Below are 56271 nucleotides of genomic sequence, written 5' to 3'. Positions count from 1 at the left end.
GTTCTCCGCGACCGAGAGGTACGGGATGAGCGCGAGCTCCTGGTGGATGATGACGATGCCCTTGGACTCGGAGTCCGGGATCGAGTGGAACTTCTGGACCTCGCCGTCGTAGACGATGTCCCCTTCGTAGGTGCCGTACGGGTAGACACCCGAGAGCACCTTCATGAGCGTCGACTTCCCGGCGCCGTTCTCGCCGCAGATGCCGTGGATCTCTCCCTCGATGACCTCGAGCTCGACGTCAGAGAGGGCCTTCACGCCGGGGAAGACCTTGGTGATCTTCCGCATCTCAAGGATGTGCTTCGGCATGTCTCACCTCCGATGGTGATGGTGGGTGGAAACAGGACTGGGTGGTGGCGCCGGCCCTCGCGGGCCGACGCCACCGGTCGCGTCAGGAGGCCTGACCCGACGCCACTTCCTCTTCCGTCCAGTAGCCGGAGTCCACGAGGAGCGACTGGATGTTGTCCGCGTAGACGATGTCCGACTCGAGCAGGTAGGAGGGAACGACCTTCACGCCGTTGTCGTAGTCCGTCGTGTTGTTCGCCTCGGGCTCCTCACCGTTCAGGTAGGAGATCGCGGCGGTGACCGACTGGTCGGCGAGCTTGCGGGTGTCCTTGAAGATCGTCGCGAACTGGGTGCCGTCCGCGATGAGCTTCACCGAGGCGATCTCGGCGTCCTGGCCGGTGACGATCGGCATGCCGTCCGCGATGGCCACCGGGTAGCCACCGGTCTGCTCGAGGGCGGTCAGGATGCCGCGCGAAAGGCCGTCGTAGGGCGACAGCACGCCGTCGACCTTCTTGTCGGTGCCCACGTAGGTGCTGGTGAGGATGTCCTCCATGCGCTTCTGCGCGGTCTCCTGGAGCCAGCGGAGCGTGGCGACGGTGTCGAAGTCGGTCTGGCCCGACGGGACCACGAGCACGCCCGAGTCCAGGTAGGGCTGGAGCACCGACATGGCGCCGTTGAAGAAGAATCCGGCGTTGTTGTCGTCCGGCGAACCCGCGAAGAGCTCGATGTTGTACGGACCCTCGTCGCCGGTCTCGTTGCCCTCGGCGTCCAGGACGCCCAGGCCCACGAGCAGCGACGTCGCCTGCTGCACGCCGACCTCGAAGTTGTCGAAGCTGACGTAGAAGTCGACGTTCTCGGTCTCGTTGATGAGGCGGTCGTAGGCGATGATCGGGATGCCAGCGGCCGCGGCGGCCTCGAGCTGGCCCGAGAGCGTGGTGCCGTCGATCGAGGCCACGATCAGCGCCTTGACGCCGTTGGTGATCATGTTGTCGATCTGCTGCTGCTGGGTCGGGATGTCGTCGGCCGCGTACTGCAGGTCGACCTCGAAGCCGGCCTCCTCCAGGCCCGCCTTGACGGCGTCGCCGTCAGCGATCCAGCGCTCGGAGGTCTCGGTGGGCATCGCCACGCCGACGGTGCCGCCCTCGGCCGCGCCGCCACCGGCACCGCCGGACGCCGACTCCTCGGTCGAGCTGCCCGCGCCACCGCCGGAGCATGCGGCGAGGCTGATCGCGACCGCCGCACCGGCACCGGCCGCCAGGAACTTCCTGAACTTCATATCTCCTCCTCGAGATACCGGTCCGCGCCGTCGCGGACCGTGCGATTCACATCTTGTTTGCGTTCACACGGCGAGTCAAACCCATTCCGTCACGATGCGATCACAAGGGCCTCAGACCTTGAATTAAATAGGTCTACCAGGAATTTTGCTCCGAGGCTGGGAGCGGTTCCAGTATTCAGACACCAGATGTCGGTAATCGAACGGGCCCTCGTCGGGACCAAAGGCCCGGGGGACGATGCGCCGGTTCCGGACAGATCGACCCGGCCCGGGCATCGTCCCCGGGCATGAAGAAAGGCGCGGGCCCCGGCGATGCCGGGACCCGCGCCGTCACGCGTCCGTGGGGTCAGCGACCGCCCATGGAGTAGTACGCGTTGTTCCACCGGATCTGCTGCTCGAAGCCCTCGTAGGTGGTGTCCTCGTCGATGACGAGCAGCTCGATGCCCACCATCTTGGCGAAGTCCTTGATGACGTCCACGCCGATCTGGGTCGACATCGCGGTGTGGTGCGCGCCGCCGGTCTGCAGCCACGACGCGACGGCCGTGGTGAAGTCGGGACGAGGCTTCCAGACCGCGTGGCCCACGGGCAGGTGCGGCATGGGCTCGGGGAGGTCGACGTTGTCGACCACGTTGGCCACCAGGCGGAAGCGGTCGCGCATGTCGGACAGCGCGACCACCACGGCCTCGCCGGCGTCCGCGGTGAAGACCAGGCGGACCGGGTCCTCCTTGCCGCCGATGCCGAGCGGGTGGATCTCCAGGCGCGCCTTCTTCGAGGACAGCGCGGGGTTCACCTCGAGCATGTGCGCGCCGAGCGACAGCTCCTCGCCGGGCACCAGGTGGTACGTGTAGTCCTCCATGAGCGAGGAGCCGCCGGGCAGGCCCGCGCCCATGACGGCGCACAGGTGCACCAGGATCGCGGTCTTCCAGTCGCCCTCGGCGCCGAACCCGTAGCCGTCGGCCATGAGGCGCTGCACCGCGAGGCCGGGGAGCTGCTTGAGCCCGCCGAGGTCCTCGAACGTGTCGGTGAAGGCGCCGAAGCCGCCCTCGACCAGGAAGGAGCGGAGCCCGACCTCGATGGCCGCGGCGTCGCGCAGCGACTGGTGGCGCTCGCCGCCGGGCAGCAGCTCGGGGACCACCTCGTACTCGGCGAGGTAGACCTCGATCAGGGCGTCGACCTCGGCGTCGGTGACCGCGTCCACGCGCTCGACCAGCTCGTTGACGCCCCACGTGTTGATCTGGGCGCCCAGCTTGACCTCGGCCTCGGTCTTGTCGCCCTCGGTGACGGCGACGAACCGCATGTTGTCCCCGAAGCGCGCGACCTTGAGGCTCTTCGCGGCGTTCGCGCCGGTGGCGGCGCGCGACCACACGCCGATGCGCTCAGACACGGCCGGCGTCGACGGGTGGCCCACCACGGTGGTGCGCGGGACCCCGAGGCGCGACTCGATGTACGCGTACTCGCGGTCGCCGTGAGCGGCCTGGTTGAGGTTCATGAAGTCGAAATCGATGGTCGCCCAGGGCAGCTCGCGGTTCGCCTGCGTGGCGAGGTGCAGCAGAGGCTTCTGCAGGGCGTTGAGGCCCGCGATCCACATCTTCGCCGGGGAGAAGGTGTGCATCCAGGTGATGACGCCGATGACCTTCGGTTCGGCGTTCGCGGCCATGATGGTCTCGAGGATCTCGTCGCGCGACTTCACCACGGGCTTCCACACCACGGTGACCGGGATGTCGCCGGACGCCTTGAGGGTCTCGACCACCTCGGTGGACTGGTCGGCGACCTGCTTGAGGACCTCGTCGCCGTAGAGGGTCTGGGATCCGGTGAGGAACCAGACCTCGAACTCGGCGAGGTTCGGAACGATGCTGCTCACTTACATGCCTCCCTGCGGCTTCTGGCCGTAGACGTTCTGGTAGCGGTCGAAGAGCGCGTCGATCTTGTCCTGCGGGATCGGAACGAGCGCGCCGCCCTGGCGGGCGATGTGGGTGGTCTTGGCGACGTCCTCGCACATGACGGCGGCCTTGACGGCGTCGCGCGCGTCCTTGCCGATGGTGAAGACGCCGTGGTTGGCCATGAGGACCGCGCGCGAGCGGTGGCCCTCGAGGGTCTGCACGATCCCACGGCCGATCGAGTCGTCGCCGATGATCGCGAACGGGCCCACGGGGATCTCCCCGCCGAACTCGTCCGCCATGCCCGTGATGTGGCACGGGATGGGCTCGTTGCGGGCGGCCCACGCGGTCGCGTAGGTCGAGTGCGTGTGGACCACGCCGCCGACGTGCGGCATCGCGCGGTACACGTACGCGTGGGCGGCCGTGTCGGAGGACGGGTTGCGGTCCGAGCCGGGCGAGCCGGGGACCACGTTGCCGTCGAGGTCGCACAGGATCATGTTGTCCGCGGACAGGTCGTCGTAGTCGACGCCCGAGGGCTTGATCACGAAGTGCTGGGTGCCGGGCACGCGCTCCGACACGTTGCCGGCCGTCCACGCCACCAGGTTGTAGCGCGTGAGCTCGGAGTGGAGGCGAGCCACCTTCTCGCGGCTCGCGCGGATCGCGCTGACCTGTTCGGGGGTGAAGCTTGTCACGGGTGGGTCTCCTTGCCTCTCTGCGGCCGCCCTGGCCGGTGTCGGCTGCCGCAGGGGTCCACCCGCGCGAGCGGATTCCGCTCCGTGGTCAGGCCCCTTTGCCGCAGCGTGTCGGTGGATGGTTTTAACGTTAACATACCGGCCCGGTCCGGGCCGCCCGGGGGCCGTTCGTCCTATCCGCCCCGCCTCACGTTAGTGGAGGGCCGCGCGGGTCGCGCGGCGAGGGATCGCGGGGGGACGATGCGCGGGTCCGGCAGTTGGACCGGTCGCCTCAGGCGGGGGCGGGGCCCGTCGAGTCGCGCACCACGAGCCACGGCTCGACGGGCTCGAGCTCGCCCGGCTCGCCGCCGTTGACGATCCGCATGAGCGCCTTGACGGCGCGCAGCCCCACCTCGGTGAAGTCCTGGTGGACGGTGGTGAGCGCGGGGTGCGCGTAGCCGGACTCCGGGACGTCGTCGAAGCCGACGATCGATACGTCGCCGGGCACCGACAGGCCGCGCTCCTCGAGCGCGTGGATCGCGCCGATCGCCATCGGGTCGTTCGCGCAGAACAGCGCGGTGACGCCCTCCTCCATCGCGAGGCCCGCGCGGTAGCCCGCGTCCGCGCTCCAGTCGCCCTCGAGGATGGGCAGCTCCTCGAGGTCGCGCTCGCGCAGGAACGCGAGAAACGTGTCCCGGCGCAGCTGCGCCTCGGTGAGGCCCGTGATGCCGGTGATGTGCTGGAAGCGGCGGTGCCCCAGGTCATAGAGGTGCTCGAGCGCGAGGCGCGTGCCGGCGACCTGGTCGACGGCGACGGAGCGCTCGGCGTGCGAGTTGCCGGTGAGGACGTAGAGGACGGGCACGTCGGTGGTGGCCTCGACGGCCTCGAGCACGTCGGGGTGCTGAGCCATCACCACGAGCGCGTCGACGGACCGCGCGAGCAGGAAGTCGAGCGCCTGACCCATGGACGCGGTCTCCCACGACGCGGTGGTGATGAGCGGCTTGAACCCCACCCGCTTCGCGGCATGCTCGATCGCGTACAGCGTGCTGGTGGGCCCGAAGTGCGGGGTCTCCGGCATCACCACGCCGATGACCTCGGACCGGCCGGTCGCGAGCGCGCGGGCGGCCATGTTGCGGCGGTAGCCCAGCTCGGAGATCGCCTGGAGCACGCGCTCGCGCGTCTCGGGGCGGATGCCCGGGAAGTCGTTGAGGACCCGGGACACGGTCTGGTGGGACACGCCCGCACGCGCCGCGACATCGTGCATGCTCGGGCCCCTGCCCGACTTGCTCAGCGAGGCTGGACGCTCCGTGGTCATGGCCGTCAGGCTATCCCACCGCGTGCAGGCAGGACGTGGGGCCGCGGTCCCGGCAACCGCCCGGCGGCGCCCCGCGAGTCCTGCGGCGACCGCCCGGCGGCCGCCCGGCCACTCCCACGGTCACGCGCGACGCAGGTGACGCGTGCGACGGAGGTGACCGGCGCATCGTCCCCTGCGCCCCGCCCGTCACAAGCGCCATTGGCAGTCGCGCGCCTCGGGACCCGGGTCCCGTTCCGCTCACGCGATGTTGACGATAACATGTTGACGATAACAAGCATCCGGCGACCCGGGCGCGGCACGGCCGCCGCGCCGCGAGCGCCGTGGGAGCATGGAACCCGTACGCCGGGGCCGTGCCCGCACGTCGCCCGCGCCCGCCGCATCCGATGGAGGAACAGTGATCGACATCCCCTCGCCCGAGTCCACCGCTCAGGCCTTCGAGGACCGCTACGGCCGCCGCCCCGACGGCGTGTGGTCGGCACCCGGACGCGTCAACCTCATCGGCGAGCACACCGACTACAACGACGGCCTGGTGTTCCCCTTCGCGATCGAGCGCCGCACCTGGGCCGCCGTGGGCCGCCGCGAGGACCGCGTGCTCACGGTCCACTCGGGCGCGATGCCCGAGCCCGCGCAGGCCTCGCTCGACGCGCTCGACCCGGAGCTCTTCGACGGCTGGAGCGCGTACGTGTTCGGCGTGCTGTGGGCCATGGAGCAGCGCGGCGTCTCGCTCGAGGGCCGCACCGGCTTCGACATCATGCTCGCCTCCGACGTCCCGCTGGGCGCCGGGCTGTCCTCCTCCGCCGCGATCGAGTGCGCCGTCGCGATCGCGCTCAACGACGAGTGGGACCTGGGCCTCACCCGTCGCGAGCTCATCTACATCTGCCAGCTCGCGGAGAACGGCGCCGTGGGCGCCCCCACCGGCAACATGGACCAGACCGCGTCGCTCATGGGCGAGGCGGGTCACGGCGTCCTTATCGACGTGCGCGCGGAGACCGCGGACCCGGTCGCGCTGCACTTCGGCGACGAGGACCTCGAGCTGCTGGTGATCGACACCCGCGTCCACCACGAGCACGCCACCGGCGGCTACGGCGCGCGCCGCAAGTCCTGCGAGGACGGCGCCGCGGCGATGGGCGTCGGCTCGCTCCGCGACCTGTCCGAGACCGACCTGCCGCGCGCGGCCGAGGTGCTCGACGACGAGACCTTCCGTCGCGTCAAGCACGTGGTCACCGAGAACGCCCGCGTCGCACGCACCGCCGAGGTGGTCGCGGCCGACGGCCCGCGCGCGATCGGCGACCTGCTGGTCGCGTCGCATGCCTCCATGCGCGACGACTTCGAGATCTCCGTCCCCGAGCTGGACCTCGCGGTCGAGACCGCCCTCGCGCACGGCGCGATCGGCGCCCGCATGACCGGCGGCGGGTTCGGCGGCGCGGCCATCGCGCTCATCGACGCCAACCGCGCCGAGGAAGTGGGCGCCGCGGTCGAGGCCGCGTTCGCCGACGCCGGCTACACGGCGCCGATCGTCTTCGTGGTCAACCCGTCCGCGGGCGCCCACCGCGACGCCTGACCCGACCCCCGCATCGTCCCCCACCAGAAGGAGAGACATGTCCTGGCTTGTCACCGGCGGCGCCGGCTACATCGGCGCGCACGTGGTGCGCGCGCTCAAGGCGGCTGGCATCCAGCCGGTCGTGATCGACGACCTGTTCAGCGGCGTCGAGAGCTTCGTGCCCGCCGACGTGCCGTTCATCAAGGCCTCGATCCTCGACACCGCGACCGTCGAGCGGACGCTCACCGAGCACGGCGTCACCGGCGTGATCCACTGCGCCGGTTACAAGTACGCCGGCGAGTCCGTGAAGTTCCCGCTGCTCAACCACTCGATCAACATCGAGGGCACCCGCTCCCTGCTCGAGGCCATGGAGCAGGCGGGCGTGACGCGCCTGGTGTTCTCCTCCTCCGCGGGCGTGTACGGCAACTCCGGCGTCGACGTGGTCACCGAGTCCACGCCCACCACGCCCGAGTCGCCGTACGGCGAGTCCAAGCTGATCGGCGAGTGGATGATCCGCGACCAGGTGGTCGCCAGCACCATGGCGGGCGCGCCGCTCGCGGCGACCAGCCTGCGCTACTTCAACGTGGTCGGCTCCGGCTACCCGGACGTGTGGGACGCCTCCCCGCACAATCTGTTCCCCAAGGTGCTGTTCGCGATCCAGGCGGGCAAGGCGCCGCAGGTCAACGGCACCGACTACCCCACGCCCGACGGCACGTGCGTGCGCGACTACGTCCACGTGAGCGACCTCGCGGCCGCGCACGTAGTCGCGGCGCAGCGCCTCGAGGCCGGCGAGACGCTCGAGCCGGTCTACAACCTGGGCTCCGGCGCCGGCACGTCGGTGCGTGAGATCGTCGACGCGATGGTCGCCGCCACCGGCACCGACCAGGCCCCCGTCGAGGGCCCGCGCCGCCCCGGCGACCCCGCGAAGATCGTCGCCGACGGCACGCTCGCCGCCCGCGACCTCGACTGGCGGATGCGCTACACCGTCCAGGAGATGGTCGACAGCGCCTGGGCCTCGCACCCCAAGGGCTGACCCCGCCCTTCAGCTCGCCCCGCACGGCCTCCGTGCGGGGCGAACCTGTGTGCGCACCTGCGCGCGCGCCCGGGACCCGCGGCACTGGCCCGCGTCCGGAGCGCTCGCTAGATTGCGCCTCAGCCCCCACCCCCACCCCGCATCTCCCCCGCATCAAGGAGCACCATGAGCATGTTCAGCTGGACGCTGCACGGGGACGGCAAGCACGCCGCCCCCGGCAAGGCCGTCGCCCCCGACGAGCGCCTCACCTACCCCCGCACCTTCGGCATCGGCGCGCAGCACGTGCTCGCCATGATGGGCTCGACCCTCCTGGTGCCCGCCCTCACCGGCATGCCCGCCTCGACCACCATGTTCTTCAGCGCGATCGGCACCGCGCTGTTCCTCACCATCACCCGCAACCGCGTCCCCAGCTACCTGGGCTCGAGCTTCGCGTTCATCGCGCCGCTCGCGGCGGCGGGCGTGACCTCCGCCAACGGCCCGCTCGACGCCGCGACCATCGGCAAGGGCCTGGGCGGCATCCTGCTCGCGGGCATCCTGCTCGCGATCGTCGGCCTCGTGGTCGCCCGCTTCGGTTCGGGCTGGATCGACAGGTCGATGCCGCCCGTGGTGACGGGCGCCGTGGTCGCGCTCATCGGCCTCAACCTCGCGGGCGCCGCGAAGAACCAGTGGGCCGCCAGCCCCTGGACCGCCCTGGTCACGCTGTCCGCGACGCTCATCGCCATGGTCGCGTTCAAGGGCTTCCTCAGCCGCGTCGCGATCCTCTTCGGCGCCGTGGTCGGCGGCGTCTTCTCCGCTGTGCGCGGCGAGTGGACCACCGCCCTCGAGAGCTTCGGCGGCGAGACGGCCGTCGAGCACATCGCCGACGCCGACTGGTTCGGCATCCCCGCCTTCCACACGCCCACGTTCGACGGCACCGTGCTGGTCGCGTTCGTGCCCGTGGTGATCATCCTCATCGCGGAGAACATCGGCCACCTCAAGTCCGTGTCCGCGATGACCGACCGCAACCTCGACCCCGAGACCGGGCGCGCGCTGTTCGCGGACGGCGCGGCGACCGTGGTCGCGGGCCTCGGCGGCGGCTCCGGCACCACCACGTACGCGGAGAACATCGGCGTCATGGCCGCGACCCGCGTCTACTCGACGCTCGCCTACTGGGCCGCCGCGGCGGTCGCGCTGGTCCTCAGCCTGGTGCCCAAGTTCGGTGCGATGGTGGCCGTGATCCCCGTGGGCATCCTCGGCGGCCTGTCCGTCCTGCTGTTCGGCCTCATCGCGGTCCTCGGCGCGCGCATCTGGGTCGAGGCGAAGGTCGACTTCACCAACCCCGTCAACCTGGTCACCGCCGCCGTAGCGCTCATCATCGGCACCGCGGACTTCACCGCGACCGCCGGCTCGATGGTGTTCAACGGCATCGCGCTGGGCGCGCTCGCCGCGCTCGTGATCTTCCACGGCCTGGGCTGGATCGCCCGCAAGCGCGGTACCCACGTGGTCGCCTCGCCCGCCTTCATCGAGGGCGACGGCCAGTAGCGGAGGGACGATGCGCCGGTCGCCGTGGCAGGGGGCGGCCGGCGCATCGTCGCGTCCGGACCCGGATGCGACCCCGCCGCGGCCTACTCTGGAGCGATGGAACCCTTCGCCCTCGCGCACGGGACCCAGGTGCGCACCTTCAGCGTCGAGGATGACGGCTGCACCATCGTCCTCACCACCACCGACACCGCCCAGCCGGACCGGCCGCCGCACGTGGGCTACGAGGCGTGCGAGTCAGACGCCGAGGCCCAGGCCGTGTTGAACAAGCTGGTCCACGACCTCCAGCGACAGGGCTGGATGCCGGTGGGCTGAGCTCAGTCCCAGCCGAGCTCGTGCAGCCGCTCGTCGGAGATCCCGAAGTGGTGCGCGATCTCGTGGACCACGGTGATCGCGACCTCGTCGCGCACGTCCTCCGCGTCCTCGCACATGCGCAGCGTGGGGTTCATGTAGATGAGGATGCGGTCGGGCAGCGCCCCGCCCCAGAGGTCGCCCCGCTCCGTCAGCGCGACGCCGTCGTACAGCCCCAGCAGCTCCTTGTCGTCCCCGTCGGGCTCGTCCTCGACCAGGATCACGCAGTTGTCGATGAGGTCGAGCAGCTCCCCCGGCACCTCGTCGATCGCGTCCTCGACGGCCTTCTCGAAGTCCTCGCGGGTCATCTCCACCATGGCCGTCATGCTCGCACGCCCCGCCAGCCCGCGCATCGTCCCTGCTAGGCGCTCGATTGGATTTTTTGCTCCGTTACCCCTATAGTTTTCTAGGCCTCGACGCAAGGAATCCAAGCGTGGAAGCGAGCCCTCATCGTCTAGCGGCCTAGGACGCCGCCCTTTCACGGCGGTAGCACGGGTTCGAATCCCGTTGGGGGTACGGAGTCGGGTTCCAGATGGTCTAAACTTCATACGTCTTGCTCGCGGAAACGCGAGAATCAAGGCCCTGTAGCGCAGTTGGTTAGCGCGCCGCCCTGTCACGGCGGAGGTCGCGGGTTCAAGTCCCGTCAGGGTCGCGGTACGCGAGCCCCTTCTCACGGAGGGGCTTTCGTCTCAAGTAGGGGGACGCCCCTGCGCCAAGGCTCTGTAGCTCAGTTGGTAGAGCGCACGACTGAAAATCGTGAGGTCACGGGATCGACGCCCGTCGGAGCCACCATCAAGCCCCCGGAGGATCGCCTCCGGGGGCTTCGCTGATCCCGGGGCGCGGGCTCACCCGTTTGCGTTCGCCTGCCGATACAGGATTGACTAGGGACCATCCTGCCTGGAGGTGACGCATGTCCGACAACTTTGGCCGCTACTTCGTCAACGCGATCGTCGCCGGCCTGCTCGGCCGCATCACCGCCGTCATCAAGACGGAGATCGAGCGGGCCAAGAAGGAGATCGCCGCCAAGCTCAAGGGGATCGGCGTCGGCATCGGGCTGATCGTCGCCGCCGGGGTCTTCGCGTTCTTCATGGCGGGCGTGCTGGTGGCCGCGGCGATCCTGGGCCTCGCCACCGTGTGGCCCGCGTGGCTGGCCGCGCTCACCGTCGCCGGCGGCCTCCTGCTGATCGTGCTCATCCTGGTCCTGATCGGGTCGAGCCTCATCAAGAAGAACAAGGACCTCACGCCGCAGGAGTCCATCGACAACGTCAAGTCGGTGGTCGGGCTCAGCTGACGGGCCTCCCCGTCTCCACGCGCGGCGCATCCGTGCGTGCCCGTGGCCTGCGCTGCGCGAGCCACACGCCCGCCAGCACCACCACGGCGCCCACGGGCTCGTACCAGTGCATCTCCTCGCGCAGCACGGTGATGCCCAGCACCGTCGCCACCACGGGCACCACGTAGGTCACCGAGGCCGCGGTGGTCGCTCCGGCGAGCTTCACCACCCGCCAGAACAGCACGTACGTGAAGCTGGTGCCGAGCACACCCAGCGCCAGCAGGCCCCACAGCACCTCCGAGGACGGCGCGAACGTGCCCGCCTCCGGGGCGGGCGCGGCGACGGCGAACGGCAGCAGCAGCACCGCCGAGATCGCGATCTGGACGGCGGACAGCTGGGTGGGTCCCTGGTCCACGCGCGTGAGGAGCATCCGCGACATGGTGGACCCGATGCCGTAGCACGCGGTCGCGGCGAGCATGAGCGCGGCGCCGAGCAGCGGGATGCCGTCGATGTTCCACGCGCCGAGGAGCACCGCGATCCCGAAGGTGCCGAGGACCAGCCCGGCCACCTGGGTGCGCGTCGCGCGCTCGTGCGGGATGAGCAGCGCGACGAACAGCGCGGTCCACAGCGGCGTGGTCGCGTTGAGCAGGCTCGCCAGGATCGACGTGATGTGCTGCTGCGCGAGCGGGATCAGCACGAACGGCACGGTGGACAACCCGAGCGCCACCACCCCGATGCGCAGCACGTCGCGGATGCCGAGGCGTGGACGGCTGCGCGTCACCAGGAGCATGCCCCACAGCACCGCCGCGCCGATGAGCACGCGCCCGAACCCCACCTGCACGGGCGTGAGCCCGCGCAGCGCGATCGAGATGAAGAGGAAGCTGGATCCCCACGAGACCGCGGCCACCACGAAGGCCGGGACCCACGCCCTGGCCGGCGCGGCCGTCATGAGGCGACCCCGGCAGCGTCCCCCGGCCGCTCCCCCTCGAGCGCCAGCATGGCGGCCTTCATGGCGACCCCGCCGTAGCCGTAGCTGCCGAGCTCGCCGCCGGACTTGACCACGCGGTGGCACGGGATGAACGGCGCGATGTTGTTGCGCGCGCACGCGGTGCCCGCCGCACGCATCGCACGCGGGCGGCCGGCCATCGCGGCGAGCTCCTGATAGCTGACCGAGGATCCCGAGGGGACGGTGCGCAGCTGCGCCCACAGCTCCTGGAAGAACGGGCCGCCCTCCTGGTGGACGGGGACGCGGGTGATGGCGTCGCCGTCGCCGGCGAGCCATGCGTCCACGGCCTCCGAGACCCGGGGCAGATCGCCCTCCACCCAGCCGCGCGCCTGCAGGCGCACCGGCAGCGCGGCGACGGTGTCGCGCATGGAGCGGAAGCCGGACGAGCGCACCACGCCGTCCTCGGGCGTGACGAGCGCGGTGAGCACGCCGAAGGGCGTGGGGAAGGACGATGCGACGAGCGGGCTGTCGGTCATAGCGGCAGGCTACGTCCTGGGTCCGACAACGCGATCGCGGCGACCGGACATGGCTCGGTCGCGACGGGTCGCGGTACGCGTGTCACGCCCCCAGGTCGGGGGCGTGTTCTCCTCAGCGGCGAGGAGGGAAGGCCCTCAGCGGCCTTCCTGGGCGGCGGCGAGCAGCGCCTGAACCTCGGCCTCGCGGAAGCGGCGGTGACCGCCCAGCGTGCGGATCGAGCTCAGCTTGCCGACCTTCGCCCAGCGGGTGACGGTCTTGGGGTCGACGCGGAAGATCGCTGCCACCTCGGAAGGCGTGAGCAGCTTCTCGGGCTCCTGGATGGTTTCAGTCATCAGTTTTCATCCCTCAGTCATCTGTCGATGCGCCTCGGGGGAGGCTGTGTGCGGTATGAGACGCCCGACGTAAGCGATTATGACGGCCGAACGTCAAGTTTTCCGGTATATGCGATATGTGTCACATTCCGGCGTGTCGGCCCACCGGCGTGTCGCGGCCGGTCCTGGGGGTTCGTCACGCGGCCGCCGAACGAGGCCGCGACCGCCGCGGGCGGCCCCCGGAAGGAGGTCGCAACGTACTGGACACGCGTTGTAAAGTAGGGCAGGAATGATGAGGCAGCGCCCGCTGAGAGGCGCGCGAGACCGGGAGGGACGGCGGACATGGGGCGAGGCCGTCAGAAGGCTAAGGACGCGAAGATCGCTCGTCAGCTCAAGTACACCAACCACGGTGGAGACCTCCGTGAGCTGGAGCGCGAGCTGATGAACCGCGACGGGAGCGCGTCCGTTCCTGCTGCAGCACCCTCCGACGACTCCGACGAGTACTACGACCGCTGGGCGGACGACGAGGACTGATCCTCGGGTCCCCACCCTCGGCCGGCACCGGCCACCCTCACGCGCCTGCCGTCAGGCGACCCGGTACTCCCCGGTGAGCAGCACCGAGCCGCCGTCCACGCCCTTGGCGCCGCGGACCACGTCCGGTCCCACCGGCAGCGACGGGTCGGCCACCACGGTGCCGAGCTCCCACGCGGGTACGCCCGCGGCCGCTGACGCGGCGATGAGCGCGGGCGCGTCGGCGGGAGACACCACGGCGACCATGCCCACGCCCATGTTGAGCGTCGACTCCAGGTCGTTCCACGGCACCTTGCCCGCGGCCTGGACCACCGCGAACACGGCGGGCAGGTCCCACGCGTCGCGGGCGACGGTCGCGGCGAGGCCGCGGGGCAGCACGCGCGCGAGGTTCGCGGCGAGCCCGCCGCCGGTCACGTGCGAGAAGGCGCGCAGGCCGGGCGTCGACCCGGCGAGCGCCACGCACAGCTGCGAGTAGATGCGCGTGGGCTCGAGCAGCTCCTCGCCCACCGTGCGTCCCAGCTCGGGGAGGGTGGTCGACAGCTGCCAGCCCGCGTGCGCGACCACGGACCGCACCAGCGAGTAGCCGTTCGAGTGCAGGCCGGAGGACGCCATGGCGACCACCACGTCGCCCGCCTCCACCCGGTCGGGTCCCAGCAGCTCCGAGGCCTCGACCACGCCGATCGCGGCGCCCGCGACGTCGTAGTCGTCGGGCTCCATCACGCCGGGGTGCTCGGCGGTCTCGCCGCCCACCAGCGCGACGCCGGCCATCTCGCAGCCCTCGGCGATGCCGCGGACGATGTCCGCGATGCGCTCGGGCACCACGCGGCCGCACGCGATGTAGTCGGTCATCACCAGGGGCTTCGCGCCGCACACCACGATGTCGTCGACCACCATCGCGACCAGGTCCTGGCCGATGGTGTCGTGGACGTCGAGGGCGCGCGCGATCACGATCTTGGTGCCCACGCCGTCCGTCGAGGACGCGAGCAGGGGGCGCTCGTAGGACAGCAGCGCGGACGCGTCGAACAGCCCCGCGAACGCACCTACTCCCCCGAGCACCTCGGGACCGTGGGTCTTGGCGACGGCCGCCTTCATCAGCTCGACGGCCTTGTCGCCCGCCTCGGTGTCGACGCCGGCGGCGGCGTAGGTGATGCCATCGGTCATGTTCAGGCCTCCACGGGCTGGGACACCAGCAGGTGCCTCGCGTTGACGGGCGGGTCGACCGGGTACGTGCCGGTGAAGCACGCGGTGCACAGGCGGGACTCCGCCTGCTCCGTCGCGGCGAGCATGCCCTCGAGAGAGATGTAGCCGAGCGAGTCCGCGCCGATCTCGTCGCGGATCTCGTCGAGCGCGTGCCCCACTGCGGCGAGCTCGTCGCGCGTGGGAAAGTCGATGCCGTAGAAGCACGGCCACTGCACCGGCGGCGAGGAGATGCGCACGTGCACCTCCGCGGCGCCCGCCTCGCGCAGCATCGCGACCAGCGCGCGCTGCGTGTTGCCGCGCACGATCGAGTCGTCGACCACCACGAGGCGCTGGCCCGCGATGACCTCGCGCAGCGGGTTGAGCTTGAGGCGGATGCCCAGCTGGCGCAGCGTCTGCGACGGCTGGATGAAGGTGCGGCCCACGTAGGAGTTCTTCACCAGGCCCTGGGCGAACGGGATGCCGGACGCCTGGGCGTAGCCCACCGCCGCGGGGGTGCCGGACTCGGGCACCGGGATCACCAGGTCGGCCTCGACCGGGTGCTCGCCGGCGAGCGTGCGGCCCATCGCGAGGCGCGCGGCCTGCACGGAACGCCCCGCGATGGTGGTGTCGGGACGCGCGAGGTACACGTACTCGAAGATGCAGCCCTTGGGGTCGGCGTCCGCGAAGCGGCGCGAGCGCACGCCCGACTCGTCGATGACCAGCAGCTCGCCGGGCTCGACCTCGCGCACCAGCTGCGCGCCCACGATGTCGAGCGCGGCGGTCTCCGACGCGAGCACCCAGCCGCCGCTCTTGAGCTGGCCCAGCACCAGCGGCCGGAAGCCCTGCGGGTCGCGCGCCGCGTACATGCGGTGCTCGTCCATCCACACGAAGCAGAAGGCGCCCTCGACCTGCGGCAGCAGGTCCATCGCAACGTCCTCGAGCGAGTCGAAGCCCTCGGCGCCCAGCAGCGCGGTCACGATCGCCGTGTCCGTGCACTTGCCGCCCTTGAGGTCGAGGCGCTTGGCCATGCCCTCGCGCTCGATCAGCAGGTCGAGCAGCTCCTGCACGTTGGTGAGGTTGCCGTTGTGGCCCAGCGCGATGGTGCCGTGCGCGGTCGGGCCGAGCGTGGGTTGCGCGTTGGCCCACACGGACGCGCCGGTGGTCGAGTAGCGGGTGTGGCCCACGGCCATGTGGCCCTGGAGCGCCTCGAGGGCGCCCTCGTCGAACACCTGCGACACCAGGCCCATGTCCTTGAACACCAGGATGTTGTCGCCGTTGGACGTCGCGATGCCGGCGGACTCCTGTCCGCGGTGCTGGAGCGCGTAGAGCCCGAAGTAGGCGAGCTTGGCGACCTCCTCGCCTGGCCCGAAGACGCCGAACACGCCGCATTCGTCCTGCGCGGGGCGCTCCCCCGGGAGGACGTCGTGGCCCAGGCGGCCGTCGCCGCGCCGGGCGGTGTGCGGGGTGCCGTCGAGGCGACGCTCTCTCATCGGCCGGGCTCCGTTCGGGGGGACGATGCGCGGTCGAGGCTTGTCGCCACCGCGCCTCCGACCACGGCGCCGAGCAGGCACAGCCCGAGCGCCAGGACCAGGAACACCACGAAGCGTCCCACGCCGGTCGAGTTGGGAAGGAAGGTGGCGAGGATCGCCGCGAGCAGGATGCCCGCGCCCACGCCCGTGCCGATGAAGCTCCCGAACCGCGGCGACCGCCTCACGGTCGCGGGTACGGCGAGGCCGGCGAGGTCCTCGGGCAGCGGCTCGGGGACATCGGATGCGCTCTCGTGCGGGGGGAGGTCGCTCACGCGGCAATTCTAGGCGCTGGCCGTCCGGCCCAGGAACGGGTGACGTGCGTGGGAACCCTGCCGCCGCATCGTCCCTGCACGAGACGAGGCCGGGAGCCTCGCGACCCCCGGCCTCTCCCCGGTCCCCCCTCCTGCCCGCCGACCCAGGGTCACCCCTTGGTCGAGCCGGCAAGCAGACCGCGGACGAAGTACCGCTGCAGCGCGAAGAACACGATGAGAGGCACGATGATCGAGACGAAGGCGGCGGCCGTGAGGAGCTGCCAGTCGGAGCCGCGGTCGCCCGCGAACTCGGCGAGACGCTGGGTCAGCGGAGCGGTGGACACGGTGCCGCCGGAGAACACGAGCGCCACCAGCAGGTCGTTCCACACCCACAGGAACTGGAAGATCGCGAGCGACGCGATCGCCGGCACCGACAGAGGCAGGACGATTCGCGTGAAGGTCTGCGTGTGGCTCGCCCCATCCACCTTCGCGGCCTCCATGACATCCCTCGGGATCTCCGAGATGAAGTTGTGGAGCAGGAAGATCGCGAGCGGCAGGCCGAAGATCGTGTGCGCGACCCACACCGCGGCGAACGTGCCCGAGATGTCGATCCACTCGTAGTTGAAGATCTTCAGGAGCGGGATCAGCGCCATCTGGATGGGCACGATCTGCAGCGCGAACACCAGGACGAACAGCCACGAGGCGCCCCTGAACGGGATCCACGCGAAGGCGTAGGCCGCCATGAGCGCGAGCACCAGCGGGAAGATGGTGCCCGGGATCACGATCACGAACGAGTTGATGAAGTACGAGCCGAGGCTCGCCGACGAGGCGCCGGACTCGAAGAGGATGGTGTTGTAGTTGTCGAGCGTCCATCCCCAGTTCTCGAAGATGGTCCACCAGCCCGTGGTCTTGACCTCGCGCTCGGGGCGGAAGGATGAGATCGCGAGGCCGAACGTGGGGATGGTCCACAGGATCGCGATGACGATCGCGGCTGCTGTCGCGCCGCGCGAGGTGAGGCGCTTCTTGACGCGCTTGGCCTTCGGCTCCTCGGCGACGGCGCCGCCGAGATCGGCGTCGATCTCGGTCCGGGGCGGCGTGGGGGTGGACATCAGCGGACCTCCCTGTGCTGGCGCAGCTGCCGGACGTTGTAGATGATGATCGGGATCACCAGCACGAACAGGACCACCGCGAGCGCGGCTCCGATCGCCGGCTGGCCCAGGCGGAATGCTCTCGAGTACATCTCGTTGGCGACCACGGAGGTCTCGAACTGGCCGCCGGTCATGGTGCGGACGATGTCGAAGACCTTGAGCGTCGCGATGGTGATGGTGGTGATGACCACCACGAGCGACCCGCGGATCCACGGGATGGTGACGGAGCGGAACCGCTGCCATCCGTTCGCGCCGTCGAGCTCCGCAGCCTCGTGCAGCTCCGCCGGGACACCCTTGATCGCGGCGCTCAGCACCACCATCGAGAAGCCCGTCTGGATCCAGATCATCACGAGGATGAGGAAGAACGTGTTCTCCGGCGGGTCGTTGAGGAACTGTTGCGGCGGGAGCCCCAGCCACACGAGCACCTGATTGAGGAACCCGATCTGCTCGAATCCCTCCGCGCGGTACTCGTACATGAAGCCCCAGATGATCGACGCGCCCACGAACGAGATCGCCATCGGCATGAAGACCAGGGACTTCAGAACCTTCTCGCCCTTCGACCGGTCGATGAACACCGCGTACGCGAGTCCGATCACCGTCGCCAGGATCGGTACCAGGATCACCCAGATGACGGTGTTGCGCAGCACCGTCTGCATGGTCGGGTCGGTGAACACCACCTCGAAGTTGTCGAGGCCCACGAACGCGCCCTCGCGGTCGGTCACCGACTGCCAGATGGTCTGGATCGCAGGCCAGATGAGGCCGGTCGCGAGCAGCACCATCGCGGGAGCCACGAACAGCGTGAGCTGGATGAAGTCGCGCCCCTTCTTGGGGGCGCGGTCGGCGAAGAACATGAGCAGGCCGACCACCGCGAGGAAGACCACGACGGCGATCAGCGCGCCGCCGAGCTTGCTTCCCGCATCGACCCAGAAGTTGTCACTGCTTCCGGCGAGCGACAGCGCCGGGACCGCCAGCGTCGACATCATCGTCGACTCCTCTCTCAGCAGGATGAGAGGGTGCCGGCCGGCAGCGCCGGCCGGCACCGTCCTTTCACCTTACGGCCACGTGCTGTCGATGAACGAGGTCACATCGTCGGTGTCGCGGGTGCCGTTGACCCAGTCGGTGATGCCGGTCCAGAAGGACGCGGCGCCCACCGCGGCGGGCATGAGGTCGGAGGCGTCGAACTTGAAGACGGTCTCCGGGTCCTGCAGGATCTCGATGGCCGCCTGGCCGATCGGCGAGCTGGCGTTCGCCGGGTCGAGACCGGTGTTCGCGGAGATCACGCCGCCGAGCGCGACGCGCTCGTTCGCCCACGTGTCCGAGGACATGAAGGTCTGCAGCGCGACCGTGGCGGGGTCGGAGTCGAACGCGGCGACGAACTCGCCACCGCCGGTGACGCCGGCCGGGTCGCCCTCGGCCATCGGCGGGGTGAGGAACGCCCACACGTCGCCGTCCTCGGCCACCACGGTGCCCTCCGGCCACTGGGCCTCGTAGAACGAGGCCTGGTGGTGCATCGAGCAGTTGCCGTCGAGGATCGGCAGGCCGCCGTCGTTGAACGAGGTCGAGATGATCGACTCGGGGCCGCCGAAGCCGCCGTTGACGTAGTCCGCGTTGAGCGCGATCTCGCCGAACGTGTCGAACGCCTGCTTGATCTCGTCATCCGAGAACTTCACCTCGCCCGCGACCCACTGGTCGTAGACCTCGGCGCCGGACTGGCGCAGGACGATGTCCTCGATCCAGTCGGTGCCCGGCCAGCCGGTGGCATCGCCGGACTCGAAGCCGATGCACCACGGACGGTACTGCGGGTTGTCCGCCGCGCGCGCGGCCATCGTGTCGGTGAGTGCCATCATCTCGTCCCACGTGGCGGGGACCTCGTAGCCGTTGTCCGCGAAGTCGGTGGGCGAGTACCAGACCCAGCCCTTGACCGACGCCATGAGGGGCGCGGCGTAGAAGGTGCCGTCGAACGTGCCGTACTCCTTCCAGCTCTCGGACCAGAACTCGTCGACGTTGGCCTCGACCTCGGCCGGAGCCTCCATGACGGCGCCGCCCTCGACCAGGCGCTGGAGCAGGCCGGGCTGCGGGATGATCGCGAGGTTCGGCGGGTCGCCGGCCTCGACGCGGACGTTGATCTGCGTCTCGAACTCCTGGGTGCCCACGTAGTCGACGGAGATGCCGGTGCACTCCTCGAACTTCGCGAAGGAGGTGACCAGGTCGTCCGCCTCCTGCTCCTGGATGGTCGAGTAGACCTGGACGGTCTCGCCGTCGTGGGTGCCGTAGGCGGCGTAGTCCTCGCAGCCCTCCGCCATGGCGCCGCCGGAGCCGCCGTCCGAGGGCTCGTCGTCGGTTCCGCCGGAACAGCCGGCGAGAACGAGGCCGCTCACCGCGAGCGCGGTGATCGGCAGTGCGAATCGTCGATTCATGGGTACTGCGCCTCCTCTTCGTTGAGTTGCGCCCGTGCACACCGCTGACGACGGCACCCACGGAGCCGCGCCCGAATCGACCAGGAGACCGCATCCTCATCGACGCAAGCGCTTGCATCGAACGTAGCCCCGGACATGGGTGCGTCGCAACCGGGGTCGCCGGAGCGGCTCCCAATCGTTACCGGGGCGTGACCTGGGACGATGCGCGGGTCACCCCGTGCCACACCGTGAGGGAGAGCGCTCTCGCCGGGCGAGGCGCCTGAACCCGTACAGTGAGCGCCATGGTCTGGCTCGCCGCGACGGTCGCGGCCGTCGCGACGGCGGTCGCCGTGACGCTCGGGGTGCGCCTCGCGCTACAGCGCCGCCGGTTCGCGGCGCTGGCGGCGACCCACGCGTCGGAGGGCGCCGCCGCGCTCGCCCTTGCGGCGTCGAACGAGCGGGCCCGCATCGCGCGCGAGATGCACGACGTGGTGGCGCACACCCTGTCCGTGGTGGTCGCGCAGGCGGACGGCGGCCGCTTCGCCGGGCGCACGGATCCCGCCGCGGCGCTCGGGAGCCTCGACACCATCGCGGACGTCAGCCGCTCCGCCCTCGCGGAGATGCGGGCGCTGCTCGGGGTGCTGCGCGACGGCGACGGCGACGCCGCGCTAGGCCCGCAACCCTCGCTCACGGACATCCCCGCCCTGGTCGCACAGATGCGCGAGGGCGGCCTCGAGGTCTCGTACGTCACCACCGGGACCCCACGCCCGCTGCCGATCGGCGCCGGTCTGGCGGCCTACCGCATCGTCCAGGAGGCCCTCACCAACGTCCTCAAGCACGCGGGCCCGCACGTCACCGCGTTCGTGCAGCTGCGATGGGAGGACGATGCGCTGGCCGTGGCGGTCTCCGACGACGGCCGGGGCGCGGCGGCCCGGGGCGACGGCGCCGGGCTGGGCATCGCGGGGATGGCGGAGCGGGCGACGGTCTTCGGCGGCACGCTCACCGCGGGGCCGCGCGCCGGCGGCGGCTTCCTGGTCCGCGCGCGGCTGCCGCTCACGCCTCGGACGGCTCTTCAGAAGGAGGACGCATGATCAGGGTCGCGCTGGTCGACGACCAGCAGCTCATCCGCGCCGGATTCCGCATGGTGGTGGACTCGCAGGAGGACATGACCGTGGTGGCGGAGGCGGGCGACGGGGCTGCGGCGGTCTCCACGCTCGCCGCGCTCGACCCGCCCGCGGAGGTGGCGCTGATCGACGTGAGGATGCCTGGCGTGGACGGCATCGCGGCCTGCGAGGCGATCACCCGGTCCTCCGCGACCCGGGTGATCATCCTCACCACGTTCGACCTCGACGAGTACGTCCTGGCAGCCATCCGGGCGGGCGCCTCCGGCTTCCTGCTCAAGGACGCGCCGCCCGAGGACCTGCTTGCCGCCATCCGGACCGTGCACGCGGGCGACGCGGTGATCGCGCCCTCGTCGACGCGGCGACTGCTCGAGCGGGTGGCGGCGCTGCCGGAGCCGGTCGACGACGCGCGGCTCGCGCTGCTGACCGACCGCGAGCGCGAGGTGCTCGCACTCATAGCGCGCGGGATGTCGAACCAGGAGATCTGCGCCGCGCTGTTCCTCGCGGAGCCGACCGTGAAGACCCACGTGGGCCGGGTGCTCGCGAAGCTGGGCGCGCGCGACCGCGTGCAGGCGGTGGTGATCGCCCACCAGGCCGGTCTGGCGGGCCGCGCGTGAACGCCGCCCCGTTCGCTCAGCACGGTCTCACCGCCGACACGCCGCGATCGACCGCATGAACGCGTCCAGCCCCGCGTGTCGCGCGGCAGACCGTGCGCGGCGAAGTGAGCGGAGCGGGACCCAACGAAAGGGGCTTCACGTGCGTCCTTCCCGCATGAGAGCCGCGCTGGGGGTCGCTGTCGGAGGGCTGTTGTTGGCTGGGTGCATGACCGCGCCCTCCACCGTGCCCGTGCCCGACCCGGCACCCACGTTCGACCGCCCTGCACCCACGCCCGCCGCCGCCGCGCCGCTGGCGGAGTCGCTCAACGACGCCGGCCTCAGCATCTTCCGTGCCGCGGCGGGCGACGAGAACCTCGCGATCTCCCCCGTGTCGATCGGGCTGGCGTTCGGAATGGTCGACGCGGGCGCGTCCGGCACGGTGGACGGCGCGCTCGAGGAGCTCTTCGCCTACCCCGCCGAGGGAGACGAGCTGCTGAGCGCCTTCAACTCGCTCGACCAGGCGGTGTCGAGCGAGGCGGGCGAGGGCGCCGCGAACGTCGACGGCGAGACGGTGGACCTGCCCATCGTGCGGATCGCCAACGCGGCCTGGTTCGAGGAGACGTTCACCCCCGACCCCGGCTACGTGGACACTGTGCAGACCTGGTTCGGGGCCGAGGCCCATAGCCTCCCCCTGATCGAGGACCCCGCCGCCTCGCGCGAGGCCATCGACGGGTGGGTCAAGGACCGCACGGCGGGTCTCATCCCGCGGGTGATGCCGGAGAGCCTTCCGAACGACCTCACCCGCTTCATCCTGGTCAACACCGTCTACCTCAAGGCGCAGTGGTGGGCGCCGTTCTTCGAGGCCGGCACCTACCCGGAACCCTTCACCCTGCTCGACGGCCGCAGCGCCACCGCGGACCTCATGACCGTGGGCGCTGATCTCGACTACGTGCAGGCGGAGACTTACGACGCCGCAGCTCTCCCTTACGTGGGCGACCTCGAGATGGTGCTGGTGGTGCCCCACGACGGCGAGTTCGAGGCCGTCCGCGCCGGCCTCGACAGCGCGGCCTTGGCGACGCTCGACGCCGCGCGCACGCCCGGCCACGTCCTGGTGCGCATGCCGTGCTTCGAGTCCACGTCCAGCGTCGACCTGCGCGACATCATCGGCGACCGGATGGGGATCGACGGCCTGTTCGGCACCATCGGGCTCGACGGCATCGGCCCCGAGCTCGAGGTGGGGGCTGCGGTCCACGCGACCAAGGTGATCGTCGACGAGGACGGCACCGAGGCCGCCGCCGCGACGGTGGTCGAGGGTGCCGCGGGCGCCGCGCCGCCGGAGTTCGACGCGGAGATCATCGCGGACCGGCCCTTCCTCTACGTCATCCGCGACACCACCACGGGCGCGATCCTGTTCGTGGGGCAGTACCTGGACCCCGCCGGTGAGTGACGCGTCATACCTGGGTATCACCCCAGAACGGTGCGGAGGGACGATGTGCGGGCCGGCCTGGCGCCGCTAGTTTCGCTGGCATGGACATCCGGGGGGACGTCCCGCTCGCCCTGAGGGCGCGCGGGCTGACCAAGACCTACGGCCGCGGCGATGCGGCCGTCACCGCCGTCGACCACGTGGACCTCGACGTCCCCGCGGGGGTGCTCACCGCCGTCATGGGGCCGTCCGGCTCGGGCAAGACCACGCTGGTCCACCTGCTCGCCGGGCTCGACCGGCCCGACGGCGGCCAGGTGTGGGTGGGCGACGACGAGATCACCGCGATGCGCGACAAGCAGCTCGCGAAGGTCCGCGGTCGGATCGTCGGGTTCGTGTTCCAGGGCTTCAACCTGCTGCAGACCATGACGGCGCGCGAGAACATCGTGCTGCCGCTGCGCCTCAACGCGCTGCCCGCGGACGACTCGTGGCTCGACTCTCTCATCGAGATGCTCGGCATCGGGCGCGAGCTCGACCGCCGTCCCTACGAGATGTCGGGCGGCCAGCAGCAGCGCGTCGCGATCGCCCGCGCGCTCATCACCCGCCCGCGGATCGTGCTCGCCGACGAGCCCACCGGCAACCTCGACACCCACGCAAGCGCGGAGATCCTCGCGCACCTCCGGCAGTCCTGCCGCGAGCTGGGGCAGTCCGTGGTGATGGTCACCCACGACCCGACCGCCGCGTCCTATGCGGGCCGCGTGCTGCTGTTCGCGGACGGCAAGGTCGCCGGACACGTCACGGATCCGACCCCCGAGGCCGTGCTGGCCGGCCTCGACGCGCTGGCGGGGGTGGAGCGATGAGGGGCGTCGCCGCCTTCGTCGCCGCCGTGGCGATGGCCGCCGTGATGGCGCTGCCGCTGCCCTGGCAGCTCGAGGAGTGCGCGGACGTCTGCGGCATGGCGCAGCAGCGCCTCAACTGGATCTCCGTCGGCGCGATCCTCATCTATGCGGCGATCCCGCTCGCGCTGCTCACCGCGATCCTCACCTGGACGCTCGGGATCCGGTCCGCGTCCCCGCACGAGGCCGCGGTGCGCGCGGCCCTGGGCGAGGCGGCGCATGCGGGGACGATGCGTGCCGGCCTCACCGGCCTGCGCGACGGCCTCGCGGTGGGGGCCGCGGCCTACGCGATCTCCGGCGCCATCCACATCGCGCTCGAGACCACCCGCGGCTGGGAGCCGTTCTCGACCGACCACCTGTTCTGGGCGCTGCGCGCCATCGAGGCGCTGCTCATCGCGCTGTGCCTCGCGCTCGCGCACGTGCTCTCCTCGTGGCGGCCCGCCAAGACGCCCGTCCAGCGGCTCCGGGAGGACGTCGAGGCGATCCGCCCGGTGCGCGTCGGGCGCCGGGCCGCATGGATCGGCGGCGCGGGCGCGATCGCCGCGGGCGTGGTCGTGGGCCTCGCGTGGGGCGGCGGCACCGAGCCGGCCTTCGTCGCCACCAACGCCGCGGGCATCGCGTGGGCCGTCGCATGGGCCGCCTGCCTCGCGTTCGGGCTTGCGGTGGTGCTGCCGTGGGCACGCGGCATCGCGCCGCGGTTCGTGGCGCTCGCCGCCGCTCTTGCGGAAGGTGCGGGGGCACCCAGGTTGGCGGCGGTGCTGGCCGCCCGCGCATCGTCCCCCACCCAGGCGACCGGACGCACGGTCATGGCCGTCGGCGGCATCGCGTTCGCGTTGGCGACGCTGCTTGTCGCGCCGACAGGCGTGGTGCAGTCCGATCGGATCGTGCTGACCATAAGCGTGGCGCCCGACGCGCGCGATCTGACCGACGCCATCGCGGCCGTCGAGGGCGTCGAGCGCGTGGTCGTGGGCGACGCGCTCACCGACGTCGACGCCCCGCGCGCCGTGGTCGCGGTCGACCCCGCGGACCTGCGCGGCATCGATGGCGAGCTCGCCGACGCCCTCGAGGCGCACCCCGACGCGGTGGTCACGAACGCGAGCAACGTTCTCGACGTCACCACCGCGGACTTCCAGCCGAGCGGCGTGGTGCCGCTCGCGGACGGCGGGTTCGCGTACGCCGCGCGCGGCGCGAGCGCGGCGCCGCCGCTCGGCTCGTCCTACATCGTCTATGCGCAGGAGGGCGCGGACCGCGTCGCGATCGATCGCGCGGTGAGCGGGATCGCCGGAGAGGCCTCGTGGAGCTCGTCGGCGTCGACGGCGGGGGCGCAGGAGGTGCCCGCGGGCTTCCTCTGGGGCGCGCTCGTGCTCGCTCTGGTGCTCACACCCGTCGCGGCGGGCGCAGTCAAGGCCGGGACGCGCGAGGCGGCGACGCTCGCCGCGCTCGGCGTCGAGCCCCGCGTCCTGAGGTGGGCGTTGGCGGTCGAGGGCGCCGTGGTCGGATCGGTCGCGGTCGCGGCCGGCATGACGGCCGGCGTGCTCACCCGCATGACCATGAGCATGGTCGGCGCCGCGCGCCACTCGCTCACCGGGGTCATCACCGACTCGTACCCGGGTCTCGCGCTGAGCTCGGTGCCCTGGGGCTACGCGGTGATGTGGGGCGCGCTGATCCTCGGCGTCTTCACCGCGGTGACCGCGATCGCGGCCGCAGCGTCGCACCTCGACACTCCGGCCGAGGCCATCAGGGAAGGGGCAGCCCGATGAAGAACGCGGCATCCTGGTCGATCGCGGTGGCGGGCGTCGCGCTCGGGCTTCTCGCACCCCCGGTGTGGCAGCCGTACCTCGGCGATGGCGCCTTCATACCGATGGCGACGGCGGTCACGGTGCCGCTGCTCATCGCGCTCATCGCGACGGTCACCGGCACCCTGCGCGCCGGCTTCCTGGCGACCCGACGCGCGGAGCTCGCGTCCCGACGCGCGCTCGGCCAGGCGCGCGGTGCGCTGATCACCGGCGAGGCGGGTCGAGGCGCGCTCGCCGGGGCCGTGTGGGGCCTGGGCTCGCTGCTCGCCGGCTCGGTGACGCGGCAGCTCATCACCGGCTTCGGCGCGGGCAGCCCCGACTGGTACGCGCTGCAGGTGCTCGCCTGGTTCTGGGTGGCGCTCGCCGCGGGCGCCTCGCTCGGCTGGGCCGTCGCGGCCCGCTGGGCCACGCGCCCGTCGCGCGGGGACGATGCGCCGGTCGCCTCCCGCCGCCGCCCCAGGTGGTCGTGGGTCGCCGTCGCGCTGGCGGTGCTCCCGCTCGCGAGCCTCGCGCTCGGCTGGCCCGCGTACCCGTACACGGCGTTCGAGACCGCCGTCGGGATCCTGCTCGCGGTCGGGATGTACCTCGCGATCCCCGCGCTCCTGGTGACGTGGGGCGCGGCGCTGGGCGTGCGCATCGTCGCTCGTGTCGCCGGGCTCCTGGGCCGACGTTCGTCGCCCGCGAGCGCCCGAGCCCTCGCCGCCGACGCGCTCGTCAGGCCCGCGCCGCTGCGCGCCGCGGCGGTCGGGGCAATCGGGCTGGTGATCGCGGTGGCGACGGGCGCGAGCGTAATGGTCAACGGGCTCGCCGAGCGCAACGCGATCGCAGAGTCGCTCGTCCCGGATGCCGTCGTCGCGACCGTGCCCACGCTGACACTCGACGCCGAGGTCACGACCGCCGCGGCCGAGGCGGGGTGGGCGCCGGCCCTGGACCCGCGCATCGTCGCTTCCCTCGAAGGCGACCCGCGGCTCGCGGTGGTGACGGCGGCGGCGCTATCCACCGACGGCACTACCGTGCCGGGCGCGGAGATCGACGAGTTCATCGCCGCGGACACGCTGCTGGCGGTCGACCTCGAGGCGCTGGACGGCGTCGACCCGGTCGGGCTGCGGCCGACGTTCCTCGACGCCGGCGTCGCCATCGGGTACGGGCCCGAGGTGATGCTGGTCGGGGACGTCACCGCCGAGGTCGTGTCCCCGTCGCAGCCTTCTCCCTTCGCGGCGGTGGAGATCGGGTGGGCCGAGGAGACGTTCGGGCCCGCGGAGACCTCGGCGCTGCTGATCTACGGCGAGGACGTCGAGGCGGTGCTCGCGGACCACGAACTCGGGGATGCGATCGTCTCCGAGCGCATCGGCGACAACTGGGGCGGTACCACGCGGATCGACGCGCGCGGGCTCCTGACCGTCGCGGGCCCGTTCCTGCTGGGCGCGGTCGCGATCGTGGTGGTGCTCGCCGGGGCGACGCAGCGGCTGCGGTCGCGCGAGCACGCGACGCTCGTCGCGCTGGGCGCGCGCGCCGGGACGATGCGCGGGGCCGCGGCCCTGGAAGCCGCCTTGGTGACGGGCGTGGGGGCGGCGCTCGGGCTGGCCATCGGCGCGGTGATCGGGCTCGGCCTGTCCGCGCTGGGCGGCGCGGGCGGCTGGGACATCCGGCTGTGGAACGTCGGCTTCGACGTCGCGCAGGCGCCGTGGGCGGCACTCGTGGCGCTCGCCGCGGTCGCCACGGGACTCGCGGCGGGCCTCGCGGCGCTGGTCCGGGTGCGGGCCGACCGCTCCTCGCCCGCGGAGCAGCTCCGCGAGGCCGAGAAGGAGGGCGTCGCGTGATCAGGCAGCTGATGCGGGAGCAGGCGCGGGCGCATCGCGCCTATCTGGGGTGGACCGCGGCGCTGTTGACGCTCGCGATCACGCTCGTCGCGTGGGCGACGCTCGACGCGATCCAGCAGTACGCGATCCACGAGCACGCGGCCGAGGCGTACGGAGCCTCGGGCGCATCGTCGGCGTACGTCACCGTCGGATCGTCGCCAACCGCAGACCTCACCCTGGAGGAGCTCGACGCGGTCCTCGCGGAAGCGCAGGCGAATGGGAGCGAACCGACCGCGATCCACGACGTCTGGGCCCTCGCCATCGAGACACGCGACCACGCGGGCTCGACGTCGTGGCAGAACCTCAACTCGGTGGTCGGGATCACCGGCGCCGCCGACTGGGATGGGATCCTGCTCGAAGGCGCCGCGCCCGGCACCGGTGAGATCGCGGTGGACTCGGGGTGGGCCGCCCGCATGGGGGTCGGTGTGGGCGACACGGTGGCAGTCACCACGGCGGGCTGGTCCGAGGACTACGAGGAGCTGAGCCCGCGCAAGGTGTCCGGACTGCTCCGCACGGGAGTGGACGGCCGCTACTCGCTGGTCCCCTACGCCGCCGTTCTCGAGTGGGAGGACTCGTTCGCGCTCGAGACCGCGACCGAGGCGAAGTTCTACGACGACGATGCAGAGGCGCTCGACATGACCACGGTCGAGATCACCACCCGCGGCCCCGACCCCGCCATCGATGCCGTCGGCGCGCGGTTCACGCCGTGGATGGGCAACGTGGAGTCCGGCGCCATCCTGCTCACCTCCGTCACCGCCGTGGTGCTGGTGCTCGGCATGGCGGGACTCGCCTTCGCGGCGGGGCGCGCGCAGGCGGCGTCGCGAGCGCAGTGGCTCGCGACCGCCCGGGTGCTCGGTGCGCGGCGGTCGCATGTGGTGCTCGCCTCGCTCGCCGAGCTCGGGCTCGTCGGACTGGTCGCGGGCGTGGCGGGCACCGCGCTGGGGCTCGCCATCCACGCGGCGATGTACGCGGAGCTGGTCGTGGCGAATCCGGCGGCGCTGATGCCCGGTTCGATCGCCGTGCCCGGGTGGTTCATCCCCGCGAGCGTCGGGCTCGGCGTGGTCCTCTCTCTCATCCTCGGCGCGATCCCGGCCTTCTGGGCGACGCGCGTCGCACCCGTGGCGGCGCTCAAGCCCGTGAACCCGGTCACCGAGGCCGAGGTCTCCCGGCGTATCTCCGCCGCATGGATCTACGGCGTGTGGACGCTCCTGTCCGTGACCCTGGTGCTCGCGGCGCAGACCGGCGAAGGTCCCGGCGGCGAGTCCGCGTGGCTGTGGATCGTGTGGGGAGTCGGAGTCGCGTGGGCGATCGCGACGGTGGCGATGCTCGTCGAGCTGTGTCGCGCCGCTGTGCGGCTGCTCGGGCACCGGCTGTCGCGATCGCGGCGGCCGTGGCTCCTCGCGGCCGGCGACGCGCTTCGCAGCTGCCCGCGCCAGGCGGCCGTGCCTACCGCGGTGCTCGCGGTCGCGGCCCTCGCGCTGGGCGTGGTCGCCACCTGGATGTCGCTCACGGCGTGGACCGATGTGATCGGCACCGACGCTGACGACTCGGCGTGGTGGCGCACGGCGCCGACGCTCCACCCCAGCCAATCCGACGGAGGCATCCTGCTGATCGGCGCCGCATCGACACTTGCGGTGCTGGTGCTGGCCTCGTTCGCGACGTTCGCGGCATCGCGTCAGGCGGCGGCCGCGGATCACGACGCGCGCGAGGCGCTCGGGCTCTCGACGCTCGACGCGCGGCTCGCCTCAGCCGTGCAGTTCGCGGCGCCCATGTTGGCCGGCTTGGGACTCGGGCTCGCGCTCGGGGTCGCGGCAGCGGTCGGGACGTTCCGCTACCAGGTTCCCGTCGGCGGCTGGCAGGACGGGGTGATCGAGACGACGCTCGGCGACTGGACGTGGGCGCTCGCGCACCTCGGCCATGCGTTGGTCCCGCTGGGCATGGTGGCCCTGCTGGGCGTGGCGCCGATACTGCTCGGCGCTGCGGGTGCGGCCGCCATCGCCCGCGTCAGCCACCGCACGGATGCGCTCACGGGGGCGACTCGCTAGTTAGAGCGCGACGCGAGAAGTGCCCGACCCCGTCGTCCGCTACGCCGAACCGTCCGAGTCGACCAGCACGAGCCGCCCACCGAGGGCGTGCGTGAGCTTCTCGAGCGTCGCCAGCGTGGGGTTTCCCACTCCGCGCTCGATCCTGCTGATCTCGGCCTGCTGCACGCCGGAAAGCCGCTGAAGCTCCGGCTGGGTGAGCCGCCTTGCCGAGCGCAGCCGCAGCAGCTCAGCGCCGAGCTCGGCATGGAGATCCACTTCAGCGCTGAAGACCCGGGCAGCCGCGTCGTTGACCACGACCGCGTCATCGGTCCACTGCGCGCGCGCATCGTCCGCGATGTCGCGAAAGCTCTTCCCCACGGCACTCACCTTTCACCGGCGCCACCTCAGTATGTGCCATGGCACATGCGAAGATCAATGCCTCGAGGCGGCGAGGCGTCGGCGCGCTGCCCTGATCTCTCGCTGCTGGCGTTTCGCAGACGGGTCACGCCCCTTGTTGTAGCCGCCCAGCAACAGCACGATGCGATCGCCACGGAAAGTGCAGAACACGCGAAGCAGAACCTGCCGATCGGGCATCGCAGACGCAGCCGCCATATGAGAGTCGGCGGCAACGATCGCGTGCAGGGACCGCCGCACGCGGAACTCGTACAATCCCGACCCGAGCGCCTTGCCCCACTCCGTACGGCAGATGTCGGGTCCCAGCCGCTCGAGGACGTGCTCGATCGCCGCCGCGAGCACCGCTTGCTCGTACTCGGGAAGCTTGCGATAGAAGCGCTCGAAGGCGCCGTCGCCCGAGTCCTCTGCACGCCATTCGCCCATGTGGCACCCCCGGTCCGCGCGTCACCACGCTACGACCGAGCACCGACACTGTCGGCAGTGCCGGCGTCTAGAGAGCGAGCGGCAGCAGCGCCGACAGGTCCGACCGCTCCCCCGACGCATCGACGCGGCCCTGGTCCACCGCATCGTCCCAGCGAAGGCGACCCGTCACCAGACCCAGCCAGACCTCGGGGGCCATCTCGACGACCGCGGGCGGAGTGCCGCGGCGGTGGACGGAGCCCGCGACGGCCTGGACCGCGCCGAACGGCGGCACACGCACCTCGAGCGAGCGGCCCGGCGCGACCGCGGCGAGCTCTTCGAGGCTGAAGCGCACGGCCATCGCGGTCAAGCCGGGCTCGACGTTGCCCACGTCGCTGAGGAGCTCCCATTGGCGGACGGACTCGCGGCCGGCGGCGACGGGGATACGGCGGCGGGGAGGCATGCGCTCAGGGTGTCACACCAACATGTCCCGAACGGACGGTCGGATAGCTAGGTGCGGTCGCGCGAGTCGAGGCTGTCGATCGCAGACCAGAGACGCTCTGAGTTGGCACGGGTGCCCAGCAGATAGGCGGTCTCCTTGAGCGACTCGTACTCGCGCAACGGCAGCATGGCAACGCCGCGGCCATCTGGTCGCTCGATCACCACACCGGCAGCCTCGGCGAGCGCCGCGTCAAGCACCGTCTCAGGGTCCTCCATGAGCTTCACCTCGTCGAAGCGTCGCACGACACACCTCCCCCGATCCTCGCCATTCTGCGCGGCGGTAGGCCCACCCGCTACCGGAGACGGCGCGCGGCCGCGCCCGGGTCATCGCCCGCGCGCAGCGGCGCGAGGGTGAAGGCGAGGGTGTGGGGCTCGTCGCCCGCGACCGTCGCGAAGGGCAGCGCGCGCTCGCCCCACGTGAGCCCGAGGCCCTGCTGCGCCGCGTCCACCGACAGGTGCACGAGCCCGTCGCTCTCGACCTCGTAGGGATGACCGGCGTCCTCGAGCGCCGCCTCGGTCACCGGCAGCGTGGCCGTCTCAAGCGGCGCGTCGGCGGCCGTGACCAGCAACCCGGCCCCCGCATCGTCCGTCACGGCCCACCACTCGACGCCCGTGTGGTTGCCGGTCGCCTGCGGGACCACGTTCTCGAACACCTGCTCCGCGACGGTCGAGGTCCACACGGAGGTGAGCGCCCCGGCGTCGCGGTCGCGCCAGGTCTCGTGGGGGCCGCGGCCCAGCCACGTGAGGTGGGTGAGGGTCGAAGGCAGCGTGAGCTCCATGCCGACGGCGGGCACCTCGAAGGTCCGGGACGTCGCCCCGAGGGTCGCGGACACGGCGATCGCGCCGTCGCCCGTGACCGAGTAGGTCGTATCCCAGGACGGGCTCGCGGCGGCGGGCACCGTCGCGGACACGCCGATCTTCACGGCGTCCGGGGCGGCGGAGACCACCCGCACGTCCACCTCCTCGAGCGCCTCGCCCGCACCCCGCCACGACGAGGCGTTCTCGGTGACGCCGTTGAGCAGGTCGTTCTGCGTGGGTGCGCGCCAGAAGTCCGGGTGCCACGGCTCGGCGAGCAGCTCGACCCCGTCGACCTCGTAGGAGGCGAGCGCCCCGGTCGCGGTGGAGAACTCGGCGGCGAAGCCGTCCCCGGTCACGGTGACCGCGCCGGCCGCCTCGGCCACCTCCACCCGGCCCCGCGCGGCAGGCGCGCCGGCGGACCCGGTGTCCCAGGGCATCGTCGCCTGCAGCGCCGCGACCACGTGCCCGGCCGCCGCCCACGCGGTGTCCGACGCGAGCGCGAAGGACACCGTCACCCGGTAGGTCGCGCCGGCGACCACCTCCGCGGGACGGGACACGGGCACGTCGACCCACCCCGTCGCGCCCGGCGCGAGCGCGACGTCGAGATCGCCCGACGCGACCGGCACCCCGTCGGCCTCGAGGACCCAGGTCGCTTCAAGCGCGGACAGGTCGGTGAACAGATGCTCGTTGCGGAGCCGGATGCGGGTCCCGTCGAGGCCCACCAGCTCGACGGGCGCGTACACGGCCGCGAGGTCGGCGAGCTCGCTCTGCGGCACGCGGTCGGGGTTGACCACCCCGTTGAGCGTCCACGGTCCGTCCGTGGGCAGGTCGCCCCAGTCGGTGCCGTAGGACAGGTAGGTCCCGGAGCCGTCGGGGCGCTCGAGACGGATGGACTGGTCCGCCCACTGCCACACGAACCCGCCCTGCATCTCGGGACTCGTATCGATGACCTCCCAGAACTCCTCGATGCCGCCCAGGCCCGCGCCCAGCGCGTGCTGGTACTCGGTCATGATCCACGGCCGCCCGGTGGTGGTCGCGGCGCGCTCCTCGAGGGTGGAGAGGTACGGGTAGAAGACGCCGTCGACGTCGGCGACCGTGCTGTCCTCCTGGAAGTGGACCAGCCGACCGGGGTCCGCGGCACGCAGCCAGTCGGCGGCGCGCTCGAACACGGCGCCCGGCCCGACCTCGTTGCCCAGCGACCACCACAGCACGGACGCGTGGTTCTTGTCGCGCTCGTAGAGGGAGACGATGCGGTCCATCACGGCGGCGTCCCACTCGGGGGCGCCGTCGGGGAAGGGCCGCAGCTCGTGGGTCTCGAGATTGGCCTCGTCCATGACGTACATGCCGATCTCGTCGGCGAGGCGGTAGAGGTCGGGGCTCGCGGGGTAGTGCGACGTGCGCACCGCGGTGATGTGGTGCTGCCGCATGAGCAGCAGGTCCTCGCGGGTCTGCTCCTCGGTGAGCGCCTGCCCGGTGTCGGGGTGCATCTCGGAGCGGTTGACGCCCTTGATGTCGAGCGGCTGCCCGTTGAGGGTCATGAGTCCGTCCACGATCCCGAACTCGCGGATCCCCACGCGCGTCGCCACGGTCTCGATCACCTCGCCGCCATCGAGCAGCTCGTAGACCAGCGTGTAGAGGTACGGGTCCTCCGCCGACCACAGGCGGGCGTCGCGGACGTCGATGAGGGACGATGCGCCGGTCGCCTCCCCCACCACGCCTCCCTGGGCGTCGTGGAGGGTGGCGCGGACGGCCGCGTCGCCGGAGCCGACACCGGCGATCTCGAGGTCGAGCGCGACCGCTGCGGAGGCCAGGTCGTCGGACACGTCGGTGGTGACGGTGTGGTCCGCGAGGTACGTGGTCGGGGTCGAATAGAGGTCGACGTCGCGGAAGATGCCGGACAGGTCGATCTGGTCCTGGTTCTCGATCCAGGAGCCGTCGGACCAGCGGTGGACCTGGACCGCGATCGTGTTCGTGCCGGGGGTGATGGCGGCGGTGACGTCGAACTCCGCGGGCGAGTAGCTGCTCTCGCTGTACCCGACCTCGACGCCGTTGACCCACACCGTGTACGCCGACTTCACGCCCTGGAACGCGAGGACCGTGCGGCGGCCGTCCCAGCTCGCGGGGACCTCGATGTCACGCCGGTAGGAGCCCACCGAGTTGTGCTCGTCCGGGATGGCGAACGGCGAGAGCTCGCCGTAGGCCTCCCAGGGGTACTCCTCGTTGAGGTAGACCAGGTCGCCCGAGGCGGCGTCGCCGTAGCCGTCGAGCTGCCACTGGTGCGGCACCTCGACGGTGTCCCAGCCGGAGAGGTCGGCGGAGGGGTCGACGAAGGAGGTGTCAGCATCGGAGGCCGAGGGCGACCAGCGGAAGCTCCACGCGCCGTTCAGCGAGAGCAGCCACGGCGAGGCCTCCTCGGCCTCGTACGCGCCCACGTCGAGGACGGTCGCGGCGTCCGCGACGGGGATCGCGCGGGCCGCAGGATCGAGGCGACCCTCCTGGTAGACCTCGGGTGTGCCGCACCACGCGGTGGCGTCGGGACCCTGCAGGGTCGCCGCGATCACCACGGCGGACATCACCCCGATGGCCAGGCCCACGCCCGCCCAGGCGCGTGCGCTCACGCGCGCAACCCGCGCATCGTCCTACGCGAAGCGCGCGACGAGCGGCGCCTCCCAGGCCTCGGCGAGCCCGGCCACGGGGACCTCGAACTGGCCCTGGACGTCGATCACGTCGCCGCCGGTGACGCCCACGCGGGCGAACGGCACGCCGCGCGCCTCGAGCATCGCGACCAGGCGCGGCTCCTCGGTGCGCGGGACGGTGAGCAGCGCGCGGCCCTGCGACTCGGAGAACAGCGCCTGCGCGGGCGTGAGGCCGTCGCGCTCGCAGATCTCGTCGAGGACGATGCGCGCGCCCACGCCGTACCGCAGCGAGCCGTACGCGGCCGCGGCGGCGAGGCCGCCCTCGGACACGTCGCGGGCGGCGTCGACCAGGCCGTCGCGCGAGCAGGCGATGAGGATCTCCGCGAGCTCCTTCTCCCACGCGAGGTCGAGCACCGGCGGGAGGCCGCCCAGGTGGCCGTGCGTGGAGGCGAGCTCGGACCCGTCGAGCTCGGCGCGCGTGGTGCCGACCAGGAACAGCAGCTGGCCGTCCTCGCGCCAGCCCGACGGGGTCGCGCGGGCGACGTCGTCGAGGATGCCGAGGATGCCGACGATCGCGGTCGGGTTGATGGAGCTGTCGATGCGGCCCGGCTCGCCGGTGCCGTTGTACAGCGAAACGTTGCCGCCGGTGACGGGCACGCCGAGCTCCTGGCACGCGTCCGCGAGGCCGCGGATGGCCTCCGCGAACTGCCACATCGAGTCCGGGTCCTCGGGCGAGCCGAAGTTGAGGCCGTCGGTGACGGCGGTGGGCTCCGCGCCGGCGATCGCGACGCCGCGGAAGGCGGCCGCGACGGACTGGCGGGCGCCCTCGTACGGGTCGAGCTTGGTGAAGCGGTCGTTCGAGCGGGTGGCGATGGCGACGCCGCGGCCGGTCTCCTCGTCGATGCGGATCACGCCGGCCGTGTCGGGGCGCGACGCGGCGGTGTTGCCCTGGACGTAGCGGTCGTACTGGCGCGTGATCCACTCGCGCGACGCCATGTTGTCGCTGGTGAGGAGCGTGACGAACGCCTGCTTGAGGGCGTCGCCGGTCGCGGGGAGCTCGGCGGCGAAGCCGTCCGCCTGGAGCCCGTCCATCCACGCGGGACGGTGGAACGGTCGGTTGTAGACGGGGCCGTCGTGCGCGACGGTGCGCGGGTCCACGTCGACGATCCGCTGGCCGTGGTGGTCGATGGTGAGGCGGCCCGAGTCGTTGACCTCGCCGACCACGGAGGACTCGATGTCCCACTTGCCGGTGATCGCCATGAACTGGTCGAGCTTCTCGGGCGTGACCACCGCCATCATGCGCTCCTGCGACTCCGACATGAGGATCTCGCCGGCGTTGAGGGTGGGGTCGCGCAGCAGGACGTCGTCGAGCCAGACGTGCATGCCGCCCGAGCCGTTCGACGCGAGCTCCGACGTGGCGCACGAGATGCCGGCCGCGCCGAGGTCCTGGATGCCCTGGACCACGTCCGCGGCGAACAGCTCGAGGCAGCACTCGATGAGCACCTTCTCCATGAACGGGTCGCCCACCTGGACGGAGGGGCGCTTCGCGGGCACGCCGTCCTCGAACGTCTCGGATGCGAGGATCGAGGCGCCGCCGATGCCGTCGCCGCCGGTGCGGGCACCGAAGAGGACCACCTTGTTGCCCACGCCCTCGGCGGAGGCGAGGTGGATGTCCTCGTGCTTCATCTTGCCCACGCACAGGGCGTTGACCAGGGGGTTGCCCTGGTAGCAGGAGTCGAAGCGGGCGCCGCCGCCGATGTTCGGCAGGCCCAGCGAGTTGCCGTAGCCGCCCACGCCGGCGACCACGCCGTGCACCACGCGGGCGGTGTCGGGGTGGTCGATCGCGCCGAAGCGGAGCTCGTCCATGCCGGCGACGGGGCGGGCACCCATCGCGAGGATGTCGCGGACGATTCCGCCGACACCGGTCGCGGCGCCCTGGTACGGCTCGACGTAGGACGGGTGGTTGTGCGACTCGACCTTGAAGGTCACGGCCCAGCCGTCGCCGATGTCCACGACGCCGGCGTTCTCGCCGATGCCGACCATGAGGCGCTGCTTCATCTCCGGCGTGGTCTTCTCGCCGAACTGACGTAGGTGCACCTTGGAGGACTTGTACGAGCAGTGCTCCGACCACATCACGGAGTACATCGCGAGCTCCGCGTTGGTGGGGCGGCGGCCCAGCAGGTCGCGGATGCGCTGGTACTCGTCGTGCTTGAGCCCCAGCTCTCCCCAGGGCTGCTCCTGGTCGGGGGTCTTCTCCGCGTAGCCGACGGTGTCGAGCTGGGCGGCGGTGGGCTGAAGCGCGTCGGTCATGAAGTCCTCATGGGTGGAGCCGGCGGGTATGCGGCAATCCTACCGGCGGGCGCATCGCCCGGCGCCCGCACGGGCCTCGCCTGGTGGCGCCGGGAAAAGGGGACGATGCGCCGGGTCAGGGCGCGACGTCGATCTCCTCGATGACCGCGTCGGGCGCGACCATGATCACGGCGGTGACGTCGCCGCACATGCCCGTCCACGTGTCCGCGAGCGCGGCGTCCTCCGCGACCGCCGGATCGAGGAACCGGCCGACCACCGGCGGGTAGTACGAGTCGGCGCGCTCCGCCGAGGAGAGCTCGACCGGTCCGCCGTGCAGGTGCGCCAACGCACCCTCGGCGCCGAGGCGCGGCACCGTCGCGGTCCAGGTGTCCGCGAGCAGCAGGCCCACGACGCCGTCGGCTTCCGTCGCGGTGGTCGGGCAGACGGTCCACAGACCCTTGGCGTCGGCGCGCACGCCCTGCGCGACCTCGGCCGCCTCGCCGGTCCACTCGCTGGCGGTGTAGGTCGGTAGCTGTGCCGGCCGCTCCCAGAACGCGAACGTGCCGAGCGCCACGAGCGCGAATCCCGCTACCACCATGCCCGCGACCGCGGCTCGCTTGGTGGGCGCCTGCTTGCGCCTCTCCGCTGTGTCCCCCATGGGGGCAGCATGCACCCGGAAGGCGCCGCGCACCAGGACCTTTGCGGCCGCTGGTCGGAAGCCGCGAGACTTCTGTACGAATCAGAACCCGAAACGTACAATTGAGCACATGAGTGAGGTGGTCCCTGTCTCCCAAGCGCGTGCGGAGCTGCGCAGCGTGATCGAACGCGCGCAGGAGCGGGCGATCTTCCTCGAACGCCGGGGCACCATCGAGGCCGTCGTCATCAGCCCGCACATGTACGAGCGAATGATGGAGGCGCTCGAGGACGCGGAGGACATCGCGGCCGCAGACGCCTCCCTCGCCGAGGGTGGCCCCAACGTCCCGTGGGAGCAGGTCAAGGCGGAGCTCGGCTGGTCATGACCTTCCGGGTCGAGATGCGCCCGCAAGCCTTGAAGGCGCTGCGCCGCATCCACCCCCGCGACCGTACGCGCATCTACGCGGCGATCGAGCTGCTCGCCCGCGACTCCCGACCGCCGGCGTCTCGACGATTGGTCGGCAGCGACTACTTCCGCGTGCGAGTCGGCGACTACCGAGTCATCTATTCCATCGATGACGGGCGGCTGCTCATCCTGGTGCTCACCGTCGGGCACCGGCGCGAGGTGTACGACCTCTGACCGGCGACGGTCACTGCCCCCTAGGAAGGCGAAGCCCGCAGGAAGCGACGCTGGCTACCCCATAGCGCGCGGGCGCGTGCTTCACCTAGGACGAGAGCGCGTCCGCGACGGCTTCCGCGAGCGCGTCCGCCGCGAGACCCGGGCCGTGCACGTGCACGCCCTCGGCGTCCTCCCACAGCACGCGGTCCACGCCCGGCAGCAGCCCGAGCGCGTCCGCGACGGCCTGCATGCGCGCCTCGGTGAGCGACTCGACCACGCGCGGGTGCAGCGCGACCGTGTACGTGTAGTCGTCCAACCAGGGCGTCTGCACGCTGACGGTGGCGTCGAAGCCGTCGATCTCGATGGTGCGCACCGCGAGGTCCTCGTGCGCGCCGAGCCGCTCGAGGAAGGGCGCGCGCAGGAGAAGCCCGCGCCGGTCGTCCTCGGTGAGGGGCGCATCGTCCGGCCGTGACGGGAGCTCAGCGCGCGCGGCGGCGCGCAGCGACGCGAGCACCTCGACGGTGAGCAGCCCGGGCGCCCACACCTCGAGGAGGTGGTGGCTGCGGAACGCGACGCGCGCGATGCCGGGCGCTGCGTCGCAGCCGCGCAGGAAGCGCAGCAGGGCGGGCTCGTCGATCGCGCCGGCGGCGAGCATGACGATCGCGTGGTGCGTGGCGTCGGACGGGGTGCCGGGCGCGTGGCCGGGCCCCGCATCGTTCACCACCAGGCCGGGGTCGCCCTCCTGGATAGGGCCGAGCGACTGCGACGGCGGCACGCTCGGCAGCTCGGTGGGGCGCGCCACCTTCTTGAACATGCCGCCCTTCGGGATGAAGGACTCGCGCACATCGGCCGGGGTGTCGAACGCCTCGTAGGCCAGCTGGCCCGGCGACGCGAACCAGCGCAGGACGTCCTCGACGCCATCCCACGCGGCGCGGCCATGGCCCATCGCGGCGACCGCGTGCGGCAGCAGCGCGAGCGGCGGACCCCCGGGGCCGAGCATCGGGTCAAGGTACGTGGGCGAGCCCTCGCGACGGTCGAGCCCCCACGACAGCGGCTGGTGGTCGTCCGCGAGGCCGCCCAGGTAGACCAGCAGCCCGTCGATCAGCGCGGCCCCGTGCATGGTGAGTTCGCGCCCCAGCTCGGAGCGGTACGCCCAGTCGGGCTTGACCGCCGAACGGTCGCGGCGCAGGTCGCGCGTCACCCAGTCGACCGTGGGGCGCAGCTCCGCGGGCGTGAACCGGAGGTCGTGCCCGGTGGACTTGCGCAGCTGGGTCGCGAGGTACTCCGCGCTCTTGGGGCTCGCGGCGAGCCACGCCTGGAACCACGCGTCGGCCTCGTAGAAACGGCGCGCGTCGCCCTCGGAGGTGAAGAAGCCCATCGGTCAAGGTTACGGGGGACGATGCACGGGTCGCGCCGGTACGCTCGCCTCACCGGACGTGGCTGGAGACAAGATGACCGACACCCCCGAGCGCGAAGTCCTCACCTGGCAGGGCTACGGCGACGCGTCGCGCGAACTCGCCCAGATGGTGGTGGACTCCGGATACGAGCCCGACGTGGTGGTCGCGGTCGCGCGCGGCGGCCTGCCGGTGGGCGGCGCGATCTCGTACGCGCTGGGCACCAAGGGCGTCGGGACGCTCAACGTCGAGTTCTACACGGGCATCGACGAGCGCCTTCCCGCCCCCGTGCTGCTGCCGCCGCTGCTCGACACCGACGCGATGCGGGGCCTCAAGGTGCTGATCGCGGACGACGTCGCGGACACCGGCGAGACCCTCGCCCTGGTGAAGAAGCTCATGGAGCAGCACGCCGGCGAGGTGCGGACCGTGGTGCTGTACGCGAAGTCGCACTCGATCATCGACCCCGACTACGTGTGGAAGCGCACCGACCTGTGGATCACGTTCCCGTGGTCGGCGCTGCCCCCCGTCACGCCGGGCAAGCCGCACCCCGAGGAGGGGTAGCGCCAGGTACCGTGCCCTCATGGGGGACACCAGGGACGATGCGCACGTCGCCGGGGTGCGCCCGGCACGGGGGCGGCGGGACAGGCTGATCGCGGCCGGCGCGGTGACCGCGGTGGCGGCCGGGCTGTGGGCGGTGATCGCGCAGCCGTGGGACCGCGCCGACGGCTGGCCGGACACGGAGAACTGGGCGCCCGTCGGGGTGTGGCTCACAGACCCGCCCGCCGATCCGCTCGAGGCGGACGGCATCGAGATCCTCACCTCCGAGCAGTGGGAGGCCGCGATCGCGGACGTGCGCGCCGTCGATCCCGAGGCGGTGGTGATGCTCACGGCACCCGTGGTGTTCGCGGACCGCGAGGGCAGCATCACCCCGTTGCAGGCGGTCGACGGCCCGCTGCCCGCCGGCGCCCTGGTGGAAGGCACGGCGCCCGGGCCCGGCCAGGTGGTGGTGTCGTCGCGGTACCGCGACGAGCACGGCTGGGAGATCGGGGACCGGCTCGCGCTGGCTGTGCCGGAGGGTGGCGCCGCCCCGTTCGACTCGCTCGAGCTGGTGGGGTTCTCGAACGACGAGGCTTTCGGGTTCGCGAGCTGGGGCGACGCCCCCGCGCTCGCCGAGGCGTACGCCGTCGGCAACTACGGCGCGGTCGGAGACCGCGGCGACGCGGTGCTGACAGACGGCGCCCTGTTCTGGGACGGGGACGTGCCGGCAGGCCTCGAGGCGGCCCGACGCGACAACCCCTGAGCGGACGTCAGGCCATCTGCGCGAGCTGGATGAGGTTGCCGCACGTGTCGTCGAGCACCGCGATGGTGACCGGACCCATGTCCGTGGGCGGCATCGTGAACTCGACGCCCAGCTCGACCAGCCGCGCATGCTCGGCGCGCACGTCGTCCGACGCGAACTGCGCCGCGGGGATGCCGTCCTCGCGCAGGGCCTCCCGATAGGGCCCGACCGCGCGATGACCGGACGGCTCGAGGAGGAGCTGCACCGCATCGTCCCCCGGCGCACCCACGGTGAGCCAGCGGTTCCCGTCGCCCAGCGGGATGTCGGTGCGCGTCTCGAAGCCGAGCACGCGCGTGTAGAAGTCGTGGGCCTTCGCCTGGTCGTCGACGAAGACGCTGGTGAGGTGGATCCTGATCATGGACCCACCCTAGGCACGCGCACCTACACTCGTCCTGACCGCGACCCGAGAGGACCGTCATGAGCTACGCCGGAGACCTGACCCCGCACGAGGCCTGGGAGCTGCTGGAGACCGAGCCCGGCGCGATCCTGGTCGACGTCCGCACCGAGGCCGAGTGGCGCTACGTGGGCGTGCCTGACGCCTCGAGCCTCGGCAAGCAGGCCGCGCTGATCGAGTGGGTGTCCTACCCCGCGATGGCGCGCAACGAGCAGTTCCTCGCGCAGCTCGAGGCGACCGGCGTGCGGCCCGGCCAGCCGATCGTGTTCCTGTGCCGCTCGGGCCAGCGGAGCATCGGCGCGGCCCAGGTCGCGACCGCGGCCGGCCTCGGCCCCGCCTACAACGTGCTCGAGGGCTTCGAGGGCGCGACCGACGAGCACGGCCACCGCGGCTGGCAGGGGTGGAAGGGCGCCGGCCTGCCCTGGCAGCAGGGCTGATCCGTCACCTGCCGGCTACCACGCCGCCACCCCCACGCCACCTTTCGTTCACTCTGTGTCACTAACGTCCCGCCTGGTAGTTCACACCCCAATGAACAGGTGGCACGGATGCACAGGCGCTCACGCGCGGCCGCAACGGCAGCGCTCACCCTAGCGATCGGGGGCCTTGCGGTCCCCGTCGCCCAGGCGGAGGACGGCGTCCTCCCCACCATCGCGATCAACGAGGTCGAGTCGAGCGGGGGCAGCCCCGTCGACTGGATCGAGCTGACCAACACGGGCGACGCTCCCGTCGACGTCTCGGGATGGATCCTCAAGGACAACGACGACGCGCGCACGCTCGCGATCGCACCCGCGACGGTCATCGCGCCGGGCGGCTTCCTCGCGGTGGACGTCGACGTGACCGGCGGGTTCGGGCTCGGCGGCGCGGACACCGCCCGCGTGTTCCTGGCCGACGGCACCACGCTCGTCGACTCGTACGCGTGGACCGCGCACGCGGACACCACCTACGGCCGCTGCCCCGACGGCGTCGGCGACTTCGCGACCACCGCATCGTCCACCAAGGGCGCCGCGAACGAATGCCCGGTGCCCGTGACCGTCGAGACCGCCCTCAAGGTCAACGAGGTCGAGTCCTCCGGCACCGCCGAGGTGCTGGGAGGCGCCGACTTCATCGAGCTCGTCAACACCGCGGACCAGCCGCTCGACGTCAACGGCGTGATCGTCATGGACGGCAAGATCGAGGACGCGGCGACGGACGCGTACACGCTCACGGGCCTCGACCCGATCCCCGCGGGCGGCTTCCTGGTGCTGAACGACGCGGAGCACTTCGCGTTCGGGCTCGGCAAGGGCGACACCGCCCAGCTGTTCTCCGCGGGCACCCCGCTCGAGGACATCGCGGCCGGCACCGCGACCCCCTTCGAGGCGTACACCTGGGGCGACGCCCACGCGCTGCAGACCTACGGCCGCTGCCCCGACGGCACCGGCGAGTTCGTCGACACCGCCGCCGCGACGCCCGGCGCCGCGAACGCGTGCGAGGTCGACCCCGTCGACCCGCCCGTCGAGGAGCCCGTCGAGCTGTCCACCACCCTCGCCATCAACGAGGTCGAGTCCAACGGCGACGACACCGACTGGGTGGAGGTCATGAACCTCACCGACGCGGACATCGACATCTCCGGCTGGGGAATCAAGGACAACGACGACACCCGCACCGACGTGGTCCCCGCGGGCTCCGTGGTCCCCGCCGGCGGCCTGCTGGTGATCGACCAGCAATCGGCCACCTACGCCGAGGGCTTCACGTTCGGCCTGGGCAACGGCGACATGTTCCGCCTCTACGACCTGTCCGGCACGCTGGTCGCGAAGACCACCTGGGACGCGCACGCGCTCGTGTCCTGGTCGCGCTGCCCCGACGGCACCGGCGACTGGATCGATGCGCCGTTCTCCACCAAGGGAGCGCCGAACAGCTGCTCGCTCCCGATCCGCATCAACGAGGTCGAGTCCAGCGGCGACGCGACGGACTGGGTCGAGCTCACCAACCTGGGCGCCTCCGCGGTGGACCTGGGCGGCGTCGTGATCAAGGATGACGACGACACCCACGCCTTCACCATCCCGGCAGGGACGATGCTCGGGTCGGGCGGGTTCGTGGCGTTCGACCTGGTCGACTTCGGGCTGGGCGGCGAGGACTCGGTACGTCTCTACGACGCGACCGGAGCGCTGCTGGACTCCTACGCGTGGGCGAGCCACGCCGGCACCACCTACGGCCGCTGCCCGGACGGCCTCGGCGACTTCGAGACCACCGCATCGTCCACCAAGGGCGCCGCGAACAGCTGCGCGGGCATCGTGAACGCGCTGCCGTGGCCCGGCGGCGCGGGCGTCGACGTGCTCGACGCGGAGCCCACCTTCGGCGGCGACATGTCCGGCATCGACTACGCGGACGGCACCCTGTGGGCCGTGCAGAACGGCGACGGGCTGCTCTACCGGATGACGCCCGCGGGCGAGATCACGGGCGAGTGGACCCTCACCTACCCGGGCGGCACCGGCACCGTGGACGCCGAGGGCGTGCACGTGGCCGCGGACGGCGCGGTCTACGTGTCCTCCGAGCGCGACAACTCGGCGTCGAGCGTGAGCCGCCCCGCGGTGCTGCGCTTCGAGGCGACGGGCACCTCCGGCACGCTGGTCGCGACCGACGAGTGGAACCTCGCGGCCGACTTCCCCGGCCTCGCCGCGAACGGCGGGCTCGAGGGCGTCACCTGGATCCCCGACGCCTGGCTGGTCGACGGCGGGCTGGTGGACGAGGCCACAGGTGCGGGCTACGACCCGGCGGGCCACCCGGGCCACGGCGACGGGCTCTACGTGGTCGCCGTCGAGGGCACCGCGAGCGCGTACGCCTACGCGCTGATGGCGGACGGCGGCTTCCAGCGCGTCGCGACCCTCTCGACCGAGGGCGTCGCGTTCTCCCTGGTGGCGGACGTGCAGTTCGACGCCGAGCGCTCGCAGCTGTGGGTGGTCTGCGACGAGGCCTGCGACGGCCGCATCGCGACGTACACCCTGGTCGACGGCGCCTTCGAGGCGTCGGCGCTCTACGAGCGGCCCGCCGGGACGGCCAACATCGCGAACGAGGGCTTCGCGGTCGCGGACTCGACGCTGTGCGTCGACGGCGCGGTCCCGACGTTCTACGTCGACGACGCGGACACGGACGGCTTCTCGCTGCGTTCCGGCACCCTGCCGTGCGTGGACGCGGTGGAGCCGGGCCTGGTGCCGGGTGCCGTCGCGGTGACCGGCAAGGTCCGCGTGGGCTCGACGCTCACTGCCTCGACCGAGGGCTGGCCCGCCGGTGCGACGCTGGCGTACCAGTGGCGCGTGGCCGGCAAGGCCGTCAGCGGCGCGACCAAGGCGACCTTCACGCCCAAGGGCGGGGCGGTCGGCCGCAACGTCACGGTGCGCGTCACCGCGACGCTCGGCGACCTCGCGCCGGTCGCGCGGACCTCGGCGCCCGTGACCGTGAAGGCGGGCGTGCTCGAGGCGGGCCACGTGCGCATCACCGGCACGCGCGCCGACGGCTCGACCCTCAAGGCGGCGGTCCGCGAGTGGCCCGCCACCGCGCGCCTCACCTACCAGTGGCGCGCGAACGGGAAGGCCATCCCGGGGGCGACGTACACGTCGCTCAAGGTGACCCCGAGGCTCGAGGGCGCGCGTATCACCGTCAAGGTGACCGCGAAGAGGTGGGGCTACACCCCGGTGTCGAAGGTCTCGGCGAGAACCGCCGCGATCGGCTGACGCCACCGCACCGACGGCGCCCCGTCCCTCCTCCGCGAGGGGCGGGGCGCCGTCGCGTCCGGCCGCGGGAACATCACGATTCGGTAACCCGGCTTGCTTTGTTGCGGCGACCAACATAACGTCATGCACGCAACAACCGTCGAAGCGCTTCGAAACCCAAGCGCCCGCACGGGAACCGACGAGGACGATGGAGTCGACATGGCGACGATCGCAGACGTGGCGCAGGCCGCGGGCGTGTCGATCAGCACCGTGTCCTACGCGCTCTCGGGCAAGCGCTCGATCAAGCCCGACACCCGCGCCCGCGTCCTCGCCGTCGCGAGCGAGCTCGGCTACCTCCCCCACGCGAGCGCCCGCATGCTCGCCGCGCACCGCTCGCACATCATCGCGGTGAGCGAGCCCGTCCACCCCGACACCGACGACGCCGCGCACATGGCCTTCGCCATGCAGACCACGCGCGTCGCCCGCGAGCACAACTACGACACCCTGCTGCTGGTGCACGACGACGCGCTCGAGGGCATGCGCCGCTCCGCCGCGACGCAGCTCGCGGACGGGATCGTGGTCCTCGACGTGGATGAGGACGATGCGCGGGTCCCGCTGGCACGCACGCTCGACTGCCCCACGGTGTTCGTGGGCCTGCCCGCTGACACCGAGGGCCTGGTGTGCGTCGACCTCAACTTCGAGGCCGCCGCGCGGCAGGCCGTCGACCGGCTGGTCGACGCGGGCCACCGCCAGATCGGGCTGATCTCCCACCGCCTCGAGACCATCGAGCGCGGCTCCAACTTCCCCCGCCGCGTGCTGCGCGCGTTCGCCGAGCGCTGCGAGGAGCGGGGCGTCCGTCACGCGGTGACGCACCCCAACGGCCACACGGCCGACGGCAGCGTGCGCCGCCTGCTCGAGCAGCTCCCCGAGCTCGACGGGATCGTGCTCAACACCACCGCAGATGTGGCCTCGTCGCTGTCCGCGATCCTCGCGACCCGCGGCCTCGAGGTCCCCCGCGACGTCTCGGTCATCGCGACCGGCGTCAGCTTCACCACGGCGCGGTTCGCCGTGCCGTTCGACACCATGCCGCTCGATGCCCGCGCATCGTGCACCGCCGCCATGGACCTCCTGGTCAAGGCGATCGACGGCGGGGACCGCACCCCCCGCATCGTCCTCATCCCCCCCACCTACATCGACCACGGCTCGGTGATCGCCCGCGCGGCCGCCGACCCGACCCCCGGGGTCTGACCTCACCAGGGCATCCCCCACGCACGCGCATCGTCGAAGCGCTTCGAAAGCGGCGCCGCAGACTGCGCACACCATCGGCCCCCGGGCCTCGACAAGGAAGCAGGAATCGGACAATGAAGTACCGCATCACAGCAGCCACCGCCGTGCTCGCGGCCGGCGCGCTCAGCCTCACCGCATGCTCGTCCGGAGACGGCGGCGATGGCGGATCCTCCGGCGCTCCGGCGGACGGCGACTACACCGGCGAGACCCTCACCGTCATGCACTACGAGGGCGAGGAGTCCGCGATGGGCAAGGCATGGAACCTCGCCATCGAGATCTTCGAGGAGGAGACCGGCGCGACCGTCGACCTCCAGACCACCGCCTTCGAGGACCTCAACGCCTCCGCTCAGCAGCTGTTCGACTCCTCGGACGCGCCCGACGTGTCCGAGTACAACAAGGGCAACGGCACCGCCGGCCAGCTGGCCGCGACCGGCGTGATCCTGCCGCTCGACGAGGCGTACGAGACCTACGGCTGGGCCGACAAGCTCAGCGCGGGCATCGACACCATCGCCAAGTACGACGAGAACGGCGTGATGGGCTCGGGCAGCTGGTACGGCGTGCCGAACTACGGCGAGTTCGTGTTCCTGTACTTCAACCAGGACATGTTCGACGAGTACGGCATCGAGGTCCCCACGGACGCGGCCGGCATCGAGGCCGCGATGCAGGCGTTCGTCGACGAGGGCGTCACGCCGCTCACCACCTCCGCGCAGGAGTACCCCATGGGCCAGCTCTGGTACCAGCTCGCGCTGAGCCAGGCCGACCGCTCGTGGGTCGACGCGTACCAGCTGTACACCGAGGAGGTCGACTGGACCGGCCCCGAGGTCTCCTACGCCTCCGGCACGCTCGAGGACTGGGTGGGCAAGGGCTACATCAGCAAGGACGCCTCGGGCATGACCGCCGAGGACGCGGGCCTCGCGTTCATCAACGGCGACGCGCCCATGTTCTACTCCGGCTCCTGGTGGTACGGCCGCATGCTCGAGGACGTCACCGACTTCGAGTTCGGCATCGCCAACTGGCCCGACACCACGCTGACCCCGGGCTCCGGCGGCAACATCTGGGTGGTCCCGGTCGAGTCCAAGCAGCCCGAGCTGGCCGAGGTGTTCATCGACATCACCATGCGTCCCGAGGTCCAGGCGCTGCTGGGCGAGTCCGGCGGCCTGCCGGTCGCGGCCGACACCGCCGACATCACCGACCCCGACGCGCAGAAGCTCATCGAGCTCTTCAACGAGGTCAACGAGCGTGACGGCCTGTCCTTCTACCCCGACTGGCCGACGCCCACCTTCTACGGCGACCTCAACTCCGTGATGCAGGGCATCGTCAACGGCGACGTCACCGCCGACGAGGCGAACACGCAGCTCATGGACTACTACGAGAGCTACGTGGCGGACCTCCGCTAGTCGCCACCCTCATCGAGGCGGGGGTCCGGGTCCACGCGGCCCGGGCCCCCGCCGGAGACGGAACCCCTCATGACCTCCACCCCGCAGCGCGTCCGCCCGCGCCGAACCGACGAGCCCGCCCGCATCCCGCAGCGCGACCGCGGCAAGCTCGGCTACTGGCTGCACCTCATCCCCGGCGCGCTGCTCGTCGGGCTGGTGATCTTCTACCCCATCGTCCGCAACGTCCGCCTCAGCTTCTTCCACTGGCGCGGCGGCCGGGCCCCCGAGTACTTCGCGGGGCTCGAGAACTGGGTGGCCCTGTTCTCCGACCAGGAGTTCCTGCAGTCGTTCAAGAACATCCTCCTGGTCATCATCGCCATGGTGATCGTGCCCACCCTGCTGGGCCTCGTCATCGCCGCGCTGCTGTTCGACGTGGTGGGCCGCCGGTTCGGCGCCCGCCTCTCCAGCTTCCTCCGCGCGACCTATTACCTTCCCCAGATCCTGCCCATCGCCGTCGCCGGCGTGATGTTCAGCTGGATCCTCAAGCCCAACTCCGACGGCGTCCTCAACCAGTTCCTCACGGTCCTCACGGGCAGCGAGGTCGAGATCAACTGGCTCGGGGGCCAGTACTCGACCGCCATGGCGTCCGTGATGGTGCTGATGATCTGGATCCAGATCGGCTACCCCGTGGTGATCTTCATGGCGGCCCTCCAGCGCGTCGACCCGCAGCTGTACGAGGCCGCGGAGCTCGACGGCGCGAACTGGTTCCAGCGCTTCCGCGCGATCACGCTGCCGATGATCCAGCCCGAGGTGTTCGTGGTGGCCCTCACCACCACCATCGCGGCCCTCAAGGTGTTCGCGCCGGTGTTCATCCTCACCAACGGCGGACCCTCGAAGTCCACGTACGTGCCCAGCTTCTACGCGTACCAGGAGTTCATCCGCGGCACGGACAAGGGCTACGCCGCGACCATCGCCTCCGCCATCACGATCCTCGTGGTCGTGGTCGCCATCATCTTCATCCGCGTGCAGAACCGCGCCGAGCGAAAGGAAGCCTGACATGACCGCCGTCGCCCAGGCCCCCGCGCCCGCCCCCTCCGAGGGCGGCAAGGACCGCCGCAACAAGGCGCGCCCCCGCACCCCCGCCGAGTGGGTCATGCTCGTGCTCGCCGTCCTCGGCGCGCTCGCGATCGTGTTCCCGATGCTCCTGCTGCTGCTCAACGCCTTCAAGTCGCCCCAGGACTACGCGAACTCCGGCCCGCTCGAGCTGCCTCAGGCGCTCAGCTTCGAGGGCATCAAGACGTTCTGGGAGACCCAGAACTTCCCGCGCGCGCTGTGGAACTCGATCTTCATCTCCACGATGGTGTCGATCATCGCGGTCGTGATCTCGGTGCTGAACTCGTTCGCGATCGGCATCGGTCGCGTGCGCGGCCGCACCTGGATCGTGCTGGTGTTCCTCATGGCCAACCTGGTCCCCCAGGAGATGCTGTTCGACCCGCTGTTCCAGCTGTACGACGACATGGGCCTGCTCTCCAACCCGTGGTCGGTGATCCTCACGTTCGTGGTGATCCAGTCGGCGTTCGGCACCTACCTGCTGTCCTCGCTGCTCGGGACCTTCCCCAAGGAGATCCTCGAGGCGGCGTCCGTGGACGGCGCGACCCGCTGGCGCACGCTCCGCTCCGTGATCGTGCCGATCGTCCGCCCGACGCTCTCGGTCCTCATGGTGTTCTTCTTCATCTGGACGTGGAACGAGTTCCTGCTCCCGTTGGCCTTCCTCAACACGTCCGATTCGCTCACGGTGCCGCTGCTGCTCGAGCAGCTCAACGGCGAGCGTCAGACGGACACCACCACCCTGATCGCGGGCACGCTCATCAGCATCATCCCGACGATCATCTTCTTCCTCATCTTCCAGCGCACCCTCACGCGCGGCATCACGGCAGGAGCAGTGAAGTGAAGTTCACCGACGGATTCTGGCTGCGGCGTCCCGGCGTCGACGCGCTGTACGCGGAGGAGGCCTACGACATCGAGGCCGCGGGCGACGCGCTCGTGGTCACGGCCCCGACCCGCGTCATCCATTCGCGCGGCGACACCCTCAACCGCGCCGTCCTCACCGTCACCCTGTCCTCGCCGCTCGACGGCGTGGTCAAGGTCCGGATCGACCACCATCAGGGCGCGCGCCGCTCCCCCGGCTTCCGGATGCCCGGCGCCGTCGAGGGCGCGGGCACGGTGACGGTGGACGATGCGGGGGGCACCCTGACCTCCGGGCGCCTCACCGCGCGGGTCGCCCCGGGCGCGCCGTGGAGGCTCGACTTCGAGGTCGACGGCGAGCGCATCACGGGCTCGGGCCACCACTCGGTCGGCTACATGCGGCTGGACAAGGACGCCCCCGTGCCCGCGGAACCCGCCGGCGTCTCCGGCTACTCCGAGACCGGGCTCGCCCCGCATCGTGCCTACGTCCACGAGCAGCTGGACCTGGGCGTCGGGGAGACCATCTACGGGCTCGGCGAGCGCTTCGGGCCGTTCGTGAAGAACGGCCAGAGCGTCGACATCTGGAACGCGGACGGCGGCACCAGCTCGGAGCAGGCGTACAAGTCCATCCCGTTCTACCTCTCCTCCAAGGGGTACGGCGTGCTGGTCAACCACCCCGAGCACGTGAGCTTCGAGGTGGGCTCGGAGGCGGTCGAGCGCGTGCAGTTCTCGACGGCCGGCGAGTCGCTCGAGTACCTGGTGTTCGCGGGCCCGACGCCCGCCGAGGCGGTCGAGCGCTACACCGCGCTGCTGGGCCGCCCGCCGCGCGTGCCCGCGTGGTCGTTCGGGCTGTGGCTGTCGACGTCGTTCACCACGCAGTACGACGAGGAGACCGTCGCGTCCTTCGTCGACGGCATGCGCGAGCGCGACCTCCCGCTGTCGGTGTTCCACTACGACTGCTTCTGGATGCGCGAGTTCAACTGGACGGACGGCGTGTGGGACGAGCGCGTGTTCCCCGACCCCGACCTCATGCTCAAGCGGATGCACGAGGACAAGGACCTCCACGTCTCCGCGTGGATCAACCCGTACATCGCGCAGCGCGGCCGCATGTTCCGCGAGGGGATGGAGAAGGGCTACCTGGTCAAGCGCCCCGACGGCTCCGTGTGGCAGTGGGACCAGTGGCAGGCCGGCATGGCGCTCGTGGACTTCACGAACCCCGAGGCGCGGACCTGGTTCCAGGAGTTCGTGCGGACCCTGGTGCGCCAGGGCGTCGACGCGATCAAGACCGACTTCGGCGAGCGCATCCCCACGGACGTGGTCTGGCACGACGGCTCGGCGCCCGAGACCATGCACAACCTCTACACGCAGCTGTACAACGAGGCCGTGTGGGAGGCGCTGGTCGGCGAGAAGGGCGAGGGCAACGCGGTCCTGTTCGCGCGCTCCGCGACCGCCGGTGGGCAGACCATGCCGGTGCACTGGGGCGGCGACAACTCGTCGTCCTACGTGTCGATGGCGGAGACGCTGCGCGGCGGGCTGTCGCTCATGAGCTCGGGCTTCGGGTACTGGAGCCACGACATCGGCGGCTTCGAGGGCACCCCCGACGCGGGCGTGTTCAAGCGCTGGCTCGCGTTCGGCCTCATGTCCTCGCACTCACGGCTGCACGGCTCGAGCTCGTACCGGGTGCCGTGGGCGTTCGACGAGGAGGCGGTGGACGTCACCCGCGTCTTCACCACCCTCAAGCTGTCGCTCATGCCGTACCTCTACGCCGCCTCGGTGCAGACCGCGGAGACCGGCGTACCGATGATGCGACCCATGTTCCTCGCGTTCCCCGGCGACCCCGCCACGCAGCACCTCGACCGGCAGTACATGCTGGGCGACTCACTGCTGGTCGCGCCGGTGATGTCGGAGTCGGGCCAGGTGGACCTCTACCTCCCCGAGGGCGAATGGACGTCGCTGCTCACGGGCGAGCGCGTCGCGGGCGGCCGGTGGGTGCGCGAGACGCACGGCTACCGGTCGATGCCGCTGTACGTCCGTCCCGGCACCGTGCTCGCGCGCGGCACCCGCGACGACCGCCCCGACTACGACTACCTCACGGACGTCGAGCTCGTCGTCTACCCGGGTGGCGCCCCCGAGCGGGAGCTCACCCTCCACTCGTCCGATGGCTCGAGCGACACCGTCACCGTCGTGTCCCGCGACGGCTCGCTCACGGCCACCGGCGCCTCCGGCCGCACCTACGCGGTCCGGGAGGCCTGAGGGGGGACGATGTGCCTGGCCGGGTCCCACTCCTTGCCCGGCCGGCGCATCGTCCCACGCCTTTCCCCACCCCTCACGCGCCATGGGGAAGCCAGCGACGCTCCCGCGACATCTCAACTTCCTGTGGGGAGCTGAGCGACGCCCGCACTGGGTAGCCTGAGCCCATGACCTCGGAAGACGCCCCGCAGCTCCGTCCCGACACCCTCGCCGTCCGCGCCGGCCACGTGCGCAGCCCGTTCGACGAGATGTCCGAGGCGATCTTCATGACGCAGGGCTACGTCTACCCGACGGCACGCGAAGCCGAGGCCGCGTTCGCGGGCGAGATCGACCGCTACCAGTACTCGCGCTACGCGAACCCCACGGTCACCATGTTCGAGACGCGCCTGGCCGCGATCGAGGGCGCCGAGGACTGCTTCGCCACCGCGACCGGCATGGCGGCGGTGTTCGTGAGCCTCGCCGCGATCCTGCGCCAGGGCGACCGCCTGGTGGCGTCGCGCGCGCTGTTCGGCACGTCGATCGCGACGTTCGACGAGTACTTCGCGGGTTGGGGCATCACGGTCGACTACGTCGACGGCCACGTCAACGAGGACTGGGACCGCGCGCTCGCCACCCCCGCGACCGCGGTGTTCTGCGAGTCCCCCACCAACCCCATGCAGGACGTGGTGGACCTGCGCCACGTGGCCGCCCGCGCCAAGGAGGCCGGCGCGCTGTTCATCGTCGACAACGTGTTCGCGACGCCGCTGGGCCAGAAGCCGCTCGAGCTGGGCGCGGACGCGGTGGTCTACTCCGCGACCAAGCACATCGACGGCCAGGGCCGCGTGCTGGGCGGCGCGGTGCTGGGCGCCAAGGAGTACGTCGACAAGGTGCGCCAGATGGTCCGCACCATGGGCGCCACCATGTCCCCGTTCACCGCGTGGATCCTCGGCAAGTCCCTCGAGACCCTGGCCGTCCGCGTGAAGGCGCAGGCCGCATCGGCCCTCGACCTCGCCGCCTGGCTCGAGGCGCACCCCAAGGTCGCGATCGCGCGCTACCCGCTGCTGCCGTCGCACCCCCAGCACGATCGCGCGAAGGCCCAGATGACCATGGGCGGCACGCTCGTCACCATCGACATCGCGCTCCCCGAGGGCGTCGACCCGCACGGCCCCGAGGCCAAGGCGGCCACCTTCCGCTTCCTCGACGCGCTCCAGGTGATCGACATCTCCAACAACCTCGGTGACGCCAAGTCGATCGCGACGCACCCGGCGACCACCACGCACCGCAAGCTCGGACCCGAGCGTCGCGCGGCCGTGGGCATGTGCGAGGCGACGGTGCGGCTCAGCATCGGCCTCGAGGACGTCGAGGACCTGCGCGAGGACCTCGCGCGGGCGCTCGACGCGATCTGACCAGCCGCGCCGTGCCGCCGCACGCGGACGCTCACGCACGCCAGGAGGCGGCACCGCGCCGCGTGCTAGCGTCGCGATCATGAGCAGCGGCGCAGCGTCCGCCGCTGGGGCGGACCCCTCGGGCCAGGCCCAGCCGCTCTCCGTGCGGCTCATCGGGCGCGGCTCCCTCGCGGGCGCGCTCGTGATCCTCGCCGTCGCGCTGGTCTACGCTGTCGCGCTGCCCGCGGTCGCACGGGAGATGTCCGCGCCCGCCCCGCCGCGGGTGGTCGACATCGGCGCGGGCGCGACCGTCACCACGTCCGAGGACTGGTCCGTCTCCGCCTCGCACCCCGGCATCACCACGCTCACCCAGGCGGGCGCGACCCTGTCGATCACGGCGCCGCACGCCTCGGCGCTCCACCCCGCCCAGGCCATCGAGACCGTCACCGACCAGTGGGTCGCGCAGGCACAGGAACAGGGCCAGGGAATCGTCGCGCCGCAGCCACGCGCGTTCACCACGGACGCGGGGGACGATGCGGCCACGGTCACGCTCCAGGAACCGTTGCAGACCCGGCAGGCCTGGGTGGTGTCCAACGGCGCCGAGCAGGTGCTGGTGCTGCTCACCGCGCCGCCCGCGGCGTGGGAGAGCACCAACGCGTCCGCCCAGTCGATCGTGCGGTCGCTGGGGTTCGGCGGGTCGCCGTGACCACGCCCGCGCGCACCCGCGGGGGCCTGCCGCGCCCGCGCACCAGCACGTTCATCGACACGCGCTCGTGGGTGTTCTGGTGCTCGATCGCGCTGGCGATCGCCGCGTTCGCGCAGGTCGCGCCGCTCATCCTCGAGTCGCTGCTCGCGAACCCCGCGTCCGGCGCGCTGTCCGCGGCGCTGTGGATCGCGTACGGCCTGGTGTTCGCCACCGCGGTGTACCTGCTCGAGCTCTACGAGCGCCGCCCCGTCGTCAACGTCCTCGGCGCCCTCGCGTGGGGGGCGATCGTCGCGGTGGGGGTGTCGCGCATCGGCGGACCCGCGATGCACACCATCGTGGGCGAGCGGCTGGGCGAGGACTCCCCGTGGATCTCCGCGATCGCCGCGCCGTTGGTCGAGGAGCCGCTCAAGGCGCTCGGGATCGTCGCCCTCGCGCTCATCCCCGGCGCCCGGATCCGGACGGTCGCGGACGGCGCGTTCTACGGCGCGATGGTGGGGCTGGGCTTCCAGGTGGTCGAGGGCTTCCTCTACACCGCGCGCACGGCGGCGCTGTCGGGCGACGCGATGGACATCGTGTGGCAGATGTTCGTGCTGCGCGGGATCGTGGCCGGGCTGTGGAGCCATGCGGCGTTCTCCGCGATCGCGGGCGCCGGAATCGCGTTCTTCTTCGTGTCCACCGCCGCCGCGTGGCGACGGTGGGGCGTGGCGCTGGGCTCGCTCGCGGCCGCGATGATCCTGCACGGCTTCCTCAACTCGCCCCTCATCCACGGCTCGCAGTTCACGGCGGCGCTCATCAAGGGCGTGCCGATCGTGATCGTGCTCGCGACCACAGTCCACGTGGGTCGGCTACGCGAGCGCGCCGTGTTCGCGCGCATGGCGCGGGTCACGGTGCCCGACTACCTGGTGAGCCCGGCGGACTTCGAGGTGCTGTCGACACGGAGCCGCCGCAGGCACGCGCGCGCCGACATGGGCGAGAGGCACGGCCCTCAGGCCGCCCGCGACCTGCACCGCCTCCAGCGCGCCCAGCTGGCGCTGCTGGTGGCGGCGCACACCGACGGGATGGTGTCCGCGCGGGCCGCGGACGCGGCGGGCCGGGTGACGGCGGCCCGCTCCGCGCTCGCGTGGTCGGTGGCGGGGCGCTGAGGCGCCCGCCCCGCACGCCTACCGCCGCGCGAAGCCCCGCAGCCGCAGCGAGTTGCCCACCACGAACAGGCTGGACGCGCCCATGGCGGCCGCCGCGATCATGGGGTCGAGCACGCCCATCGCCGCGAGCGGGATCGCCGCGACGTTGTAGGCGAACGCCCACACCAGGTTGCCGCGGATGGTGGCGTAGGTCCGCCGCGACAGCGCGATCGCGTCCGCCGCGGCCCGCGGGTCGCCACCCACCACCGTGAGGTCGGAGGCCTCGCGCGCCACGTCCGCGCCCGTGCCGATCGCGATGCCCAGGTTGGCCCGCGCGAGCGCCGGGGCGTCGTTCACGCCGTCGCCGACCATCGCGACGCGGTGCCCGCCCTCCTGCAGCGAGACGATCACGTCCTCCTTGTCGCCCGGCAGCACCTCCGCGATGACGCGGTCGATCCCGAGCTCCGCGCCCACGGCCTCGGCGGCGCGGCGGTTGTCGCCGGTGAGCAGCACCACGTCGACGCCGAGCGCGCGCAGCGCCTCCACGGCCTCCGGTGCGGTGTCCTTGATCCGGTCGCGCACGGCGATGGCCACCTCCGCGACCAGCGCGGCGCGGGTGAGGGTGGACGATGCGCCGGCCGGGTCTCCCCCGCCGCCCAGCAGTCCCCCGCCCAGCGGCGCGGCCCGTCCGGCGAACACCACGGTCTCGCCCCGCGACTCGCGCTCGCGCGCCCACTCCTCGAGCTCGCCGGGCAGCGAGTCGAAGAGCCGCCGCGAGCCCACGCTCACGTCCGCGTTCGCGCCATCCGCGCCGGCGTCGCGCACGGTCGCGGTGACGCCCTGACCGGGGGTGGAGCGGAAGCCCTTGAGCGGGATCCGCCCCTCCCGGGACGCCGCGACGGCGGCGGCCACGGGGTGCTCGGAGCGTGCCTCGACCGAGGCGACCGCGTCGAGGAGGGTGCCCGCCGCATCGTCCCCCAGGCCGGGGGCGAAGGTCGAGGTGACCTCCATGCGTCCCTCGGTGACGGTGCCCGTCTTGTCGAGCACCACGGTCTCGAGCGAGCGCGCGTCCTCGAGGGCCTGCGCGCCGCGCACCAGGATGCCCAGCTGCGCGCCGCGGCCGGTGCCCACCATGATCGCGAGCGGCGTGGCGAGGCCCATGGCGCACGGGCAGCTGATGATGAGGACGGCGACGGCGGCGGTGATCGCGGCCGCGACGTCGCCCGTCACGGCGACCCACGCGAGCGCCGTCACCAGCGCGACCCCGATCACCGCGGGCACGAAGATCGCGGACACCCGGTCCGCGAGCCGCTGGATGCGGGCCTTGCCGGCCTGGGCCTCGTCGACCATGCGGGCGATCTGGGCCAGCATGGTCTCCTCGCCCACGCGCGTCGCCTCGACGGTGAGGGCGCCGTCCGCGGCGAGCGTGC

The 56271-nt window shown here is 71.7% G+C and carries 52 protein-coding genes and 3 tRNA genes (2 of these 55 only partly in view); 30 read left to right on the top strand and 25 right to left on the bottom strand.

Features of this window, described 5'->3' with window-relative positions; all coding sequences use genetic code 11:
• The 5 genes from mmsA to AOM05_RS03860 all read right to left on the bottom strand — a co-directional run.
• Nucleotides 1–306 carry the beginning of a multiple monosaccharide ABC transporter ATP-binding protein gene (gene mmsA, locus AOM05_RS03880; protein ID WP_062519564.1) on the bottom strand. The gene continues 1254 nt to the left of window position 1, outside the view, so only the first 306 of its 1560 coding nucleotides appear in the window; its start codon is at nt 304–306; its stop codon lies off the left edge, out of view.
• An 82-nt stretch (nt 307–388) separates the two neighbouring features.
• On the bottom strand, nt 389–1558 hold the full coding sequence (chvE, locus tag AOM05_RS03875; RefSeq protein ID WP_062519562.1) for a multiple monosaccharide ABC transporter substrate-binding protein: 1170 nt from the start codon (nt 1556–1558) through the stop codon (nt 389–391).
• 343 nt (nt 1559–1901) lie between these two features.
• The gene (gene araA, locus AOM05_RS03870) at nt 1902–3416 is read right to left on the bottom strand and encodes an L-arabinose isomerase (protein WP_062519561.1); all 1515 of its coding nucleotides are present in this window, start codon (nt 3414–3416) and stop codon (nt 1902–1904) included.
• A complete protein-coding gene (locus AOM05_RS03865) occupies nt 3417–4124 on the bottom strand; it encodes an L-ribulose-5-phosphate 4-epimerase (protein WP_062290926.1) in 708 nt (235 codons plus the stop codon).
• A 271-nt stretch (nt 4125–4395) separates the two neighbouring features.
• Entirely contained in the window at nt 4396–5418 is a 1023-nt protein-coding gene (locus tag AOM05_RS03860) for a LacI family DNA-binding transcriptional regulator (protein ID WP_228373191.1), read from the bottom strand.
• Between the two features lie 394 nt (nt 5419–5812).
• On the opposite strand from AOM05_RS03860, the gene galK reads away from it, so the two are divergent.
• The 4 genes from galK (at nt 5813) to AOM05_RS03840 (ending at nt 9824) form a co-directional block, all read left to right on the top strand.
• The gene (gene galK / locus AOM05_RS03855; protein ID WP_439644555.1) at nt 5813–6979 is read left to right on the top strand and encodes a galactokinase; all 1167 of its coding nucleotides are present in this window, start codon (nt 5813–5815) and stop codon (nt 6977–6979) included.
• A 37-nt stretch (nt 6980–7016) separates the two neighbouring features.
• Nucleotides 7017–7991 carry a UDP-glucose 4-epimerase GalE gene (galE, locus tag AOM05_RS03850; protein ID WP_062519559.1) on the top strand — a complete coding sequence of 325 codons (975 nt, stop codon included), beginning with the start codon at nt 7017–7019 and terminating at the stop codon, nt 7989–7991.
• Between the two features lie 165 nt (nt 7992–8156).
• Nucleotides 8157–9512, top strand: a complete 1356-nt coding sequence (locus AOM05_RS03845; protein ID WP_062519558.1) for a uracil-xanthine permease family protein — start codon at nt 8157–8159, stop codon at nt 9510–9512.
• A gap of 96 nt (nt 9513–9608) precedes the next feature.
• The gene (locus tag AOM05_RS03840) at nt 9609–9824 is read left to right on the top strand and encodes a hypothetical protein (RefSeq protein ID WP_156165015.1); all 216 of its coding nucleotides are present in this window, start codon (nt 9609–9611) and stop codon (nt 9822–9824) included.
• Nucleotides 9825–9826: 2 nt separating this feature from the next.
• Here the strand turns inward: AOM05_RS03840 and AOM05_RS03835 are convergent, their stop codons facing one another.
• On the bottom strand, nt 9827–10177 hold the full coding sequence (locus AOM05_RS03835) for a metallopeptidase family protein (protein ID WP_062519555.1): 351 nt from the start codon (nt 10175–10177) through the stop codon (nt 9827–9829).
• 126 nt (nt 10178–10303) lie between these two features.
• Here AOM05_RS03835 and AOM05_RS03830 point away from each other — a divergent pair.
• The 4 genes from AOM05_RS03830 to AOM05_RS03815 all read left to right on the top strand — a co-directional run bounded on the left by AOM05_RS03830 (nt 10304) and on the right by AOM05_RS03815 (nt 11151).
• Nucleotides 10304–10376: transfer RNA gene (locus AOM05_RS03830), tRNA-Glu, on the top strand.
• 62 nt (nt 10377–10438) lie between these two features.
• A tRNA-Asp gene (locus tag AOM05_RS03825) sits at nt 10439–10512 on the top strand.
• 64 nt (nt 10513–10576) lie between these two features.
• A tRNA-Phe gene (locus tag AOM05_RS03820) sits at nt 10577–10652 on the top strand.
• A 118-nt stretch (nt 10653–10770) separates the two neighbouring features.
• On the top strand, nt 10771–11151 hold the full coding sequence (locus tag AOM05_RS03815) for a phage holin family protein (RefSeq protein ID WP_062519554.1): 381 nt from the start codon (nt 10771–10773) through the stop codon (nt 11149–11151).
• On the opposite strand, the gene AOM05_RS03810 is transcribed toward AOM05_RS03815, so the two are convergent.
• The 3 genes from AOM05_RS03810 to AOM05_RS03800 form a co-directional block, all read right to left on the bottom strand.
• Nucleotides 11144–12079: a DMT family transporter gene (locus AOM05_RS03810; RefSeq protein WP_062519552.1), complete on the bottom strand. Its 936-nt coding sequence runs from the start codon at nt 12077–12079 to the stop codon at nt 11144–11146. The genes AOM05_RS03815 and AOM05_RS03810 overlap by 8 nt on opposite strands.
• Nucleotides 12076–12612, bottom strand: coding sequence for a methylated-DNA--[protein]-cysteine S-methyltransferase (locus tag AOM05_RS03805; protein ID WP_062519550.1), 537 nt, complete (start codon nt 12610–12612; stop codon nt 12076–12078). The genes AOM05_RS03810 and AOM05_RS03805 overlap by 4 nt, the downstream gene beginning before the upstream one ends.
• A gap of 135 nt (nt 12613–12747) precedes the next feature.
• Complete coding sequence (locus AOM05_RS03800; RefSeq protein ID WP_062290902.1) at nt 12748–12945, bottom strand: BldC family transcriptional regulator; 198 nt, start codon at nt 12943–12945, stop codon at nt 12748–12750.
• A 321-nt stretch (nt 12946–13266) separates the two neighbouring features.
• Here AOM05_RS03800 and AOM05_RS03795 point away from each other — a divergent pair, with 321 nt between their 5' ends.
• Nucleotides 13267–13458 (top strand): DUF3073 family protein, encoded by a 192-nt coding sequence (locus AOM05_RS03795; protein ID WP_062290899.1) that lies wholly within the window; start codon nt 13267–13269, stop codon nt 13456–13458.
• 51 nt (nt 13459–13509) lie between these two features.
• On the opposite strand, the gene purM is transcribed toward AOM05_RS03795, so the two are convergent.
• The 6 genes from purM to AOM05_RS03765 form a co-directional block, all read right to left on the bottom strand.
• Nucleotides 13510–14616: a phosphoribosylformylglycinamidine cyclo-ligase gene (gene purM, locus AOM05_RS03790; protein ID WP_062519549.1), complete on the bottom strand. Its 1107-nt coding sequence runs from the start codon at nt 14614–14616 to the stop codon at nt 13510–13512.
• A gap of 2 nt (nt 14617–14618) precedes the next feature.
• On the bottom strand, nt 14619–16124 hold the full coding sequence (gene purF / locus AOM05_RS03785; RefSeq protein WP_062519547.1) for an amidophosphoribosyltransferase: 1506 nt from the start codon (nt 16122–16124) through the stop codon (nt 14619–14621).
• Nucleotides 16121–16435, bottom strand: a complete 315-nt coding sequence (locus AOM05_RS03780; protein WP_062519545.1) for a hypothetical protein — start codon at nt 16433–16435, stop codon at nt 16121–16123. Before AOM05_RS03780 ends, purF begins: the two co-directional genes overlap by 4 nt.
• A gap of 149 nt (nt 16436–16584) precedes the next feature.
• Nucleotides 16585–17523 carry a carbohydrate ABC transporter permease gene (locus AOM05_RS03775; RefSeq protein WP_062519543.1) on the bottom strand — a complete coding sequence of 313 codons (939 nt, stop codon included), beginning with the start codon at nt 17521–17523 and terminating at the stop codon, nt 16585–16587.
• Nucleotides 17523–18542, bottom strand: a complete 1020-nt coding sequence (locus tag AOM05_RS03770; RefSeq protein WP_082097252.1) for a carbohydrate ABC transporter permease — start codon at nt 18540–18542, stop codon at nt 17523–17525. Before AOM05_RS03770 ends, AOM05_RS03775 begins: the two co-directional genes overlap by 1 nt.
• A gap of 72 nt (nt 18543–18614) precedes the next feature.
• On the bottom strand, nt 18615–19979 hold the full coding sequence (locus AOM05_RS03765; protein ID WP_062519541.1) for an ABC transporter substrate-binding protein: 1365 nt from the start codon (nt 19977–19979) through the stop codon (nt 18615–18617).
• Nucleotides 19980–20260: 281 nt separating this feature from the next.
• Between AOM05_RS03765 and AOM05_RS03760 the strand changes: the two genes are divergently transcribed.
• From AOM05_RS03760 to AOM05_RS03730, 7 genes are all read left to right on the top strand, one after another.
• Nucleotides 20261–21049, top strand: a complete 789-nt coding sequence (locus tag AOM05_RS03760) for a sensor histidine kinase (RefSeq protein ID WP_062519539.1) — start codon at nt 20261–20263, stop codon at nt 21047–21049.
• Nucleotides 21046–21696: a response regulator gene (locus tag AOM05_RS03755; RefSeq protein WP_062519537.1), complete on the top strand. Its 651-nt coding sequence runs from the start codon at nt 21046–21048 to the stop codon at nt 21694–21696. The genes AOM05_RS03760 and AOM05_RS03755 overlap by 4 nt, the downstream gene beginning before the upstream one ends.
• A gap of 205 nt (nt 21697–21901) precedes the next feature.
• Nucleotides 21902–23122, top strand: coding sequence for a serpin family protein (locus AOM05_RS03750; RefSeq protein ID WP_062519536.1), 1221 nt, complete (start codon nt 21902–21904; stop codon nt 23120–23122).
• A gap of 80 nt (nt 23123–23202) precedes the next feature.
• A complete protein-coding gene (locus tag AOM05_RS03745; protein WP_062519535.1) occupies nt 23203–23955 on the top strand; it encodes an ABC transporter ATP-binding protein in 753 nt (250 codons plus the stop codon).
• Nucleotides 23952–25751, top strand: a complete 1800-nt coding sequence (locus AOM05_RS03740) for a hypothetical protein (protein WP_062519533.1) — start codon at nt 23952–23954, stop codon at nt 25749–25751. Before AOM05_RS03745 ends, AOM05_RS03740 begins: the two co-directional genes overlap by 4 nt.
• Complete coding sequence (locus tag AOM05_RS03735; RefSeq protein WP_062519531.1) at nt 25748–27607, top strand: FtsX-like permease family protein; 1860 nt, start codon at nt 25748–25750, stop codon at nt 27605–27607. Before AOM05_RS03740 ends, AOM05_RS03735 begins: the two co-directional genes overlap by 4 nt.
• Entirely contained in the window at nt 27604–29691 is a 2088-nt protein-coding gene (locus AOM05_RS03730) for an ABC transporter permease (protein ID WP_062519530.1), read from the top strand. The genes AOM05_RS03735 and AOM05_RS03730 overlap by 4 nt, the downstream gene beginning before the upstream one ends.
• Before the next feature lie 39 nt (nt 29692–29730).
• On the opposite strand, the gene AOM05_RS03725 is transcribed toward AOM05_RS03730, so the two are convergent.
• From AOM05_RS03725 to AOM05_RS03695, 7 genes are all read right to left on the bottom strand, one after another.
• Nucleotides 29731–30048 carry a helix-turn-helix domain-containing protein gene (locus AOM05_RS03725; RefSeq protein ID WP_062519528.1) on the bottom strand — a complete coding sequence of 106 codons (318 nt, stop codon included), beginning with the start codon at nt 30046–30048 and terminating at the stop codon, nt 29731–29733.
• Nucleotides 30049–30102: 54 nt separating this feature from the next.
• Nucleotides 30103–30507, bottom strand: coding sequence for a type II toxin-antitoxin system RelE/ParE family toxin (locus AOM05_RS14465; protein ID WP_174442353.1), 405 nt, complete (start codon nt 30505–30507; stop codon nt 30103–30105).
• Between the two features lie 67 nt (nt 30508–30574).
• Nucleotides 30575–30946 (bottom strand): sterol carrier family protein, encoded by a 372-nt coding sequence (locus tag AOM05_RS03715; RefSeq protein ID WP_062519527.1) that lies wholly within the window; start codon nt 30944–30946, stop codon nt 30575–30577.
• Between the two features lie 47 nt (nt 30947–30993).
• Complete coding sequence (locus AOM05_RS03710) at nt 30994–31227, bottom strand: type II toxin-antitoxin system Phd/YefM family antitoxin (protein ID WP_062519525.1); 234 nt, start codon at nt 31225–31227, stop codon at nt 30994–30996.
• Between the two features lie 50 nt (nt 31228–31277).
• On the bottom strand, nt 31278–34400 hold the full coding sequence (locus AOM05_RS03705; protein WP_062519523.1) for a glycoside hydrolase family 2 TIM barrel-domain containing protein: 3123 nt from the start codon (nt 34398–34400) through the stop codon (nt 31278–31280).
• A gap of 21 nt (nt 34401–34421) precedes the next feature.
• Entirely contained in the window at nt 34422–36728 is a 2307-nt protein-coding gene (gene purL / locus AOM05_RS03700) for a phosphoribosylformylglycinamidine synthase subunit PurL (protein WP_062519522.1), read from the bottom strand.
• Between the two features lie 115 nt (nt 36729–36843).
• Nucleotides 36844–37365 carry a hypothetical protein gene (locus AOM05_RS03695; RefSeq protein WP_062519520.1) on the bottom strand — a complete coding sequence of 174 codons (522 nt, stop codon included), beginning with the start codon at nt 37363–37365 and terminating at the stop codon, nt 36844–36846.
• A 109-nt stretch (nt 37366–37474) separates the two neighbouring features.
• Here AOM05_RS03695 and AOM05_RS03690 point away from each other — a divergent pair, with 109 nt between their 5' ends.
• Nucleotides 37475–37726 (top strand): type II toxin-antitoxin system prevent-host-death family antitoxin, encoded by a 252-nt coding sequence (locus AOM05_RS03690; RefSeq protein ID WP_062519519.1) that lies wholly within the window; start codon nt 37475–37477, stop codon nt 37724–37726.
• Entirely contained in the window at nt 37723–37980 is a 258-nt protein-coding gene (locus tag AOM05_RS03685; RefSeq protein WP_062519518.1) for a type II toxin-antitoxin system RelE family toxin, read from the top strand. Before AOM05_RS03690 ends, AOM05_RS03685 begins: the two co-directional genes overlap by 4 nt.
• Before the next feature lie 85 nt (nt 37981–38065).
• On the opposite strand, the gene AOM05_RS03680 is transcribed toward AOM05_RS03685, so the two are convergent.
• A complete protein-coding gene (locus AOM05_RS03680; protein ID WP_062519516.1) occupies nt 38066–39337 on the bottom strand; it encodes a hypothetical protein in 1272 nt (423 codons plus the stop codon).
• A gap of 73 nt (nt 39338–39410) precedes the next feature.
• On the opposite strand from AOM05_RS03680, the gene AOM05_RS03675 reads away from it, so the two are divergent.
• Nucleotides 39411–39914 (top strand): phosphoribosyltransferase, encoded by a 504-nt coding sequence (locus AOM05_RS03675; protein ID WP_062519515.1) that lies wholly within the window; start codon nt 39411–39413, stop codon nt 39912–39914.
• Nucleotides 39915–39933: 19 nt separating this feature from the next.
• Nucleotides 39934–40653: a hypothetical protein gene (locus AOM05_RS03670; protein ID WP_062519514.1), complete on the top strand. Its 720-nt coding sequence runs from the start codon at nt 39934–39936 to the stop codon at nt 40651–40653.
• Nucleotides 40654–40660: 7 nt separating this feature from the next.
• Here the strand turns inward: AOM05_RS03670 and AOM05_RS03665 are convergent, their stop codons facing one another.
• Nucleotides 40661–41050 carry a VOC family protein gene (locus AOM05_RS03665; protein ID WP_304512056.1) on the bottom strand — a complete coding sequence of 130 codons (390 nt, stop codon included), beginning with the start codon at nt 41048–41050 and terminating at the stop codon, nt 40661–40663.
• Nucleotides 41051–41109: 59 nt separating this feature from the next.
• Between AOM05_RS03665 and AOM05_RS03660 the strand changes: the two genes are divergently transcribed.
• From AOM05_RS03660 to AOM05_RS03615, 10 genes are all read left to right on the top strand, one after another.
• Complete coding sequence (locus tag AOM05_RS03660; protein WP_062519513.1) at nt 41110–41523, top strand: rhodanese-like domain-containing protein; 414 nt, start codon at nt 41110–41112, stop codon at nt 41521–41523.
• A gap of 108 nt (nt 41524–41631) precedes the next feature.
• A complete protein-coding gene (locus AOM05_RS14555; protein ID WP_062519512.1) occupies nt 41632–44793 on the top strand; it encodes a lamin tail domain-containing protein in 3162 nt (1053 codons plus the stop codon).
• A 198-nt stretch (nt 44794–44991) separates the two neighbouring features.
• On the top strand, nt 44992–46020 hold the full coding sequence (locus AOM05_RS03650; RefSeq protein ID WP_062519510.1) for a LacI family DNA-binding transcriptional regulator: 1029 nt from the start codon (nt 44992–44994) through the stop codon (nt 46018–46020).
• Between the two features lie 113 nt (nt 46021–46133).
• On the top strand, nt 46134–47456 hold the full coding sequence (locus tag AOM05_RS03645; RefSeq protein WP_062519508.1) for an ABC transporter substrate-binding protein: 1323 nt from the start codon (nt 46134–46136) through the stop codon (nt 47454–47456).
• A gap of 69 nt (nt 47457–47525) precedes the next feature.
• Complete coding sequence (locus AOM05_RS03640) at nt 47526–48491, top strand: carbohydrate ABC transporter permease (RefSeq protein ID WP_062519507.1); 966 nt, start codon at nt 47526–47528, stop codon at nt 48489–48491.
• A gap of 1 nt (nt 48492) precedes the next feature.
• Entirely contained in the window at nt 48493–49386 is an 894-nt protein-coding gene (locus AOM05_RS03635; RefSeq protein ID WP_062519504.1) for a carbohydrate ABC transporter permease, read from the top strand.
• Nucleotides 49383–51653, top strand: coding sequence for an alpha-xylosidase (yicI, locus tag AOM05_RS03630; protein WP_062519503.1), 2271 nt, complete (start codon nt 49383–49385; stop codon nt 51651–51653). Before AOM05_RS03635 ends, yicI begins: the two co-directional genes overlap by 4 nt.
• Nucleotides 51654–51817: 164 nt before the next feature.
• On the top strand, nt 51818–53035 hold the full coding sequence (gene metZ / locus AOM05_RS03625; protein WP_062519501.1) for an O-succinylhomoserine sulfhydrylase: 1218 nt from the start codon (nt 51818–51820) through the stop codon (nt 53033–53035).
• 79 nt (nt 53036–53114) lie between these two features.
• Nucleotides 53115–53720: a hypothetical protein gene (locus AOM05_RS14390; protein ID WP_062519499.1), complete on the top strand. Its 606-nt coding sequence runs from the start codon at nt 53115–53117 to the stop codon at nt 53718–53720.
• Nucleotides 53717–54862 carry a PrsW family intramembrane metalloprotease gene (locus tag AOM05_RS03615; protein WP_062519498.1) on the top strand — a complete coding sequence of 382 codons (1146 nt, stop codon included), beginning with the start codon at nt 53717–53719 and terminating at the stop codon, nt 54860–54862. Before AOM05_RS14390 ends, AOM05_RS03615 begins: the two co-directional genes overlap by 4 nt.
• Before the next feature lie 18 nt (nt 54863–54880).
• Here the strand turns inward: AOM05_RS03615 and AOM05_RS03610 are convergent, their stop codons facing one another.
• On the bottom strand, nt 54881–56271 hold the 3' portion of the coding sequence (locus AOM05_RS03610; RefSeq protein ID WP_062519496.1) for a heavy metal translocating P-type ATPase. The gene runs 955 nt beyond the window's last position; 1391 of the gene's 2346 nt are visible here — the last part of the coding sequence; its start codon lies beyond the right edge, outside the window — the gene reads right to left on this strand; it ends in the stop codon at nt 54881–54883.

The organism is Demequina silvatica (assembly GCF_000971215.1).
GTDB lineage: Bacteria > Actinomycetota > Actinomycetes > Actinomycetales > Demequinaceae > Demequina > Demequina silvatica.
Note: the sequence above shows the minus strand (reverse complement) of the source record. Positions and strands in the feature narration are given on the sequence as shown.

Excerpts from the sequence above, each read along its gene's own strand:
- chvE (WP_062519562.1), bottom strand. The coding sequence starts at position 1,558 with ATGAAGTTCAGGAAGTTCCTGGCGGCCGGTGCCGGTGCGGCGGTCGCG.
- AOM05_RS03735 (WP_062519531.1), top strand. The coding sequence starts at position 25,748 with ATGAAGAACGCGGCATCCTGGTCGATCGCGGTGGCGGGCGTCGCGCTC.
- purL (WP_062519522.1), bottom strand. The coding sequence starts at position 36,728 with ATGACCGACGCGCTTCAGCCCACCGCCGCCCAGCTCGACACCGTCGGC.
- metZ (WP_062519501.1), top strand. The coding sequence starts at position 51,818 with ATGACCTCGGAAGACGCCCCGCAGCTCCGTCCCGACACCCTCGCCGTC.
- AOM05_RS03645 (WP_062519508.1), top strand. The coding sequence starts at position 46,134 with ATGAAGTACCGCATCACAGCAGCCACCGCCGTGCTCGCGGCCGGCGCG.
- AOM05_RS14465 (WP_174442353.1), bottom strand. The coding sequence starts at position 30,507 with ATGGGCGAATGGCGTGCAGAGGACTCGGGCGACGGCGCCTTCGAGCGC.
- AOM05_RS03760 (WP_062519539.1), top strand. The coding sequence starts at position 20,261 with ATGGTCTGGCTCGCCGCGACGGTCGCGGCCGTCGCGACGGCGGTCGCC.
- purF (WP_062519547.1), bottom strand. The coding sequence starts at position 16,124 with ATGAGAGAGCGTCGCCTCGACGGCACCCCGCACACCGCCCGGCGCGGC.
- AOM05_RS03740 (WP_062519533.1), top strand. The coding sequence starts at position 23,952 with ATGAGGGGCGTCGCCGCCTTCGTCGCCGCCGTGGCGATGGCCGCCGTG.
- AOM05_RS03690 (WP_062519519.1), top strand. The coding sequence starts at position 37,475 with ATGAGTGAGGTGGTCCCTGTCTCCCAAGCGCGTGCGGAGCTGCGCAGC.
- AOM05_RS03685 (WP_062519518.1), top strand. The coding sequence starts at position 37,723 with ATGACCTTCCGGGTCGAGATGCGCCCGCAAGCCTTGAAGGCGCTGCGC.
- purM (WP_062519549.1), bottom strand. The coding sequence starts at position 14,616 with ATGACCGATGGCATCACCTACGCCGCCGCCGGCGTCGACACCGAGGCG.
- AOM05_RS03660 (WP_062519513.1), top strand. The coding sequence starts at position 41,110 with ATGAGCTACGCCGGAGACCTGACCCCGCACGAGGCCTGGGAGCTGCTG.
- AOM05_RS03715 (WP_062519527.1), bottom strand. The coding sequence starts at position 30,946 with ATGCCTCCCCGCCGCCGTATCCCCGTCGCCGCCGGCCGCGAGTCCGTC.
- AOM05_RS03815 (WP_062519554.1), top strand. The coding sequence starts at position 10,771 with ATGTCCGACAACTTTGGCCGCTACTTCGTCAACGCGATCGTCGCCGGC.
- AOM05_RS03750 (WP_062519536.1), top strand. The coding sequence starts at position 21,902 with ATGACCGCGCCCTCCACCGTGCCCGTGCCCGACCCGGCACCCACGTTC.
- AOM05_RS03680 (WP_062519516.1), bottom strand. The coding sequence starts at position 39,337 with ATGGGCTTCTTCACCTCCGAGGGCGACGCGCGCCGTTTCTACGAGGCC.
- AOM05_RS03845 (WP_062519558.1), top strand. The coding sequence starts at position 8,157 with ATGAGCATGTTCAGCTGGACGCTGCACGGGGACGGCAAGCACGCCGCC.
- AOM05_RS03755 (WP_062519537.1), top strand. The coding sequence starts at position 21,046 with ATGATCAGGGTCGCGCTGGTCGACGACCAGCAGCTCATCCGCGCCGGA.
- AOM05_RS03840 (WP_156165015.1), top strand. The coding sequence starts at position 9,609 with ATGGAACCCTTCGCCCTCGCGCACGGGACCCAGGTGCGCACCTTCAGC.
- AOM05_RS03835 (WP_062519555.1), bottom strand. The coding sequence starts at position 10,177 with ATGGTGGAGATGACCCGCGAGGACTTCGAGAAGGCCGTCGAGGACGCG.
- AOM05_RS03775 (WP_062519543.1), bottom strand. The coding sequence starts at position 17,523 with ATGTCCACCCCCACGCCGCCCCGGACCGAGATCGACGCCGATCTCGGC.
- AOM05_RS03635 (WP_062519504.1), top strand. The coding sequence starts at position 48,493 with ATGACCGCCGTCGCCCAGGCCCCCGCGCCCGCCCCCTCCGAGGGCGGC.
- AOM05_RS03670 (WP_062519514.1), top strand. The coding sequence starts at position 39,934 with ATGGGGGACACCAGGGACGATGCGCACGTCGCCGGGGTGCGCCCGGCA.
- AOM05_RS03650 (WP_062519510.1), top strand. The coding sequence starts at position 44,992 with ATGGCGACGATCGCAGACGTGGCGCAGGCCGCGGGCGTGTCGATCAGC.
- AOM05_RS03640 (WP_062519507.1), top strand. The coding sequence starts at position 47,526 with ATGACCTCCACCCCGCAGCGCGTCCGCCCGCGCCGAACCGACGAGCCC.
- AOM05_RS03745 (WP_062519535.1), top strand. The coding sequence starts at position 23,203 with ATGGACATCCGGGGGGACGTCCCGCTCGCCCTGAGGGCGCGCGGGCTG.
- AOM05_RS03860 (WP_228373191.1), bottom strand. The coding sequence starts at position 5,418 with ATGACCACGGAGCGTCCAGCCTCGCTGAGCAAGTCGGGCAGGGGCCCG.
- AOM05_RS03795 (WP_062290899.1), top strand. The coding sequence starts at position 13,267 with ATGGGGCGAGGCCGTCAGAAGGCTAAGGACGCGAAGATCGCTCGTCAG.
- AOM05_RS03770 (WP_082097252.1), bottom strand. The coding sequence starts at position 18,542 with ATGTCGACGCTGGCGGTCCCGGCGCTGTCGCTCGCCGGAAGCAGTGAC.
- AOM05_RS14390 (WP_062519499.1), top strand. The coding sequence starts at position 53,115 with ATGAGCAGCGGCGCAGCGTCCGCCGCTGGGGCGGACCCCTCGGGCCAG.
- AOM05_RS03805 (WP_062519550.1), bottom strand. The coding sequence starts at position 12,612 with ATGACCGACAGCCCGCTCGTCGCATCGTCCTTCCCCACGCCCTTCGGC.
- AOM05_RS03675 (WP_062519515.1), top strand. The coding sequence starts at position 39,411 with ATGACCGACACCCCCGAGCGCGAAGTCCTCACCTGGCAGGGCTACGGC.
- AOM05_RS03800 (WP_062290902.1), bottom strand. The coding sequence starts at position 12,945 with ATGACTGAAACCATCCAGGAGCCCGAGAAGCTGCTCACGCCTTCCGAG.
- AOM05_RS03695 (WP_062519520.1), bottom strand. The coding sequence starts at position 37,365 with ATGGGGGACACAGCGGAGAGGCGCAAGCAGGCGCCCACCAAGCGAGCC.
- AOM05_RS03765 (WP_062519541.1), bottom strand. The coding sequence starts at position 19,979 with ATGAATCGACGATTCGCACTGCCGATCACCGCGCTCGCGGTGAGCGGC.
- galE (WP_062519559.1), top strand. The coding sequence starts at position 7,017 with ATGTCCTGGCTTGTCACCGGCGGCGCCGGCTACATCGGCGCGCACGTG.
- AOM05_RS14555 (WP_062519512.1), top strand. The coding sequence starts at position 41,632 with ATGCACAGGCGCTCACGCGCGGCCGCAACGGCAGCGCTCACCCTAGCG.
- AOM05_RS03665 (WP_304512056.1), bottom strand. The coding sequence starts at position 41,050 with ATGATCAGGATCCACCTCACCAGCGTCTTCGTCGACGACCAGGCGAAG.
- AOM05_RS03810 (WP_062519552.1), bottom strand. The coding sequence starts at position 12,079 with ATGACGGCCGCGCCGGCCAGGGCGTGGGTCCCGGCCTTCGTGGTGGCC.